This is a genomic window from Paenibacillus sp. FSL R7-0302 (genome assembly GCF_038006885.1).
Classification (GTDB): Bacteria; Bacillota; Bacilli; order Paenibacillales; family Paenibacillaceae; genus Paenibacillus_AQ.
Genome location: NZ_JBBOWB010000001.1, coordinates 3,574,868 through 3,631,437, shown reverse-complemented (window position 1 = coordinate 3,631,437; position 56,570 = coordinate 3,574,868). Strand labels below are relative to the sequence as shown.

The 56,570-nt window shown below is 52.7% G+C and carries 62 protein-coding genes (2 of these 62 running past the window's edge); 48 read left to right on the top strand and 14 right to left on the bottom strand.

Annotated elements, in window-relative coordinates; all coding sequences use genetic code 11:
- Positions 1-557 carry the 3' portion of an AraC family transcriptional regulator gene (locus MKY96_RS16005; RefSeq protein WP_340941593.1) on the top strand. The gene continues 277 nt to the left of window position 1, outside the view, so 557 of the gene's 834 nt are visible here — the last part of the coding sequence; its start codon lies off the left edge, out of view; the stop codon is at positions 555-557.
- 109 nt (positions 558-666) lie between these two features.
- A complete protein-coding gene (locus tag MKY96_RS16000; protein WP_209875639.1) occupies positions 667-1,572 on the top strand; it encodes a hypothetical protein in 906 nt (301 codons plus the stop codon).
- A 114-nt stretch (positions 1,573-1,686) separates the two neighbouring features.
- Here MKY96_RS16000 and thiD read toward each other — a convergent pair whose 3' ends face one another.
- Positions 1,687-2,499: a bifunctional hydroxymethylpyrimidine kinase/phosphomethylpyrimidine kinase gene (thiD, locus tag MKY96_RS15995; RefSeq protein WP_340941592.1), complete on the bottom strand. Its 813-nt coding sequence runs from the start codon at positions 2,497-2,499 to the stop codon at positions 1,687-1,689.
- Between the two features lie 185 nt (positions 2,500-2,684).
- Here thiD and MKY96_RS15990 point away from each other — a divergent pair, with 185 nt between their 5' ends.
- Positions 2,685-3,782 carry a glycosyltransferase family 2 protein gene (locus MKY96_RS15990; protein WP_340941590.1) on the top strand — a complete coding sequence of 366 codons (1,098 nt, stop codon included), beginning with the start codon at positions 2,685-2,687 and terminating at the stop codon, positions 3,780-3,782.
- A 49-nt stretch (positions 3,783-3,831) separates the two neighbouring features.
- On the opposite strand, the gene MKY96_RS15985 is transcribed toward MKY96_RS15990, so the two are convergent.
- On the bottom strand, positions 3,832-4,596 hold the full coding sequence (locus MKY96_RS15985) for an SGNH/GDSL hydrolase family protein (RefSeq protein WP_051478358.1): 765 nt from the start codon (positions 4,594-4,596) through the stop codon (positions 3,832-3,834).
- A gap of 180 nt (positions 4,597-4,776) precedes the next feature.
- Between MKY96_RS15985 and MKY96_RS15980 the strand changes: the two genes are divergently transcribed.
- The 4 genes from MKY96_RS15980 to MKY96_RS15965 all read left to right on the top strand — a co-directional run bounded on the left by MKY96_RS15980 (position 4,777) and on the right by MKY96_RS15965 (position 7,379).
- Complete coding sequence (locus MKY96_RS15980) at positions 4,777-5,181, top strand: hypothetical protein (RefSeq protein WP_340941589.1); 405 nt, start codon at positions 4,777-4,779, stop codon at positions 5,179-5,181.
- Positions 5,182-5,271: 90 nt separating this feature from the next.
- A complete protein-coding gene (locus tag MKY96_RS15975) occupies positions 5,272-5,586 on the top strand; it encodes a hypothetical protein (RefSeq protein ID WP_340941587.1) in 315 nt (104 codons plus the stop codon).
- A 172-nt stretch (positions 5,587-5,758) separates the two neighbouring features.
- Positions 5,759-6,130, top strand: a complete 372-nt coding sequence (locus MKY96_RS15970) for a hypothetical protein (RefSeq protein ID WP_340941584.1) — start codon at positions 5,759-5,761, stop codon at positions 6,128-6,130.
- A 16-nt stretch (positions 6,131-6,146) separates the two neighbouring features.
- A complete protein-coding gene (locus tag MKY96_RS15965) occupies positions 6,147-7,379 on the top strand; it encodes an exo-alpha-sialidase (RefSeq protein WP_340941583.1) in 1,233 nt (410 codons plus the stop codon).
- A gap of 111 nt (positions 7,380-7,490) precedes the next feature.
- On the opposite strand, the gene MKY96_RS15960 is transcribed toward MKY96_RS15965, so the two are convergent.
- The gene (locus MKY96_RS15960) at positions 7,491-8,573 is read right to left on the bottom strand and encodes a glycosyltransferase family 4 protein (RefSeq protein WP_340941581.1); all 1,083 of its coding nucleotides are present in this window, start codon (positions 8,571-8,573) and stop codon (positions 7,491-7,493) included.
- Between the two features lie 123 nt (positions 8,574-8,696).
- The gene (locus MKY96_RS15955; protein ID WP_340941580.1) at positions 8,697-9,515 is read right to left on the bottom strand and encodes a sugar phosphate isomerase/epimerase family protein; all 819 of its coding nucleotides are present in this window, start codon (positions 9,513-9,515) and stop codon (positions 8,697-8,699) included.
- Between the two features lie 120 nt (positions 9,516-9,635).
- Here MKY96_RS15955 and MKY96_RS15950 point away from each other — a divergent pair, with 120 nt between their 5' ends.
- Both MKY96_RS15950 and MKY96_RS15945 read left to right on the top strand, forming a co-directional pair.
- Positions 9,636-10,598, top strand: a complete 963-nt coding sequence (locus MKY96_RS15950; protein WP_340941578.1) for an acetylxylan esterase — start codon at positions 9,636-9,638, stop codon at positions 10,596-10,598.
- Between the two features lie 111 nt (positions 10,599-10,709).
- The gene (locus tag MKY96_RS15945) at positions 10,710-11,084 is read left to right on the top strand and encodes a YkvA family protein (protein ID WP_340941576.1); all 375 of its coding nucleotides are present in this window, start codon (positions 10,710-10,712) and stop codon (positions 11,082-11,084) included.
- A gap of 60 nt (positions 11,085-11,144) precedes the next feature.
- On the opposite strand, the gene MKY96_RS15940 is transcribed toward MKY96_RS15945, so the two are convergent.
- On the bottom strand, positions 11,145-11,531 hold the full coding sequence (locus tag MKY96_RS15940) for a winged helix-turn-helix transcriptional regulator (RefSeq protein ID WP_340941575.1): 387 nt from the start codon (positions 11,529-11,531) through the stop codon (positions 11,145-11,147).
- Positions 11,532-11,681: 150 nt separating this feature from the next.
- On the opposite strand from MKY96_RS15940, the gene MKY96_RS15935 reads away from it, so the two are divergent.
- From MKY96_RS15935 to MKY96_RS15925, 3 genes are all read left to right on the top strand, one after another.
- The gene (locus MKY96_RS15935) at positions 11,682-12,368 is read left to right on the top strand and encodes an NAD(P)H-dependent oxidoreductase (RefSeq protein ID WP_340941573.1); all 687 of its coding nucleotides are present in this window, start codon (positions 11,682-11,684) and stop codon (positions 12,366-12,368) included.
- A gap of 261 nt (positions 12,369-12,629) precedes the next feature.
- On the top strand, positions 12,630-13,046 hold the full coding sequence (locus MKY96_RS15930) for a CidA/LrgA family protein (protein ID WP_036695124.1): 417 nt from the start codon (positions 12,630-12,632) through the stop codon (positions 13,044-13,046).
- Entirely contained in the window at positions 13,043-13,732 is a 690-nt protein-coding gene (locus MKY96_RS15925) for an LrgB family protein (RefSeq protein WP_076073978.1), read from the top strand. Before MKY96_RS15930 ends, MKY96_RS15925 begins: the two co-directional genes overlap by 4 nt.
- A gap of 18 nt (positions 13,733-13,750) precedes the next feature.
- Here MKY96_RS15925 and arfA read toward each other — a convergent pair whose 3' ends face one another.
- Entirely contained in the window at positions 13,751-15,259 is a 1,509-nt protein-coding gene (arfA, locus tag MKY96_RS15920) for an arabinosylfuranosidase ArfA (RefSeq protein ID WP_340941571.1), read from the bottom strand.
- A 149-nt stretch (positions 15,260-15,408) separates the two neighbouring features.
- On the opposite strand from arfA, the gene MKY96_RS15915 reads away from it, so the two are divergent.
- The 6 genes from MKY96_RS15915 (at position 15,409) to MKY96_RS15890 (ending at position 19,746) form a co-directional block, all read left to right on the top strand.
- On the top strand, positions 15,409-16,311 hold the full coding sequence (locus tag MKY96_RS15915) for an ArsR/SmtB family transcription factor (protein ID WP_340941570.1): 903 nt from the start codon (positions 15,409-15,411) through the stop codon (positions 16,309-16,311).
- Between the two features lie 148 nt (positions 16,312-16,459).
- On the top strand, positions 16,460-16,633 hold the full coding sequence (locus MKY96_RS15910; protein ID WP_340754305.1) for a hypothetical protein: 174 nt from the start codon (positions 16,460-16,462) through the stop codon (positions 16,631-16,633).
- Between the two features lie 198 nt (positions 16,634-16,831).
- On the top strand, positions 16,832-17,419 hold the full coding sequence (locus MKY96_RS15905; protein ID WP_340941569.1) for a putative ABC transporter permease: 588 nt from the start codon (positions 16,832-16,834) through the stop codon (positions 17,417-17,419).
- 531 nt (positions 17,420-17,950) lie between these two features.
- Positions 17,951-18,427 (top strand): NUDIX domain-containing protein, encoded by a 477-nt coding sequence (locus MKY96_RS15900; RefSeq protein WP_340941568.1) that lies wholly within the window; start codon positions 17,951-17,953, stop codon positions 18,425-18,427.
- A gap of 17 nt (positions 18,428-18,444) precedes the next feature.
- A complete protein-coding gene (locus MKY96_RS15895) occupies positions 18,445-18,834 on the top strand; it encodes a ribosomal maturation YjgA family protein (protein ID WP_340941567.1) in 390 nt (129 codons plus the stop codon).
- A 120-nt stretch (positions 18,835-18,954) separates the two neighbouring features.
- Positions 18,955-19,746, top strand: coding sequence for a lipid II flippase Amj family protein (locus MKY96_RS15890; protein ID WP_036729737.1), 792 nt, complete (start codon positions 18,955-18,957; stop codon positions 19,744-19,746).
- A 23-nt stretch (positions 19,747-19,769) separates the two neighbouring features.
- On the opposite strand, the gene MKY96_RS15885 is transcribed toward MKY96_RS15890, so the two are convergent.
- Positions 19,770-20,576, bottom strand: coding sequence for a hypothetical protein (locus MKY96_RS15885; RefSeq protein ID WP_340941565.1), 807 nt, complete (start codon positions 20,574-20,576; stop codon positions 19,770-19,772).
- Between the two features lie 316 nt (positions 20,577-20,892).
- Between MKY96_RS15885 and MKY96_RS15880 the strand changes: the two genes are divergently transcribed.
- From MKY96_RS15880 to lepB, 9 genes are all read left to right on the top strand, one after another.
- Entirely contained in the window at positions 20,893-21,894 is a 1,002-nt protein-coding gene (locus MKY96_RS15880) for a beta-ketoacyl-ACP synthase III (RefSeq protein ID WP_340941563.1), read from the top strand.
- Positions 21,884-23,101, top strand: a complete 1,218-nt coding sequence (locus MKY96_RS15875; RefSeq protein ID WP_340941562.1) for an ATP-grasp domain-containing protein — start codon at positions 21,884-21,886, stop codon at positions 23,099-23,101. Before MKY96_RS15880 ends, MKY96_RS15875 begins: the two co-directional genes overlap by 11 nt.
- Entirely contained in the window at positions 23,098-24,090 is a 993-nt protein-coding gene (locus tag MKY96_RS15870) for an NAD-dependent epimerase/dehydratase family protein (RefSeq protein WP_340941560.1), read from the top strand. Before MKY96_RS15875 ends, MKY96_RS15870 begins: the two co-directional genes overlap by 4 nt.
- Complete coding sequence (locus tag MKY96_RS15865) at positions 24,087-24,941, top strand: MBL fold metallo-hydrolase (RefSeq protein ID WP_340941558.1); 855 nt, start codon at positions 24,087-24,089, stop codon at positions 24,939-24,941. The genes MKY96_RS15870 and MKY96_RS15865 overlap by 4 nt, the downstream gene beginning before the upstream one ends.
- Positions 24,938-26,254, top strand: a complete 1,317-nt coding sequence (locus MKY96_RS15860; RefSeq protein ID WP_340941556.1) for a F390 synthetase-related protein — start codon at positions 24,938-24,940, stop codon at positions 26,252-26,254. Before MKY96_RS15865 ends, MKY96_RS15860 begins: the two co-directional genes overlap by 4 nt.
- On the top strand, positions 26,251-27,396 hold the full coding sequence (locus MKY96_RS15855; protein ID WP_340941554.1) for a GNAT family N-acetyltransferase: 1,146 nt from the start codon (positions 26,251-26,253) through the stop codon (positions 27,394-27,396). Before MKY96_RS15860 ends, MKY96_RS15855 begins: the two co-directional genes overlap by 4 nt.
- 47 nt (positions 27,397-27,443) lie before the next feature.
- Positions 27,444-28,316 carry an SDR family oxidoreductase gene (locus MKY96_RS15850; RefSeq protein ID WP_340941552.1) on the top strand — a complete coding sequence of 291 codons (873 nt, stop codon included), beginning with the start codon at positions 27,444-27,446 and terminating at the stop codon, positions 28,314-28,316.
- 61 nt (positions 28,317-28,377) lie between these two features.
- Entirely contained in the window at positions 28,378-28,779 is a 402-nt protein-coding gene (locus MKY96_RS15845) for a DUF4265 domain-containing protein (protein ID WP_340941551.1), read from the top strand.
- Positions 28,780-28,804: 25 nt separating this feature from the next.
- Positions 28,805-29,302: a signal peptidase I gene (lepB, locus tag MKY96_RS15840; protein ID WP_340941550.1), complete on the top strand. Its 498-nt coding sequence runs from the start codon at positions 28,805-28,807 to the stop codon at positions 29,300-29,302.
- Here lepB and MKY96_RS15835 read toward each other — a convergent pair.
- Complete coding sequence (locus MKY96_RS15835) at positions 29,299-29,598, bottom strand: Dabb family protein (RefSeq protein ID WP_340941549.1); 300 nt, start codon at positions 29,596-29,598, stop codon at positions 29,299-29,301. The two genes, lepB and MKY96_RS15835, sit on opposite strands and share 4 nt — an antisense overlap.
- An 82-nt stretch (positions 29,599-29,680) precedes the next feature.
- On the opposite strand from MKY96_RS15835, the gene MKY96_RS15830 reads away from it, so the two are divergent.
- The 6 genes from MKY96_RS15830 (at position 29,681) to MKY96_RS15805 (ending at position 35,955) form a co-directional block, all read left to right on the top strand.
- Entirely contained in the window at positions 29,681-30,139 is a 459-nt protein-coding gene (locus MKY96_RS15830) for a hypothetical protein (RefSeq protein ID WP_340941546.1), read from the top strand.
- 252 nt (positions 30,140-30,391) lie between these two features.
- The gene (locus tag MKY96_RS15825; protein WP_340941545.1) at positions 30,392-31,426 is read left to right on the top strand and encodes an HD-GYP domain-containing protein; all 1,035 of its coding nucleotides are present in this window, start codon (positions 30,392-30,394) and stop codon (positions 31,424-31,426) included.
- Positions 31,427-31,635: 209 nt separating this feature from the next.
- On the top strand, positions 31,636-32,376 hold the full coding sequence (locus tag MKY96_RS15820) for a GTP pyrophosphokinase (protein ID WP_340944585.1): 741 nt from the start codon (positions 31,636-31,638) through the stop codon (positions 32,374-32,376).
- 59 nt (positions 32,377-32,435) lie between these two features.
- Positions 32,436-34,061 (top strand): glycoside hydrolase family 9 protein, encoded by a 1,626-nt coding sequence (locus tag MKY96_RS15815; protein WP_340941542.1) that lies wholly within the window; start codon positions 32,436-32,438, stop codon positions 34,059-34,061.
- A gap of 45 nt (positions 34,062-34,106) precedes the next feature.
- On the top strand, positions 34,107-34,658 hold the full coding sequence (locus MKY96_RS15810) for a YfiT family bacillithiol transferase (RefSeq protein ID WP_340941541.1): 552 nt from the start codon (positions 34,107-34,109) through the stop codon (positions 34,656-34,658).
- A gap of 523 nt (positions 34,659-35,181) precedes the next feature.
- On the top strand, positions 35,182-35,955 hold the full coding sequence (locus tag MKY96_RS15805) for a cupin domain-containing protein (protein WP_340941539.1): 774 nt from the start codon (positions 35,182-35,184) through the stop codon (positions 35,953-35,955).
- Positions 35,956-36,045: 90 nt separating this feature from the next.
- On the opposite strand, the gene MKY96_RS15800 is transcribed toward MKY96_RS15805, so the two are convergent.
- The 3 genes from MKY96_RS15800 to MKY96_RS15790 form a co-directional block, all read right to left on the bottom strand.
- Complete coding sequence (locus MKY96_RS15800; RefSeq protein ID WP_340941537.1) at positions 36,046-36,444, bottom strand: MerR family transcriptional regulator; 399 nt, start codon at positions 36,442-36,444, stop codon at positions 36,046-36,048.
- Positions 36,445-36,484: 40 nt separating this feature from the next.
- On the bottom strand, positions 36,485-37,939 hold the full coding sequence (locus MKY96_RS15795) for an alpha/beta hydrolase family protein (RefSeq protein ID WP_340941535.1): 1,455 nt from the start codon (positions 37,937-37,939) through the stop codon (positions 36,485-36,487).
- A gap of 173 nt (positions 37,940-38,112) precedes the next feature.
- A complete protein-coding gene (locus MKY96_RS15790) occupies positions 38,113-39,105 on the bottom strand; it encodes an acrylyl-CoA reductase family protein (RefSeq protein WP_340941533.1) in 993 nt (330 codons plus the stop codon).
- Between the two features lie 140 nt (positions 39,106-39,245).
- Here MKY96_RS15790 and MKY96_RS15785 point away from each other — a divergent pair, with 140 nt between their 5' ends.
- The 12 genes from MKY96_RS15785 to MKY96_RS15730 all read left to right on the top strand — a co-directional run bounded on the left by MKY96_RS15785 (position 39,246) and on the right by MKY96_RS15730 (position 52,124).
- A complete protein-coding gene (locus MKY96_RS15785) occupies positions 39,246-39,737 on the top strand; it encodes a hypothetical protein (protein ID WP_340941531.1) in 492 nt (163 codons plus the stop codon).
- A gap of 80 nt (positions 39,738-39,817) precedes the next feature.
- Positions 39,818-41,224, top strand: coding sequence for an NAD-dependent malic enzyme (locus MKY96_RS15780; protein WP_340941530.1), 1,407 nt, complete (start codon positions 39,818-39,820; stop codon positions 41,222-41,224).
- A gap of 160 nt (positions 41,225-41,384) precedes the next feature.
- A complete protein-coding gene (locus MKY96_RS15775) occupies positions 41,385-41,924 on the top strand; it encodes an AAA family ATPase (protein ID WP_340941529.1) in 540 nt (179 codons plus the stop codon).
- Between the two features lie 28 nt (positions 41,925-41,952).
- Positions 41,953-42,390: a hypothetical protein gene (locus MKY96_RS15770; RefSeq protein WP_340941527.1), complete on the top strand. Its 438-nt coding sequence runs from the start codon at positions 41,953-41,955 to the stop codon at positions 42,388-42,390.
- A gap of 15 nt (positions 42,391-42,405) precedes the next feature.
- Positions 42,406-42,849 carry a GNAT family N-acetyltransferase gene (locus tag MKY96_RS15765; protein ID WP_340941525.1) on the top strand — a complete coding sequence of 148 codons (444 nt, stop codon included), beginning with the start codon at positions 42,406-42,408 and terminating at the stop codon, positions 42,847-42,849.
- 516 nt (positions 42,850-43,365) lie between these two features.
- On the top strand, positions 43,366-45,039 hold the full coding sequence (locus MKY96_RS15760; protein WP_340941523.1) for a response regulator transcription factor: 1,674 nt from the start codon (positions 43,366-43,368) through the stop codon (positions 45,037-45,039).
- A 5-nt stretch (positions 45,040-45,044) separates the two neighbouring features.
- A complete protein-coding gene (locus MKY96_RS15755; RefSeq protein WP_340941522.1) occupies positions 45,045-46,820 on the top strand; it encodes a sensor histidine kinase in 1,776 nt (591 codons plus the stop codon).
- Positions 46,821-47,014: 194 nt separating this feature from the next.
- A complete protein-coding gene (locus tag MKY96_RS15750; RefSeq protein ID WP_340941521.1) occupies positions 47,015-48,343 on the top strand; it encodes an ABC transporter substrate-binding protein in 1,329 nt (442 codons plus the stop codon).
- 108 nt (positions 48,344-48,451) lie between these two features.
- Positions 48,452-49,348 carry a carbohydrate ABC transporter permease gene (locus tag MKY96_RS15745; RefSeq protein WP_340941520.1) on the top strand — a complete coding sequence of 299 codons (897 nt, stop codon included), beginning with the start codon at positions 48,452-48,454 and terminating at the stop codon, positions 49,346-49,348.
- Positions 49,341-50,165 carry a carbohydrate ABC transporter permease gene (locus MKY96_RS15740; RefSeq protein ID WP_340941519.1) on the top strand — a complete coding sequence of 275 codons (825 nt, stop codon included), beginning with the start codon at positions 49,341-49,343 and terminating at the stop codon, positions 50,163-50,165. Before MKY96_RS15745 ends, MKY96_RS15740 begins: the two co-directional genes overlap by 8 nt.
- Before the next feature lie 338 nt (positions 50,166-50,503).
- Positions 50,504-50,806 (top strand): ArsR/SmtB family transcription factor, encoded by a 303-nt coding sequence (locus MKY96_RS15735; protein ID WP_340754230.1) that lies wholly within the window; start codon positions 50,504-50,506, stop codon positions 50,804-50,806.
- A 148-nt stretch (positions 50,807-50,954) separates the two neighbouring features.
- Positions 50,955-52,124 carry an MFS transporter gene (locus tag MKY96_RS15730; RefSeq protein ID WP_340941518.1) on the top strand — a complete coding sequence of 390 codons (1,170 nt, stop codon included), beginning with the start codon at positions 50,955-50,957 and terminating at the stop codon, positions 52,122-52,124.
- 53 nt (positions 52,125-52,177) lie between these two features.
- Here MKY96_RS15730 and MKY96_RS15725 read toward each other — a convergent pair whose 3' ends face one another.
- From MKY96_RS15725 to MKY96_RS15715, 3 genes are all read right to left on the bottom strand, one after another.
- The gene (locus MKY96_RS15725) at positions 52,178-53,083 is read right to left on the bottom strand and encodes an AraC family transcriptional regulator (protein WP_340941517.1); all 906 of its coding nucleotides are present in this window, start codon (positions 53,081-53,083) and stop codon (positions 52,178-52,180) included.
- 119 nt (positions 53,084-53,202) lie between these two features.
- Complete coding sequence (locus MKY96_RS15720; RefSeq protein ID WP_340944581.1) at positions 53,203-53,550, bottom strand: nuclear transport factor 2 family protein; 348 nt, start codon at positions 53,548-53,550, stop codon at positions 53,203-53,205.
- A 78-nt stretch (positions 53,551-53,628) separates the two neighbouring features.
- Positions 53,629-53,955, bottom strand: a complete 327-nt coding sequence (locus tag MKY96_RS15715) for a hypothetical protein (RefSeq protein WP_340941515.1) — start codon at positions 53,953-53,955, stop codon at positions 53,629-53,631.
- 228 nt (positions 53,956-54,183) lie between these two features.
- Between MKY96_RS15715 and MKY96_RS15710 the strand changes: the two genes are divergently transcribed.
- The 3 genes from MKY96_RS15710 to MKY96_RS15700 form a co-directional block, all read left to right on the top strand.
- On the top strand, positions 54,184-55,011 hold the full coding sequence (locus MKY96_RS15710; protein ID WP_340754224.1) for a copper amine oxidase N-terminal domain-containing protein: 828 nt from the start codon (positions 54,184-54,186) through the stop codon (positions 55,009-55,011).
- Positions 55,012-55,046: 35 nt separating this feature from the next.
- A complete protein-coding gene (locus MKY96_RS15705; RefSeq protein WP_340941514.1) occupies positions 55,047-55,895 on the top strand; it encodes a DUF1835 domain-containing protein in 849 nt (282 codons plus the stop codon).
- 408 nt (positions 55,896-56,303) lie between these two features.
- Positions 56,304-56,570, top strand: the 5' portion of a protein-coding gene (locus MKY96_RS15700; RefSeq protein WP_340941513.1) for a DinB family protein. 225 nt of this gene lie beyond the right edge of the window; only the first 267 of its 492 coding nucleotides appear in the window; its start codon is at positions 56,304-56,306; the stop codon falls past the right edge of the window.

The window sequence follows — 56,570 nt, the reverse complement described above, 5'->3', positions numbered from 1 at the left end:
GTGCCAAGGTCGGGCAGATGAACCTGTTCCGTGTGCTTGAGCTGAGCCATGTCTGTCTTCCTGAGAATTCTGCTGCGGTTGAGGCGGCGTTCAAGGGGATCACCGACAGTGCCAGATCTGACGCGGTCTACGCCCCGCTGCTGGCGAGAAGCAAACTACTTGAGCTGATGTCCTATTACCTGATGAATCTCAAGCTGGATGAGCTCTCTTATAAGAATCTCGGGGCGGCCCGGAAGCTGACGGCTGTCCTGGATTATATCGCGGAGAATATCGAGCAGAATATGAGCATTCATGATCTTGCCGAGATTGCATACATGCACCCGAACTACTTCATGCGCCTGTTCAAGCAGCAGATCGGCGTGCCCCCCATCCAGTACATTACCCGGCAAAAGATTGAAAAGGCCAAAGAGCTGCTGACCACCACCTCCGGTTCGGTCAGCGCGATTGCCGATCAGCTGGGCTTCGGCGATCTGTTCTATTTCTCCAAGCAGTTCAAGAAGCATGCCGGGCTTACGCCCACCGAATTCAGGAAACAAAAGAGCGGAGGGATGCTGTAGTGCTTCTGAAACAGAGCATTGCTGCCCGTCTATAGCGCGAGTGGAGAATACAGGGTGAAGTCTGTTAATATAGAACTACGGCATCATCCATATCAAAGGAGAATTCAATGTGAACGAGAACCTGAAGCAAGCGTATGTACAGTTAGGATTACCTGAAACCGTAACCAGAGAGGAACTGAACAAGCGGTTCGATCTGCTCCTGAAGCGAAGACGCGCCCTGACCACAGAGGAAGAGATAGCAGCCTACGAAGCGGATTTCCGGGCGTACAAGCTGATTCTCGATACCTGGGATGAGCAGGAGATCCAGAAGGCTGAAGACGAGCGGCTTGCCAAGTATGGACGCTTCTCCGGTACGGCAAGCAAGTGGGAGACCTTCATGCGGCTATACCGGACACATGTGATCCTCGGCATTATCGGGCTGCTGGTAGTGATTTTTGGCGGGAAGGCCCTCTATGACAATTACCAGCATAGACAATATCTGGCTTCTCTGCCGCCAGTAGATGCTAAGATTATGTTCATCGGCAGCTTCGGAGTTACGGATACCAGCGGCAAGACCGAGGAGCTGGAGAAGGCGATCATCGCGGCTTATCCGGAATGGAAGCGGGTGGAGACGGTGATGACTTATCTGCCCAGAACGGGCGAAGGCTCCGACTCGCTGGATATGAATTATATGCAAAAGGCAGTTGTGGAGCTGGCGGCGAACCGGCCGGATATCCTCATTCTGGATGAGGCCACCGTCAAGTGGATCGGGGGACAGACCGGATTCCAGAATCTGGAGCCGATCACAGCGGACGGGAAGCTTGCCGCTGACGATACCCGCATGCAGTGGGGAGTCAATGAGGACACGGGCAAGAATGAGCTGTATGGTGTAGATATTCTGAAATCTCCGTTCATCTCAGAGCTGCCTATCAATTATAATGCGAAATCCATCATTATCGGTGTACTGAATGACAAGGACAAAGATAAGATGCTGGCGTTCGTGAAGCATATTGCGGAGGAGCCGCCCGTTAAGTAAGCAGGATACACAGTACACCAAAAACCTCTCTTCACCGATGGACCGGACAGTCATCAGGAAGAGAGGTTTTTGGTATGCCTATTGCTCTATTATATGCTTGTTAAGGGTCTGGTCTTACTGCTCTAAGCGGTAGCCCCCATGGAATACAGGACCGACATACTCATTGAACGCATAGCCATTGCGGATGGCGGCGGATACGAAATCCTTCGCCTTCACCACAGCATCCTTCACCGACAAGCCGTTAGCCAGTCCGCCGGTAATTGCTGCGGCGAAGGTGCATCCCGCTCCATGGTTATGGGCAGGCTCGATCTTCGCAGTCTCCAGGACGAGGTATTCGCTGCCGTCGAAGAAGATATCAATCGCCTTGTCGCCGCCCAGCGCCTTGCCGCCCTTGACGACAACATTCCGGGTGCCGAGCTGATGGATCAGGCGGGCAGCTTCCTTCATCTGATCAAGCGTAGTCAGCTTGCCGAGACCCGAGAGCACTCCGGCTTCGAACAGATTCGGAGTAGCCACCGTAGCCAGCGGCAGCAGCAGATCGCGGATGGCATCTGCACTCTCCGGGTTCAGTACTTCATCCTCGCCTTTACATACCATAACCGGATCGATCACGACATTGGTCTGCTTGTTGCTCTTCAGGGCCTGTTCAGTAACCTTAACAATGTCCACACTGCCGAGCATACCAGTCTTCATGGCATCCACAGGACCGCCGGCGAAGATTGTCTTAAGCTGTTCGGCAACGATGGCAGCATCGACAGGGTATACATTATGATGCCAGCCCCGGTCAGGGTCCATCGTTACAATGGTAGTCAGGGCACTAAGGCCGTAAGTACCGTATTCCTCAAAGGTTTTGAGGTCTGCCTGAATGCCTGCGCCTCCGCTGGAGTCACTGCCGGCAATGGTTAATGTCTTAATGATTTTTGACAAAGGTAACGTCCCCTTCTTGTATATAAATAGTATGCTGCTTATTATAACAAAAATCATCGGCTTAGTCCGCAAAAAAAGTATAAGCTCCAAAAACGCACCGCTGCCCTTGGGTGAGAGCATGGGTTTGCCGGCTGCTGCACTGCATATCATGGTAGTCTAGTGGATTATATATTCAGGAGGCTGCCATGATTGAGATCAGTTTATGCATGATTGTCCGCAATGAGGAGAAGAGCCTGCCCCGCTGCCTGGCTTCGGTGGAAGGGCTGGTCGATGAGATCGTCATTGTAGATACGGGATCGGCAGACCGCACCAAGGAGATTGCCGGTGCCTTTGGAGCCGCAATTTATGATTTTACCTGGATTGACGATTTCTCCGCTGCCCGTAATTACGCCTTCAGCAAGGCGACCCGGGATTATATCTTCTGGCTGGATGCGGACGACTATCTGAGAGAAGAGGATCAGGCGCTGTTCAGGGTGCTGAAGTCTTCGCTGCCGGAGCAGGTGGACAGTGTGAATATGCAGTATAATCTCGCTTTTGACGGGGAGGGGAGGGTGACGACCTCCTTGCGGCGCAACCGGCTGGTCCGCCGGTCGTGCGGGTTCCGCTGGATCGGTCCGGTGCATGAATATCTGGAGGTGTACGGCCCGTCGCTGGCAAGTACCGTCTGCGTTACCCATGAGAAGGATAAAGCGTACACGGACCGCAATCTGCAGATCTACCGCAAACGGGAAGCGGAAGGAGAGAGCTTCTCTGCGCGCGATCAATATTATTACGCCAATGAGCTGCGCGACCACGGAATTCACCGGGAGGCCTGCCGGTATTACGAGCTGTTCCTCAGCGGCGGGCAGGGCTGGATTGAAGATAATATTCAGGCCTGCCTGCGGCTGGCCGAATGCCTGGAAGCGCTTGGGGACAAGGAAGCAGCCTTCACTGCGGTCACCCGCACGCTGCAATATGATGCCCCGCGTGCCGAAGGCTGCTGCCGGATAGGGGCCTGGCATCTGGAGAAGGGCCAGCTTCATCCGGCAATCTACTGGTTTGAGCTTGCTATTCAGCTGCCCGGACAGGCGGAGTCCATGGCGATGAAGAATGAGGCCTTCGCCACCTGGATTCCGAATCTGCAGCTTGCGCTCTGCTATGACCGGCTGGGCCAGCATGAACGGGCCAACCGCTATAATGAGACTGCGCTGCTTCATTCCCCCGGCCATCCCAGCATGCTGTATAACCGGAATTACTTCCAGAAGCTACTGGGCGACAAGTATGTCTCCTTGCAGCAGCCCTGAACACATAACAAGCGCTCCCCTGCCTCGGCAGGGGAGCGCTTGTTATTGTCTACGGATGTCCAGGCATTGCCGCAGGCTCCAGCAGCAACTGGGGTTCACTCATGCGGATGAATTCCAGCACCTTGTCGTAGATAATCCGGTGGCCCTCCCGGTTGGGGTGGATGCCGTCCCGGCAGATGAACTTGGTGTAATCCGGCTGCTGCAGGAAGGCGCCCCGGACATCGATAATCTTGGTCCTGGTGCTCTCGGCGACCTTGAGGATAGCGGAGTTATAACGCTCCTGCCACCAGTAGATTTTGGTGACGCTGCCGAGGAACTTCATAATGTTCACTTCGGAATCGGGATTGTTACCGCTGACCCACTTGAAGTAGTTGTCCGCATTCAGCGGAGGCAGACTCATCAGGATTGGCGTGATCCCCTGGTTTTTCAGGAAATGGATCATATCAGCCAGCATCCGCTCGAAGGCCGGAAAATCTGTCTTGGGACTATGCTCTGCCTCGGGATTGCTCGCAATCTCACTCCAGTGGTAGTCACAGTCATTGCCGCCGTATTCAATCAGCACCACATCCGGCTTCTCCTTCAGGACATCCCGCTTCAGATTGCCGAAGCCCTTCATCAGCGTATTGCCGAATCTGGCAGTATTGCGCATAGCTCCCTTGAGCTTGCCCTGAAGCATGGATACATAATTATCCTCCAGAATGACATACTTGCTTCGGGTCTCGTCATACACAACGCCCTTGGAGATAGAATCCCCGCTGACCATATATTTGAACTGAGACCCCATGGACTCTTGCTGCTCCTCATTCCTGTTCATGCTCCCGCCTCCGATAACCCTAGTGTATATACAATCAGTGTAAACCATACATGCAGCCGTGCCTATGTATAGATGTCATGGTTTCTTAGGGGGCTGTAATCGCCTGTTGTTAGTCCAGTCAGCAGACTGAATTCCCCATAGAATAATGGAGAGTGAATTTGTTACCAGGAGGCCATGTTGATGACGCAAATTATTGATTTCAGCAGAAGTGCAATCACCAGCTTCAGTCAATCGATCACTATACCTGTTCCCCTGTCTCCCACAAGCTATACAATGACCGAATTCGGGCTTGCCACCGTACAGGGCGGCAGTGTCCTGCTCAATGCCACGATTGGTGTTCAGACCACGCTGGGCAATCCCAATCTGCTGCTTACGATCCTTCGTTCGGGAACACCCGTGTTTACCCTGATGGCAACGGCACCCGGCGGGAGCCAGTATGCTCCGCTAAGTCTCACTTATGTGGATGTTAACTTTCCGTCAGGATATTTCGCTTATACCTTGACGATTTCACAAGTGAACTCCTCTACACTGAACTCTGCCAATCTGATTGGTCCCGTAGATTTCTCGGGACTCTCCCTGGTGTAAGCGATGGCGGCTATCGTTGATTATGGTAAAAGTGTTCCGTCCAGCTTCAGTCAATCCGCTTCTTTCCCCGTAAGGAGACTGCCTAACAGTTTGATTCTGGGACAGTTCGGGGTGTCTGTCGGAACGAACGGTTTAGTCCTGCTTGATGCGACGATTGGTCTTTATAACAATACGCCCAATGCATCGAATCTGATTTTTACCATCGTGCGGAATGCGGTGCAGATCTTCACGGCAAGATCCAGCCCATGGACCGGAAATAGCTATGAAGCCGTTCATCTATCCTATACAGACAGCGGCAATCCTGCCGGTTATTACGGATATGCTCTCGTTGTGTCCGCCATCGGCACCGGGAATCCGCCCGAGATCATAGGCCCGCTGGTATTCTCGGGCTTATCCGTCTCTTAACCTGACGCCGGGGAGCGGCACTTCCCGGTTTTTTTGGCTGGAAATCTATAGAATGAATATTCTCTCATTGGACAAATAAAGCGATACATATACATGGAATTGGAGGAGTTCGCACAATGGAAGGGAGGAAGAAGACGCCGGTTTAAGGAAAAATGGAAGGAGAACGGAATTTATGCCCTATACCACGGGAGCGGTCTATAATCCGTCTGCCGGAACGTCACATATCGACCGGATTCAAATTTCCTGCCTGAATGATTCTATTATCGTAGCGATTAATATCAATTTGCAGATTTTTCATTTCCTGGGTAACAATTTCACACGGGTGCCCGTAGGCGAAGCTTTATTTCAAGTGAATCCCCAGCAGCTGGTGGTCCAGACGTATTCGGTAAATGCCGCGAGCTATTATGAAGCCCAAATTAATTATTACAGTGCGGTGAACACGATTGTAAATGTGTTTGCACTGGATGCCGCGGGCAACAGTATCGGGCGAATTGTTCAACCAGAGCTTACATACATTGACAGGCTGACGATCATTAACACTTGAAAAGGGATGATGTCTATTGGCGAACGTCAACGTTACAGCTGGATTGCCAGGGAACCATATTGAGCCATCGGTTGCGGTAAATGAGCTGGACCCCAACATTCTATGTGCGGTAGCAGTGGATTCCAGCACTGGAACAGCTCTGACCGGATTCTACCGGTCGGTGGATGGCGGGGCCACTTGGTCATCTACAATTTTGCCGCAGGCACCGGGCTTCATGAGCGCGGAAGCGCCGACCATTGACTATACCTTTCCCAATACCTTTATCATCGCTGTCCACTTTTTTAATGATTTTAATGACGGGACGATTGCAACGTACACCACCTTTGACAACGGACTCACCTTCAATCCCCCTGTTATCGTTCAGCGGGGTTATGGTCTGTACGTCCATAATGATGAGCCATTTCTTGCTGTAGACCGTTCACCGTCCAGCCCTTACCGGGGAAATGCATACGTAGGCTACACCCCGCTGTTCTATTTGGGAACCAATGCAGCGATTTTTTTCCAGCGTTCTGTGGATCAGGGGCTGAGCTGGGAGCCGCCGCAGCGCGTTTCAGATCCCCGGGGAGATCTGGAGCGGGCTGCACTCATTGTCGGACTGGCAGGCGAGGTCTATGTGGGGTTTATCCAGCTTGGTCCAGGACCCAAATATGCCTATATCCGTGTCTCTCAGGATGGGGGAGTCAGCTTCAATCCCCCGGTCACCCGGGGAGCGACCTTTCTGGCAAGTACTGTTCCTGTACCCAGCCCGCTGCCTGTTCCGAACTATAACTTCCGAGTACAGACGAATCTAGCGCTTGGAGCAGACATCTCGAACGGCCCCTTTGCCGGTTTTGTCTATGCGGTGTGGAATGATTTCCGGCTGGGCTATGCCGATATCTTCTTCTCGCGTTCTCCGGACGGCTTGCTGTGGTCCGCTCCCGTGAGCATCACCGGGGCCCCGGCGGGGTCGCAGAATTTCTCGCCTTCGATTACGGTATCACCTACCACAGGGACGGTGCGGGTGATCTACTATACCAACCGGCTGGACGGCTTCCTGCTGGATGTGTTTGTGGCGGAGTCTAACAACAGCGGCTTGTCCTTCGCCAACCGGAGGGTGTCGGATGTATCCACGAATCCGAACGGCAATTCTCCGATTCCCACTGAGCTGATTGGTGACTATATTACCGCAGCTACTATATTCCCGGATACGCTGGCTGCGGTATGGAATGATACGCGGCTGAACAAGCAGGATGTTATCTTCGGCAATTGAGAGGGTAGGGAACGGCTTATTCTTATAAAAACAGGTCCGGCGGGTTTCTCCAAGCCGGGCCTGTTGGACTTGCTATTCTACGCATCTATCGTCTTCGTTCTTCGGAGCTGCCTAGCCGTTCTCTGCAAAAGGGCGGTTGAACTGCGCTTTACCCGCACCGTTCCCCTTTAAAAAAGCAGCGGCCGTCCGTTCCATGATTTTGACACTGTTCTCCCAGGTCCATGATCTTGAATCGCTCTCACCGCGCGCGGCGATCCGGTTCCGGAGTACGGGATCTTGAATGAGCCGCATCACATCCGCCGCAAGCCGGTTCTCATACCGGTAGGACAACAAGGAGTTCTCCTCATGGCGGGCATACTCCAGATTTCCTCCCGAGTATACCGAGACTACCGCCGCCCCGCAGCGCATCGCCTCCAGCCCGGGCAATGAGCCGGTGTCGAAAATGCTGGAGCTGACAAAAATATCAGCACCGTTATAGTGATAGCATAGCTCCTCGTCATTGAGCGGCGTGAAGAAGCGGTATTTGCCGCTATCCATCATTCTTCTCAGTGTATCAGAAGTGAAGCATTCATCCGGCGGACTGATGAAATTGATATTGACCCACGGGAAGTTCTGCTTCACGATATCCAGCTGATTCACCAGATAATCCTGCTCGCGGTGCCAGGAGAAGCCGTGCTCCACCTTGCGCAGAATCGCTGTAATATTCAGCGGCTCCTGAAGCTCCTTGCGGATATTCATATTTCGGAATGAAGCGCTGATCCCTACCGGTACAATGCTTCCGCTGATGCCGTGACTGAGCCTAATCAACTCCTGCTGCCATCTGGAGAGGACAATTAGTTTATCGGTAATGTGGTAAGAGGGGAAGGATATCTCGCTCTGCGGGAGAAAAAGAGGTTCATAGCATAGAGAAAGGCGGATATGCATGCCTTTGCCGCTCAGGCTGGCTGCCTGTGAGACCGGAACCGTAGTGTAGAAGTTGGAGACGATGATATCACTGACCGGAAAATCGGATTCACGGAGCAGCGGGTAGTCGGTAATCAGCAGAGTGGAACGGACGTCATAGGAAACATCCCCTCCCAGCGGCATGACAATCACAACCTGGTGGCCCCGGGCCGTAAGACCGTTCGTAAGCTCCACGAGCATGCGTTGTGCCCCGCCATGGCTTAAGGTAAGAATGGGGAAAGTGAACCGCATCTGTGATCCCTTCCTTTCTGTACAATCGCCCTGCAAAAATGCGATAGGTATACTATTTTATTCAGTGAAAAGCGAAAAGTACCGCTAAGCGGTACTTTTGGAGGAAATGGGGTTATGGCCGGATTATAACGATTTGCGCAGATTGCGCAGCAGATTCACAGTGTCCCGGATCTCCAGGCTGGTGACATCCTCCAGCGAGACATCGATCATCGGCTTATGCGCCTCAAGCTTGTTCAGGAACTCAGCGGTGTGGAACAGTCCGGCTCCGGGAGCGCCGTGACGAATGCGTCCGCCGTCTTCATAGATTCCTTTGAGATGGGCGAGGATGATCCGGTCGCCGAACAGGCTGAAGGATTGATCGACGATCTCATCCTGGAGATGAACCTCTTCACCGATCAGGTTGCACGGGTCGAATACGACACCGATGGAGCTGGAAGGCACCTCGTCGAGGATGCGCCGCATTTTGGCTGGAGAGGACAGGGTATGGGTACTGACGCCTTCAAGCCCTAAGAATACGCCCCACTTCTCCGCCTCCTCTGCCAGCTCCTCAATCGTTGCCTTAAGGGCATCCCAGCCGAGCTCCTCATAGCGGTAAGGATCAAGCTCCTGGAAGGTCGTGAGTGCTCCCGTCTCCGTGGCGACCATAGGGGCACCGAACAGGCGGGCATAGTGCAGATGCTCCTTGAAGCGGTCGATCTCCGCCCGGCGGACCGCAGGATCGGGGTGGATCGGATTGATGTAGCAGCCAAGCACGCCAATGCGGATACCGGCCCTGTCGAATTGCTCACCGATATAGGAGGCTAGTCCAGGACTCAGCTTGCCCGGGGAGAGGTCGATATCCTGTATGGCTTTGGACAGAGCGAGCTGTACGAAATCAATATTGTAGGTCTGAAGAGCGGAGGTCAATTCCTTAAGCGGCAGGCAGCCGGCAGTATGCGCCAACGTTCCGTAACGAATAATAAACAACTCCTTTGGAATTCTATGAATTTATATCTATAATATTAATGACGCTTACATAGACATGCAAGGTTAAAGAGTGCATGCACAACAGGAGGAATTGAGATGAATGCAATAGAAGCGCGTAAGCAAGAGCTTGAGAACTGCCGTCCAGAGCCGACTCTGGACCGGGAGACGGTTGATGAATTCTGGAATGAGCTGCTCGCGGAAGATGAAGAGCAGCCGCTGGAGGTGACCCTCACCCCTGAAGAGACCCCCTATCCGGGCATGAAGGTGAGTAAGGTCAGCTACATGAGCTATGGGGAGACTACGATCAATGCCTGGTATATCCAGCCTGCCGGTGATACAGAGAACACTGGAGACCGGCCGTGTGTTGTGACCTTTCCAGGTTATACCGGAGACCGGGGATATCCCGAGCGTTACGCACATTTCTTGCTGCTTGGCTACACTGTCCTCGCCGTAGATGTTCGTGGACAGCTAGGCGAGACGGGCAATCTGCTGCCGCAGGAGCATGGCATTGTCAGAGGCTGGATTACCCAGGGGTTGCTGGAGAAGGAGCAATCCTATTATCTGGCGTTAGCTATAGATACCGTCCGGGCCATTGAGACGGCAGCACAGCTGCCAGGGGTTGATCCGGCGCGCATTGCGATTACAGGAGCCAGCCAGGGCGGGGGGATCGCTCTCTTGGCAGGGGCGCTTAGCCGCCGCGTGGCTGCGGTAGCCGCCGATATTCCTAATCTGTGCCGGCTGGATTTCGGTGTGCTGAATTCCACCAGCTCACTTACAGAGATCGCGGAATACTTGAAGCGCTATCCGGAGCACCTGGAGCGTGTGCTGGAGCATCTGGCCTTTTTCGACATCGTTAATCTGGCTCACCGCTTCACTGTCCCTGTCCTGATGTCTGTAGGCTGGAAGGATACGGTATGTATGCCGGAGACGATCTATGCCGCGTATAACCGGATAGAGTCGCCTAAGGAGATTAAGGATTATCCGTTCTCCGGGCATGAGGTGAGCGAATTCCAGCGCAGACAGACGGCACTGTTCTTCCAGGAGCATCTGGGCTCCTAAGAGAAGCGGTACAGGCTACAGTGATTAGCAGCAAGGGAATGGTGTGATGATATAGTAAGGGCTGGCGCGAGGTCATGTGAAGGCAGTCTAATCACCGGGAGGGAATTACAGATGGACAATCAGACAGGTAAGCTGCCGGCGGGAGTATTGGTGGAGAGCTTTGAGTATGACAAGAAGAATGAGGAGCTGGTGAAGAAGAGCTTCTGGAGCAAAACCAGGAAAGCCGCCGGTAAAATCCCCTTCACCAGAGAAGCGATAGCCATGTACTACTGTGCTATGGATGCCAAAACACCGCTATGGGCGAAAGGGATTGCCTTTGGAGCGCTGGCGTATTTCATTTCTCCGATCGATGCTATTCCCGATGCGCTGATCGGCCTGGGCTTCACAGACGATGCTGCCGTCATGGCGGCGGGCATCCGGGCTATTGCCGGACAGGTCAAGGAGGAGCATAAGCAGAAGGCGGAGGATTTTTTCGAAGATTCATAATAGGCTGGAAGATAGCGAAGGGATGCAGCGGGTTGCTGCATCCCTATTCTATGCGCTCTGCTACACTCCGGTGTCTATAGCTGGACGCTCTGAAGTCTGCTGCTTCGCCTGGTACTCCAGACCCCAATCTCTCATCAGCTTGATGATCGGAATCAGAGACCGGCCGAAATCAGTCAAGGAGTACTCGACCTTCGGCGGCACCTGATGATAGACCTCACGGTGTACAACGCCATCCTCCTCCAGCTCGCGGAGCTGCAGGGTCAGCATGCGCTGGGTGATGCCGGGGCAGATGCGGCGGAATTCATTGAACCGGACGGTGGAATCCATCATATGGTACAAGAGCACACCCTTCCATTTGCCGCCGATAACATCAAGGGTGAATTCTACAGGACAAGCAGGGCCCTTGGCGTCCGGGCAGGTGCCGAAACCGCCTTTACGGTCGCGCATCACTGAACACGCTCCTTAGTATCATTTTGTATACTACATCACATAAATGTGCGTACTTCTAAATGTGTTGTATATCCATTACTATAGGCATGGGAACAGGAAAACGTCAATTCCTTATCATGAACGGTACACAGAAAGGGAGTATGGAGGATGGAGAACACAAGCACAGCAACTCAAATCACGAAAGAGCAGATTTTGGCGGCCTATGAGTACAGACATGCGACCAAAGAATTCGACAGCAGCAGAAAAATCAGCGGGGAGGATTTCGGCTTCATTCTGGAGACGGGACGTCTGTCACCGAGCTCGTTCGGCTTCGAACCCTGGAAATTTGTAGTGGTCCAGAACCCGGAGCTCCGGCAAAAGCTGCTGCCGTACGCCTGGGGAGCTCAGAAGCAGCTTCCGACCGCAAGCCATTTCGTGCTTATTCTGGCCAGACAGCCGCGTGATCTGGCAGCTGACTCAGAATATATTCAGAGTATGATGTCAGAGGTGCAGAAGCTGCCGGTTGAGATTGCAGAGGGCAAGCAGCGGGTCTTCGGCGCATTCCTGAAAAACGATTTCGGCCTGGCTGGCAATGAGCGGGCGATCTTCGAGTGGGGGGCGCGTCAGACGTATCTGCCCCTTGGCAATATGATGACCGCAGCCGCGCTGATCGGCGTCGATTCCTGTCCGATTGAAGGCTTCGATAAGCTGAAGATGGAGCAGCTTCTGGCCGACGAGGGGATTATGGACCCTGAACATTTCGGGCTGGCCTGCATGGTAGCCTTCGGCTACCGTACCGGCGAGCCGCGTGCCAAGACCCGGCGGACCGCTTCGCAGGTGGTGGAGTGGGTCTAAGGGAGGCGTCAACGGGCAGGAGAACGTACTGAGAATCTAAAAAGAAACGGATGCAGCCCTCCGGGCATCATCCGTTTCTTTTTGCAATCTGGAGATTCTGCGTCAGTTCCTGCTTCCGCTTGCACCATTATGAAAGTACATAGAAGAGTCGAAAACTTATTGAAAATTTACTGAAAATTCTGCTACTCTTAGGAGGTCAATTTGCTGCCGGTAAGCAGCTGCTTAAGATCGTCATTTCAAGATTGAAGGGATTCCTGCATTATGAAAATCATCCGCATTATCGCCGAGGTCTGCCTGCTGTATGTGTTCTTCCTGGCCGGAGACTATCTGCAAGAGCTGCTGCATTTGCCGATTCCAGGCAGTATCGTGGGACTATTGCTGCTCTTCGTCTTGCTGCTGCTAAAGATTGTGCCCGTGAAGCTGATCGAGAACGGCTCGTCCTTTATTCTGGCGTATCTGCCCATGTTCTTCATCCCGGCCACCGCAGGCATTATGAACCATCTGGATATCTTCAGCGGAAGAGGCTTGCTCCTGATAGGTATTCTTGTCATCAGCAGTGTGCTGACCATGGTTGTTACAGCACATTCCAGCCAGTGGATTGCTGCCCGCAGCGTCAAACGGTTAACACGCCGGACGTACCGTGCCCGTAATCTCCACGGGAAGGGGAAGGAAGCATGAGAATTCTGCTGGCCATTGGTTTCGTGCTGATGAACGTTGTGATCTATCTGGTCATGTCCATGCTGTACAGACGCTACCGTCTTCCTGTCCTCCTGCCCGCACTGACGGCAACGTTCACGGTTGTTGTGCTGCTCATGGGCTTCCATATCTCTTATGAGACTTATATGATCGGCGGCGACTGGATTAACCGCCTGCTGGGACCAGCGGTAGTATCGCTGGCTTATCCCTTATACAAACAGCGGCATGTACTGTGGAAGAATCTCCCCGCCATTCTCGGCGGAACGGTCACCGGACTTATGGTCGGAATGTTCAGCGGGCTGCTGATGGCAGCCGGACTCGGCTTCTCCAAGCTGTACGTGCTGTCCATTCTGCCCAAGTCGATTACCACCGCTGTAGCGATCCAGATCTCCAGCAATCTCGGCGGAGATTCATCGCTGACCTCCGTGTTCGTGATGGTTGCCGGCTTCACGGGAGCGATTGGCGGCCCCTACATTATCAAGCTGTTCAGAATCCGCAGCGAGTCGGGGATCGGCATTGGCCTGGGCACAGCTTCCCATGCCCTCGGCACAGCCAAAGCACTGGAATACGGCGAGGAGTCAGTCTCCATGAGCTCTGTAGCCATGACCGTATGCGCGATTGTCGGCTCCATCGCCGGACCGCTAGTCGCCTGGATCATGTACCATTGAGCTTGCAGCAATCAGTAATCAGCCGTTCACCCGCAGCCGGATTACGTTCCAGGAAGCAGCCGGAAGCATTGCGCTCACCCGGCCGCCGTCTGCGGCTGCTGTTCCCCGGTTGTGCGGAAGCACATTCGACGGGTTGGAGCGGGTATTGGCCGCCTGAAGATCCTCATGCTCAAGAACCGTGTGCTGAATAACCTCTACAGCGCCGAAGCTCCGCAGATCAACCGCCAGCTCCATGCCTTCGCTCAGATGGCGGTTCACTGCAAACACAGTAACCTCGTTCAGCTCCTCATTGTATACACTGACCGCTTCCAGATATGGAACGTCGGTGAAATCCTTGGAATCATATTTCGAACTTGTAATCAGCGGGTGCAGCACTGTTCCCCGGCCGTAGATGGAGGCATGCATGTAAGGATAATAAGTGGTCTGCAGCCAGAGCGGTCCGCCGTCCTCCGTCATAATCGGGGCAATGACATTAATGAGCTGGGCGATACAGGCCATCTTGACCCGGTCTGCATGCTTGAGCAGGCTGATCAGGCAGCAGCCCACCACCAGCGCATCCTCCAGGGTATAGACATCCTCGAATTCAGGCGGTGCAATCTGCCAGTGCTGCTCGGCACGGCTAGAGCCCTGCGATTTCCAGACATTCCATTCATCGAGGGACAGGTAAATCTTTTTCTTGCTTTTCTTCTTGGCCTTGATATAATCACATACTGCTGCTACGCTGTCGATGAACTGATCCATATCAAGCGATTGGGCCAGGAAATTCGCTGTATCCCCATCATTGTTATTGTAGTAAGTGTGCAGCGAGAGGAAATCGACATTATCATAGGTGAGATCCAGGACTGTAGCTTCCCATTCGGCAAAAGTGCTCATATTGCTGCCCGAGCTGCCGCAGGCGACAAGCTCCAGGGAAGGATCTACCCAGCGCATCGCTTTGGCGGTCTCATTGGCGAGTCTTCCGTATTCGACGGCAGTCTTGGCTCCGATCTGCCATGGACCGTCCATTTCATTGCCCAGACACCAGGTGCGGAAGTTGTGCGGCGCCTTGTAGCCATGAGAGATCCGCAGGTCACTCCAGTAAGAGCCGGAGGGATGGTTGCAGTACTCAACGAGATTCCTTGCTGCGTCGATTCCGCGTGTGCCCAGGTTCACTGCCATCATCACTTCAGAACCGGCCAGCTTGGCCCAATCGGCGAATTCATTCGTGCCTACCTGGTTAGTCTCTGTAACCCACCAGGCAAGTTCAAGAGAGCGCTTCCGTTCCGCCTTGGGTCCAACGCCGTCTTCCCAGTTATAACCGGATACGAAGTTGCCCCCCGGATAACGGATGATCGGTACGCGTAGTGCCTTGATAGCCTGGAGGGCATCGCTGCGGAACCCGTTCTCGTCAGCGGTAGGATGTCCCGGCTCATAGATTCCGCCATAGACGGCCCGGCCCAGATGTTCAATGAAGGAACCGTACAGCCTTGGATCTACCTCGGCCAGCTTGAAGTCTTTGTCGACAATCATCTTGGATTGAATGCTCATAGTTAGAAGCTCCTTTGTATTAGATTAATATAATAGCTAATCGTTCAAGCCCGTTTATGATTACATGATACGAATTACGGGGTATACTAAGCAATAACTAATTTCAGGATTAACTTAATAACTAATTCAAAGAGCGCGGAGGGCCACCGATGTATTTAACCACAGATTCAGAATCGTTGAAGGTCTATGAAGCACTTGCCAGTGAAGTGAGGCTGCGGATCATCGATCTGCTTAGCAGCGAGGAGATGCATATTAAGGAGATTGCAGCCAGGCTGTATCTCAGCAGTGCCATTGTCAGCTCGCATGTAGCCAAGCTGCAGAAGGCCGGCATCGTCAGCTCCCAGATGAAGCGGATCGACGGGGGGACTTATAAATTCTGCTCACTTTCCGCGAATTTCTTGCAGATTAAATTATCCGGGGCCAAAGGCATCGCCCGCAAGGTAGTGGAGGTCTCTGTCCCTGTGGGCCATTACACCGATCTTGAAGCTTCACCGACCTGCGGCATTGCCACAACCGAGAAGCTGATCGGGTATTATGACGACCCGCGTTATTTCCTGGACCCGCAGCGGGTGGATGCCGGCATTCTCTGGTTCGCCAAAGGATACGTGGAATATAAGGTTCCGAATTATCTGTTCATGGATCAGACGGTGCAGGAGATTGAGATTTCCATGGAGATCGGCTCGGAGGCACCGAGTGTGAACGAGAAGTGGCCATCGGATATCTCTTTTATGATGAATGGCATTTCGCTTGGCAAATGGACCAGCCCCGGTGACTTCGGCGTGATGAGAGGCCGGCTGACTCCAGCCTGGTGGCAATCGGATGTGAACCAGTACGGGCTGCTGAAGGTGCTGCGGATTAATGCGGGAGGCACTTACATAGACGGGCAGCAGATATCGGCAGTTACCATCGATCAGGTGGGCTGGCAGCAGGACCAGTGGAGCTTCAGGTTCACGGCAGAAGACACGACCCGAAGGCGGGGCGGCTTAACGTTATTCGGGCGCGGCTTCGGGAATTACGAGCAGGACATTGTGTTTCGTGTCTATTATGAATAAGAGGGACCTGTTCGCCGATTGGCAAGTGAATGGATAAGACAAGGAGAAAGGAGCTTTGTTCAGACGGGATGTTTGCAAAAGGGGTCTGCGGGTAACTATAACTAAGTAATCCAAATCGCGCACAACTTGCATACAAGGAGGAATTCACATGTCGGATCAATCCCATAATGAAGCAGACATCCGCAACAAGGAGAATAAAGACGGGGATTCACTCGCAGAACGCAAAAAGATGGAGAATGGTGTGGATATTGAACCTGAAGCCGATGATTGGGAAGCCAAACCGGCCGAAACCGCTCATCCCGATCCGCTCCCGAAGAATTAAGGTAAATAGGGCAATAGGGTATAAGACAAATGCACGTAGCAGACTGTTCCTCATGGTGCAGTCTTTTTTTCTGGCATAGGAATCAACAGGGTCAGCTATGCGCAGATACGCCAGATATTCCCGTCATAATGTCCCGTTCTTGGAGACATACTAGCTCCAATTGGAAAATAATTGGGACCGGAGGCGGGGATAAATACGATGACACCGTTACTTTTACAGCATAGTTACAGTGTAGTGGCTGCAGCAAGTCCCTATCTGTTCTATTTCACTGTATACTCGTTTCTGGGGTGGGTCCTTGAAGGCATCTATAACCTCTACAGTACGGGGACCTTTCGGAAAGAAGGCTTCCTCAAAGGGCCATTTAAGCCCATGTATGGCTTCGCCCCGCTGCTGCTGCTGGCGGCACATGAAATTAGGCTTCCCTTTCTGTTATTCCTGCTGCTTGCGCTGATTGTCCCTTCGGCGGTTGAGTTTGTCAGCGGCTGGCTGCTTAAGGGGATCTTTCGCAGACAATGGTGGGATTATTCAGGGATGCCATTTCAGCTGCAAGGGCATATCTGCCTGAAATTCTCGTTGTATTGGTGGGGACTGTCAGTGGCTTGCATCTTCGGCTTGCAACCGCTGGTACACTTCCTGTATTTGCATATGGAGCGGGTATGGATGCCTGTACTGCCCATCGCCCTGCTCGTATTCACGGTGGATCTGCTGTGGACCTTCCGCACCCGCCGCCGCGGGCTGCAACTGCTGGATCATCTGTTGGAGCCGCCAGAGCTTGGCGAAGGCTAAGGAATTAGTGACGAATGTGAATACAAAAAACAAAAGTACCCAAAGATATCTCCGGCGTATGTCTGGAGGTATTTTTGGGTTGCATGGCTTTTTGTTTCGTAACAGTTTTATTCGCTTGCATCACAATTGTGCGTCAGACAAGGAATATCATACAACCATGTCAAATATACTGCTAACCCGGTTTATTCATTAACCGTGGAGCGGGAGGGCACATGAACAACCTTTTCAGCAAATACAGCCTGTCTATTATATTGCTTGAAACGCTACTTATTGCATTAATCTCACTATTGCTGATACGGGAAGTCAACAAACCAGTCCCTTTGGTCAGGGACCAGCGGGACTTGATTACGCATTTTGATCAGCTGGATTTGGACAGAATTACAGAAATGATACATAGATTTGAGCTGACGGATTGTGAGAATCAGCCGGATGACTTCGTGGTTCATCCGGTTTCTTTCCGCAAGGATGAGCTATAGGCTGGAATTAAGAAGGATATAGGGACGAATTGAAATCAAGTCAGGAGGAAGCTTCATGTCAATGTCTGAGTATTACCGGGAACTACGGGGCAAGGCGGGCAACGGGCTGTTAATGATGCCGTCCGTAGCAGCTGTAGTAAGGGATGAACAGGATCGGATTCTGCTGATCCGCAAAAAGGATGAGACCTTATGGGGCCTGCCGGCCGGAGCGGTTGAACCTGGAGAGACCCCGTCCAGGGCGCTGCGCAGAGAGGTGTTCGAAGAGACCGGCTTAATGGTTACGCCTGAACAGATTATCGGCGTATTCGGCGGTGAGAAATTCAGATATGAATATAGCAATGGGGATCAGGTAGAGTACACGGTTATTGTATTTGAATGCGTCATTGTTAAAGGCCAGCTCAGGAGCCTGGACGGAGAAGCGGAGGAGCTGAGATTCTTCAAGGAAGATGAACTGCCCGGGCTAACGATCCCTTATCCCCCGAAGCTGTTCGTGCGGGATACATCTGCGCCGCGGAAGATTGTATTTGATTGATGAAGGAGTAGTTTCGATTGAGGATTTTGAATTTACAATCCAGAATGATCTACTGCGGCGCAGTACTGCTAGCCACCCTGCTGGGTCTTGGGACCAGGGCATACGGGAACTCGCTGCCGCACTTTGTCAGCGAACACTTTGGGGATGCGATCTGGGCAGGAATGATCTACCTTGCCTCCCGGGTGCTGCTGATCCGGCATCCGCTATGGATGTCGCTTGTCCTTAGCCTGTGCTTCAGCTTCGGAATTGAGTTCAGCCAGCTCTACCAGGCAGAGTGGATTCTGCATGTGCGTGCCACAACCATTGGCAGCTTGATTCTCGGCCACGGCTTCCTGTGGATTGATCTGGTCCGTTATACAGCCGGAATTCTGTTCTGCTGGACGGTGGACCAAATCTTACAAAATTGATTCTGGATTATATAGGAAGAAGAATATATATTAAGTGAGGCGATCCGGTCTGTAATAATCTGGAACAAGAATGCCGGTCCTCTGCCGAATGCTGCCTGATTTGGAGATGAGTAACCGTAAATGACGAACAGCTTATTAGTGGTATGCCTGTTGACTCTGATTATTCATACAGCGGAGACATTGTCGTATTCGGTGCGGTTTGCCGGAGTGAAGCTGAACAAGATCGCTATCGCCTTATCCCTGACCGGAATTATCGTGCTGGTCTCCAGAACCGCAAATATGGTACAAGGTCCCTTAACGGCGAAGTTCGTAGATTATGCCAAAGCTGACGACAGCTTCCCACTGCTCAACTATCTGCGGATTATTATGCTGGCTTCTTCACTGGGGACATTGATCGCGATTGCGTTGTTTCCAACCTTCGTAGGACTGTTCGCAAGAGTGATCTCCAAGCTGGAGATCGAAGGATCTATCCCTAAGCTGCTGACAAGTGTAACGGTCAGCCAGCTCAAGAATACGCGCAAATATATCCGCAGACCGAAGGTCAGGCTGAGCAGCTTCCGTTATCTTGGAATTCCCAAGCGCTTCATCGTGATGAATGTCTTCGTGACGGCCTTCTACACGGTAGGCGTGTTATCCTCGATGTATGCGGCCAAGCTGTTGCCGGCGTTCAGCACCACTGCTTCCCAGGCATCGGGCCTGATTAACGGGATAGCAACGATCCTGCTGACGGTGTTCATCGATCCGCAGCTGGGAATCATTACGCACAAGGCAACCGAGAATGCGGAATACCGTGACCAGCTCGGGAAGATCTATGTACTCCTGATGGGCTCGCGCTTCCTGGGATCACTGCTGGGCCAAGCCCTGCTGGTACCGGGAGCCTTCATCATCACCTGGCTGGTGAAGCTGCTCTGACCCTCATGACTATGCTGCTTCGGCTACTTCGGCAGCTTCAGCTCTGCGGCACGGAGCGCCGTGCTGATCTGTTGCTCCCAGCTGTACAATTGTCCGGCCATAGTACGGATCTCCTTCATCCGGTTATATGACAGCTTCATTGCAGCCGCAGCCTGGGTGGCGTCCCCCGCCTGGACAGCGGCTTTGTAGCGCTTGTCGGCCTCGGTTCTCTCTGATTGTGCGGCTGAGAATAGCTTGTTCTGGGCGGCAATCTGCTTCTTGAGCAGGGTGACGGGGGCAAGGGCATCCTTAGCCGGCTTGTTCTTCGCGGCAGTTAACGCTTTGGCTTCTGCCAAGGCTGAGGCGGCCTTCTTCACTTCAGCCCGTGCTGCGGCAGCGGCAGCCTTAAGCTTATTGCGCTTCAGCTCAAGCACAGTGGCACTCTTCAGATTGCTTGCCTTGCGGGCAGCGGTGATCTGTTTGCTGAGAGTAGTATACTGGTCCAGGAGCGGAGCATGCTTCTTCTGCACCGCCTCCGAGGCAGCCTTAAGCTTGGCGAGCTGGGCAGCATTAGTGGCTTGAAGCTGCTTGTTCACTGCGGCAAGTGCAGCGTTATTCTGCTTGCGCAATTCCTGATTCCGCTGGAGGTCAGACTTCAGCGATGCCTGAAGACCCGTATAGTCTGTATACAGATTATGAATCTCGTCCAGCGCAGCATCCCACCCGGAATCGGCAGAGACACCGGACAAGGGATATGTACAAAGTGACAGCAGTATCACCAGCACAAACAGCCTTCTTACAGCTCTTCCCGAGAAAGGTGTAACAACTCCCATACCTCTCCAATTCGTCAAGTCCATGAATTTAAACATTGCGTTCAGCTCCTCTGATTGTTCATTTGGCAATAGACACAAAGAAGCACCTCCAAGAAAGGCATGAACTGCCTGTCCTGCGAGGTGCTTCTCCCGCTTAACGTGTGCTATTGTGCATCTACTATAACCCTGTGAACCTGCGGCAGTCAAGCATTCTTAAGAACGCCAGTTCGTGAAATGGGATATTTATCTTCTTTTTGTATATGACTCTGCCGGAAAATCTAGTAGAATATATCTGTAGTTTACAATAATATATAAAGTTCGACATCTTGGTACTCACAGGAATGGGAGATGCATTATGCAGCTTAGACATGTGAAAATAAAAGGAACAGGCAAATATTTGCCGGAGCGTGTAGTCAGTGATGCAGAGCTTGATCAGATCCTTGGCACAACACCGGGCTGGGTGAACAAAATCACCGGCGTCGGCACCCGCCATTATGCCAATACAGATGAAACCGCCTCCTTCATGGGCGCAAGAGCTGCTGAAGCGGCCCTCGCCGATGCAGGCCTCAGCTTCAGTGAGGTCGATTGTCTGGTGTGTACGAGCGGAACCAAGGAGCAGCCGCTGCCGAGTACCGCCGTGTTCATTCAGCAGACCATGGGGCAGGCGGATTCCGGTGTGCCGGCTTTTGATATCGATGCGACTTGTCTCAGCTTTCTGGTGGGGCTTGATGTAATGTCCTACATGGTGGAGGCGGGCAGATATAAGAATGTGCTGCTGGTGGCCACTGAGATTGCATCTGTGGGGCTGAACTGGCAGGATAAGGAGAGCTCGGCCTTGTTCGGTGACGGAGCGGCAGCGGTGGTGATCGGCCCTGCGGAGACCGGTGATTCCTCGCGGATACTCCACGCTTCGCTCAAAACCTACAGCAGCGGTGCGCGTTATTCGGAGATTGCCGGGGGCGGGACCAGACTGCATCCCCAGAATTATACAGCTGAGGATGCGCTGCCTTATCTGTTCCATATGGATGGCCAGGCTATATTCCGCAAAGCGTCCAAGCTGCTTCCGGATTTCATTGCAGACATGCTGAGCGCCACAGGCAATAAGATGGACGACTTCTCGCTGGTTATTCCCCATCAGGGCAGTGCAATGGCGATGCGTCTCCTGCGTAAAAAGCTCGGTATTGCCGAGGACCGCTTCCTCGACAATACCGCTGGCCATGGCAATACGATTGCAGCGTCCATCCCGATGGGGCTGCATGAAGCGATCCGTCAAGGCCGGATATCGCGCGGAGAGCGGATCATGCTGATCGGCACAGCGGCAGGGCTGTCTCTGGGAGGCATGATTATTGAGTACTGAGGCCCGGCGTATTCTGATTACCGGCGGACGCGCCCCGGTAGCACTGGAGCTGGCAAGGCTGTTCAAGGCTGCGGGCCACCGGGTATACGTGGCGGAAAGTGCTGAGTATCATCTGTGCCGGGTATCCTCTGCCGTTGAGGCCAGCTTCCGGGTGCCTGCCCCAAGGCATCACCCGCAGGCATATGTCCAGCGGCTGGCTGCGTTAACGGAAGAACTGGGCATTCACTGCCTGATTCCCACCTGCGAGGAGATCTTCTATGTCTCTGCCGGTCTTGAGCATCTGACGGGGTGCCGCGTACTTACGTCAGAACGAAGTATTCTGGCCGGGCTGCACCATAAAGGGGAGTTCATGGTCCTGCTCCGTTCGCTCGGCTTCAAGGTCCCGGACACGGTGCTGATCAGCAGTGCAGAAGAATGGCGGAGAGCCGTGAAGCAGGCAGCGGAGAGGGGGGAGCAGCGGGTCTATAAGCCTGCGTACTCCCGCTTTGCCTCTAAAGTCATTCTTCCGGGTAAAAGATCCGCTTCAACTAATCCGCATAGTCTTGCTCTAGGGGAAGCAGAGCCTCCAGCCGGACTATCGGCCGGGGCTCCCTGGGTGTCCCAGGAGTACCTTCAAGGCAGAGCTGTTTGTACGTACAGCATTGTTCATGACGGCACAGTTGTGGCGCATGCAGCGTACGACAGCAGGTACAGGACGGGGCGTAGCGGGGCCAGTGTGTATTTTGAACCGCTGGAGCATCCTGCGGCTCTGGAATGGGTACAGCGGTTCGCCGCAGCAACCGGCTTCAGCGGCCAGATCGGATTCGATTTCATCGAACGGGAGAACGGGATGCTGTATCCGATTGAATGCAATCCGCGCGCTACAAGCGGTATTCATCTGTTCACGCCGGAGGAAGGGCTGACGGAGGCGCTGCTCAATCCCGGACCGCTCATGCAGAGCGGAACAGTCATTGTCCCGCGTTCAGCCCGCACAGCCATGCTGACGCTGCCCATGCTGGGCTGCGGGCTGAAACCGGGACCCGGGGGCTTCCGTAGCTGGCGGCAAGCGCTGCTTGGAGCAGCAGATGTGGTCTACCGCAAGGATGACCGCCGCCCTGCGCGCGAGCAGTTCCGCATAGTATACGCCGCCTGGAAGACAGCCAGGCAGCACCGCATCTCGATCACAGAGGCGTTAACTGAAGATATAGAATGGAATGGTGAAGCATGACCAAAGCGCTGGTAACAGGTGCAACCGGATTTCTTGGACGGCATACCGCCCGGCGGCTGGCCCGGATGGGCTGGGAGGTCTACGCGCAGGGACGCAACCCGGAGCTGGGGAAGCAGCTGGAGCAGGAAGGTGCAGTGTTCCTGGCCGGGGATCTGCGTGACCCGGAGACTGCCTATAGCTTTTGCCGGGGAATGGATGTGGTGTTCCATTGTGCAGCATTGTCGTCACCCTGGGGGAAGTACAAGGAGTTCTATACTTGCAATGTGGAGGCTACAAGCCATATCGTAGAAGGGTGCAAACGTCATGGCGCAGGAAGGCTGGTTCATATCTCCACGCCCAGTGTGTATTCCAGCCAGCGGCCCCGCTTCGGCATCCGGGAGAGTGATCCGCTTCCCGGGCGGCCGGCCAATGCTTATGCCTCAACGAAGCTGATTGCCGAGCAGATCGTCCGGCAGGCAGCGAGAGAAGGGCTTACAGCCTTCATGCTCCGGCCCAGAGCCATATTCGGCCCGATGGATAATGCCTTGTTCCCCCGGCTGCTGGCAGCGAATGAGAGCAAGGGGGTGCCGCTGATGAATGGCGGACTGGCCAAGCTTGATCTCACCTGCGTAGAGAATATAGTCGATGCCATGCTGCTCTGCTGTGAAGCCCCGCTCTCTGCTTCCGGCAGTGTCTACAATATTACCAATGGTGAGCCGTTAAGGTTCGAGGAGCTGGTCACCCGGCTATTCTCACTGCTCGGGCTGCCGCTGCACACCCGGCGATTGCCCTACCCGGTAGCTTATACCGCAGCGGCCCTAATGGAGGGGATCTACAAGGTGCTGCCTATCCCGGGTGAGCCGCTGCTGACCCGTTATTCTGCAGCCGCACTCGGCATCTCCCAGACACTGGATATTACACTGGCCCGCGAGCAGCTGGGTTATCAACCGCGTATAACAACAGACGAGGGACTTCGTGCCTTCGCAGAGTGGTGGAGGGAACAGCAATGATTACAGAAATTCCAGTTGGATTATCTATACTGTCTGCGGGCTATTGCCTGCATCCCGAGCGTCTGACGCTGCGTGGAGGCACACTGAAGCCGGTTGCCTTCCCGGCGGGCTATGCCCTGATCCGGCATCCGCAATACGGACCCATCCTGTTCGATACGGGCTACAGTGCGCGTTTCTTCGAGGAGACAGCAAGTCTGCCAGCCTCTCTATACCGCAAGATCACTCCGGTTGTCTATAGGGAGGAAGAGAGTGCTGCGCGGCGGCTGCAGGCAGGCGGGATCTCGCCGGAGGAGGTGCGGTATGTGGTACTGTCGCATTTTCATGCCGACCATATCGGCGGGGTACGGGATTTCCCGCAGGCGCAGTATATTTATCTGCAGAAATCTTACGATGCCGTAAGCGGGCTGGGTCCGGTGCGGGCGACGAAGGCGGGATTTCTGCCCGGGCTGCTGCCGGAGGATTTCAAGCTCCGCTCCATCCCTGTGGATGAAGCCTCGGCGAAGCGTGCGCTGCCGCCAGGCTTCCCGTTCACAGAAGCCTATGATCTGCTTGGAGACGGCAGCCTGCTGGCGGTTGAGCTGTCAGGCCATGCCGCCGGGATGATCGGCGTATTCGTCTCCACCGGCGAGCATGATTATCTGCTCTGCGCAGATACAGTCTGGTCGAGCCGGGCGTTCCGGGAGAACCGCAAGCCGCACCCGGCAGCAGGCTTGATCATGTCCAGCCGCACAGAATACCACCGCAATTTCGAGCGGCTGCGCCAGCTGCATGAACAATTTCCTAAGCTTCGGATTGTGCCCAGCCATTGCCGCGAGGCGCTTGCGCACTGGGGAACGGGAAGTGTGACATGAAGCGCATCAGACTGGTGATCACCCATTATATTCTTACCAAGTGGGGCAGACGCTGGAAGAACCGGGCAGCACTCGAGCAGTGGCAGGAGAAGCGTATCCGGCTTCATGTAGAGAAGGTGAGGCAGCGCTCGGAATTCTACAGGGAGCTGTGGGCAGGTATTCCGTCCAAGGAATGGCGGAGTTTCCCGGTGATCGGGAAGCCGGAGATGATGGGGAATTTCGATCAGCTCAATACAGCGGGCATTACGAAGGAGCAGGCTTTTGCAGAAGCCTATGAAGCGGAGAACAGCAGGAACTTCAAGCCTACGCTGCAAGGCGTCACCGTCGGGTTATCCTCGGGTACCTCCGGCAACCGGGGGATTTTTCTCGTTGGCGAAGAAGAGCAGGCCGCCTGGACCGGTACGGTGCTGGCAAAGCTTTTGCCGGGTGGACTATGGAAGCGGGCGAGCATTGCATTTTTTCTGCGGGCAAATAGTAATTTGTATGAATCTGTGAAGCAGGGACGGCTGCAGTTCCGGTATTTCGATCTGCTAGAGCCGCTACCGCAGCTCTTGGCCCGTATGATGGAATACCAGCCGGATATCTGGATCGCACCGCCGTCCATGCTGCGTCTGCTGGCCGGGGCACAGCAATCGGGTGAGATGAATCTGCATCCCCGCCGGATCATTGCGGTTGCGGAAGTGCTGGACCCGCTCGACCGGCAGCAGATTGAGCAGACCTTCGGGCAGAAGGTCCATCAGGCTTATCAGTGTACCGAGGGCTTCCTCGGAGCTACCTGTAGTTACGGAACATTGCATCTCAACGAAGATATTGTACATATCGAAAAAGAAATACTGGATGAACATTCACGCCGGTTCGTGCCCATCGTGACCGATTTCTCCAGAAGTGTGCAGCCTATCGTCCGCTACCGGCTGAATGATATTCTGACCGAAGCGGCGGAGCCTTGTCCATGCGGTTCACTGTTCACGGCCATTGAGCGGATCGAAGGACGCTGCGATGATATTCTGTATCTGCCCCATGCGGCAGATAGCACGGAGGTCACTCTATTCCCTGATTTCGTTACCCGGGCTGTGCTGGCGGCTTCCGCAGACATTGAGCATTACAGGGTTATCCAGCACAGCCTGACTGAGCTGGAAGTCTCCTATCGTACACGTAGCGGCACCGATCAAGGCACGGAGCAGCAGATTACAGCGGAACTGACGCGCTTGTTCACGAGGCTGTCCTGTCGCCCTCCACACCTGACTTTTACCGCTTACAGCTTCGTACCGGGAGCTGTGAAGCTGCGCCGGGTGGAGAGGAGGTGGAAGCTGTGAAGAACAGAGTGACGCTATATGACCGCGATTCTGTCGGTGGGCTGGATTGGCCGGATTCGGAGTATGGGCGGTATGCCCGGGAGTATCTTACACCGCTGCTGGAGCGGGGTGCGCAACCTTTTATCGATAATGTGAGTACAACTGTTAAGGTGTTGACCATCGATGGACTGCCGGTTCCGATTACCGTCAACGAAGCAGACTATGACAATTCGTATGTATGCTCACCCTATACCCACTATGTTAGCTATGCGCGTGAGGAGTTAGCTCTGCTTAATAACCGGATGCTTGAGCGACTTCTGTCGCTAATGCTCTCAGGAATGGGCTGGATGCTGCGGCAAGCACGGTTCAACCGGGTGGTTCAGGTGAATAACTGGCTGCTGTCCACCAATCTGTATCCTGCCTTAAGTGCAGAACAGCTGACGGCGATCCTCGATTACCTTAGGCAGACTTATCCGGGTTATACCTTAATGTATCGTTCGCTTAGCCGGGAGACCTCGGGAGAACTCATTGCCACATTGGAGGGGGATGGCTGCAAGCTCGTTCCAAGCCGGCAGATCTACCTGTTGCACCCGAATACCTCTGATTCCAAGGCCAGATGGCTGGTCAAGCGCGACAGGAAGCTGCTGGCAAAGCACGGCTATACTGAGGTTGGCCCGGAGGAGATCACACAGGAAGACATTCCCCGGATCGTGGAGCTGTACAGACTGCTGTATATCGATAAATATTCGGCCTATAATCCGCAGTTCACCGAAGCCTATATTGCTCTGGCGCTGGAACGGCGGACCTTGCAGATCTATGGTCTGCGCAAGGAGGGAAGGCTGGATGCGGTGCTTGGCTTCTATGAGCGGGAGGGCGCGATGACGGCGCCATTATTCGGTTATGACACAAGTCTGCCTCAGTCCTTAGGACTGTACCGTATGCTGTCCGCCGTTCTGATCGGGCTTGCAGGCAGCAGAGAACTATTACTGCACGAGAGCTCCGGCGTCGGCCAGTTCAAGCGCAACCGGGGAGCGGCCGGAGCGACCGAATATTCGGCGGTGTATGACCGGGGCACCTCACTGCTCAACCGCTGCGGCTGGTCCATCCTGGAGCTGCTGCTCCGGCGGATCGGCATGCCGCTTATTCAGAGGCTGAAGCTGTAGGCGGATTCATAACCTGTTAGCTTGAGAAAAATAAAAGGAGGTGCCCCATGAACACTAATTTAGGCCTGTCCCATGGGCATGAGCCGGTTGCGCTGATTACCGGGACCTCCAGCGGCTTCGGGCTGCTGACCGCAGTTACGCTGGCCCGCAGAGGGTACCGGGTCATTGCCACGATGCGGGATCTCGGCCGCAGCAAGGAGCTTGTTCAGCAGGCTGAACAGGCGGGGGTACGGGAGCGCATTCATCTGCTGGCACTGGATGTGACGGACGAAGCTTCGATTGCGTCTGCCGTTGAGGCTAGTCTTGAGCTCGCCGGCAGAATGGATGTGCTGGTGAACAACGCCGGCTTCGCTGTAGGCGGATTCGTGGAGGAGGTCAGCATGGAGGAATGGCGGCGGCAGCTGGAGACCAATTTTTTCGGACTGGTTGCAGTAACGAAGGCGGTGCTTCCTCACATGCGGGTCCAGCGCAGCGGCCTGATCATTAACGTGAGCAGTGTCAGCGGCCTGAGCGGATTCCCGGGCTATGGTCCGTATGCCGCCTCCAAGTTTGCGGTGGAAGGGTTCAGCGAGAGTCTGCGCCAGGAGATGCTCTCTTTTGGCGTCCGCGTTGTACTGGTTGAGCCGGGCTCCTTCCGTACCCCCATCTGGGACAAAGGGATTACGGGAATGCACAGAAGTGAAGGCTCCCCGTATCACACCAGGCTTGAAGAGGTGCTGCGGTACTCCCGGCGGGCGTCCGAGACGGCTCCTGATCCGCAGGAGGTGGCTGACCTGATTGGACGGATCACTGCCAAGCGTGCGCCGAAGCTGCGCTATCCTGTTGGCCGGGGCTCGCGGGTGCTGATGATCGGCAAGGCCCTGCTTCCCTGGAAGGTGCTGGAGGGCATCATTTCGAGGTCACTGCGGGCGATGAAGTGAGTGCATTGCTGTCCGGTATTGTGCCGGTATCACAGGCAAGAATGGAACAGGAGGGTTGCTTTTGCCGGGAACAGTTGGATTACATATATGCTTTGATGAGCAAGGCCGGGAGATTGAGGTGCTGGATGTGACCCGGATCGATAAGGACACGTACAGGATTGAGGAGACGCCGATTTTTAACCCGGGGATTGCGCTTGGCGACATTATCAGAGTGAATGAGCGTGAGGGGATCGCTTATTACGTTGAGACGGTGAAAAAGTCCGGACTTGTCCGGTATGCCTGGCTGCTCAGCAAAGAGGCGGCGGCTTCCGGCGAGATCCGCAGCTTTACGGAGCGGGTTACAGAGCATGGGGGCAGATGGGAGCAGATCTTCGGCGGACTGCTGGTGATTTATCTGCCTAAGCACTCTCTAGTGGATGCGGAGCTGGAAATGTCTCGGATTATAGAGCATTTTGAAGGCTAAATATACGAAGCTGAGGTGAAGGAAGTTGAAGAAATTCTTGAAGCAGTGGGTGCCGAGTATTGCCATTGGCATTATTCTATCCTTATTTATTCGTACCTACGTAGCAGAAGCAATGCGTGTGCCTACAGGCTCGATGATTCCGACTATAGCAGTTAATGACCGGCTTGTAGTGGACAAAATGCTCTGGAATACCTCGCTGAAGCATGGCGATATCGTGGTGTTCCATCCGCCGGTTGCGGAAGATGCGCATAAAAGATATGTAAAACGGCTGATCGGCCTGCCGGGCGATGTGATTGAGATCAAGGATGGCACTCTGTACCGTAACCATGAGGCGGTCGATGAGCCTTACCTGCAGGAAAAGATGACCTATACCTTCGGGCCGGTCACCGTTCCCGCAGACCATTATTTTTTCTTGGGCGACAACCGTAACGTCAGCTATGACGCTCACTTATGGGAGACTCCGTTCGTAGACAAGGATGCGCTGATCGGCAAGGTGCTGTTCGATGTGAACCAGTTGTTCTAAATCGGGTAGTCGACCACCACAACATTCTCCAGGATTCCCTCGAGCATAGACACGAACTTCTGATGGGCTGGATGCGGTCCGTACTCACGCAGGGCTTCCTGATTCTCAAAGGTCACGCGGAGCCCCAGCGTATAGCCGTGGACATTCTCCTGCTCCTCGGTCACATTGATGCCTGCCGTAAGGTCAATGATGCCGGGGATTTGCTTTTTCAGCGCCAGCAGTGCTTGTAACAGGTCTTGCTCCTGGCTGTTATCGAATTGCTCATTGAAGCGGAAGACAACGAGATGCTCATACATAATGGATGGATCCCCCTTGGACAAAGTGTTGGACTGCATTAGAGATTATACTACAAATTGGACGAGATGGAGGTTGAATGCGTTGACTGGAGATTTCCTAGCCGTAACCGACCGGATCAAAGCGCCTAACCCTGTTAGAGTCTTGATAGGTGTGCTAATTCCCATTATTATTCTGAGACTGCCCCCTAACCCCGACCCGGATAGACATTTCTATTTAAACTACATCATACAGGTATGGGTTGGACTCAGCATCGCGGCCTGCCTCTTCATTCTCATCAACGCGTTGCGTAAGGAAGGTCAGCTTCAGTGGGGGACAGATTCGCTTATTATTCGCAAAGAGCGCATCTCCGCGCAAGGGATTAAGGCCATTTACATAGATGGTCCGATAGTAGGAATATTGCCTGCAGGCAAACGGATTGTCCCGGTTAATCTCTGCTTCAGGTTCACAGAAGACACGGCAGCGGTGAGGAAGAGACTAATGTACTGGGCAGAAGAGAACGAAATTAGGATAAAATACAAGAGATTTGTCAGATGGCTCTGAACAGAATATGGAAAGGCGTCTAAAGACAGGGATTCTATAGCACTAGATTACGGGGAGTTTGTGACTTTGACCGGATTGTTACTTTACCGTCTGTTGACTATGATCAAGTGGAGCATAACGGAATATTCCTAATCAAGCGGAAACAGCTTGGCCGTCCTTTCAAGGACGGCACGTTTCAGCGAGAAATAGAAGGATAAGTTACCGTGTGAAACCTGTAAGTTCTTATATTTAATACAAAAGGGGTGCTGGTACTTGAAAGTACATGTCACGGATCTGAAGCACGGTGATTGTCTAATGGCAGACACTTTCAATGGTGTAGGTCTGCATGTTCTCCCCAAGGGGACACGTGTTGAGCGGGAAGAGATTAGTATCCTGATCCGGCACAAAATTGATTATGTCGATATCGAGCCGCGCAGCGGGCTGCATACGGATGCCGAATCTGCGCCCAGCCACGGGCTGCACGACGATTTTGATCTCGCTATTTTGAATTATGAAGCGATTTTTCTGGAAGCCTTGACGAAGGGCAGCTTCTCGCAGTCTGCAGTCGATGATACGCTGAAGCCGCTTCTGGAGACGTTGGAAGGGCAAAAGGATGTTGTCTCCCTGCTGCTCCTGCTGGACCGGGATGACATCGATACATATCACCACTCATTACAGGTGGGCTTATTATCCTATTATATTGCTGCGTGGATGGGTTACTCCAAGGAGGAGCGCTACCAGATCAGCCGTGCGGGCTATCTGCATGATATCGGCAAAAGCCAGGTGCCGCTGTCGATCCTGAACAAGCAGGGTCTGCTGACGGATTCCGAGCAGGAGGAGCTGGCACGCCACACCTTCTATGGTTATGATCTGATCCGCGGCTCCCAGATGGATGAGGTTACCGCGCTGGTAGCTCTCCAGCATCATGAGTACGAGGATGGCTCAGGCTATCCCAATCAGCTGCTCAAAAAAGAGATTCATCCGTACGCCCAGATTGTTTCGGTAGCCAACATCTATATGTCGCTCACCACTTCTACTGCAAACCGTCCCAAGCAGGGGCTGGTTACGGTGCTGCGTAAGGTGCATGAGATGGGCTTCGGCAAGCTGAACGAGACGGTGGTGCAGGCATTGACCGGACATTTACTGCCGAGCTTCGTGGGTAAGAATGTACAGCTCAGCAACGGCGAAGTGGGCATGATCGTCATGAATAACCCGCTGGACCTCTTTAAGCCGCTGGTCAAAGTAGGCGAGGGCTTCCGGGATTTGTCGCGTGAGCGGAGCCTGTCCATTGATGAAGTGGTTAACTGAAGAACCGGATGAAGAGGCACTGTCAACAGCGCCCGCTTCTAAATGAACGGCCAGACTGTCTTTTTGGACAGTTTGGCTTTTTTTCATGTGCAGAGAGAAGAAAGGAGGACAGACCTGAGGGTCCCGGTGACCGGAGGAAGGTTTGTATTCACGCCATAGATTGGCTATGATTAATGAGAGATGGAAGAGTTGATAAAGGAGAAATGAAGATGCATACCGACAACCAGTTAGAGAAATTGAAGCAGCTCAAATATGAGCTTACCCGCTTTATGATGATTTACAAGTTCGCTCTTGCCGAGATGGAGACCAAGATAGATATCCTCAAAGAGGAATTCCAGCTGCTTCACGACTATAGCCCCATTGAGCACACCAAATCCCGGATCAAATCCCCGGAGAGCATTATGAAGAAAATGCTGCGCAAGAACAGTGAGCTGTCCCTCCCGCAGATCAGATCCAGTATCAAGGACATCGCCGGACTGCGGATTACCTGTTCGTTCATTTCGGATATTTATCAGGTTAGCGCTATGCTACAGAAGCAGGACGATCTCAAGGTGCTTGAGGTGAAGGATTATATTAAAAACCCGAAGCCCAACGGTTATCAGAGTCTGCATCTGCTTATCGAGGTTCCCGTATTCATGTCGGACTGTCAGGAGCATGTCTGTGTTGAGGTACAGATCCGCACGATTGCTATGGATTTCTGGGCCAGTCTGGAGCATAAAATCTTCTATAAATACAGCCAGGCGGTTCCTGAGCATCTGACCCGTGAACTTAAGAATGCGGCTGACAAGGCGTACGAGCTCGATCTGCAGATGGAGCGGCTGCACCGTGAAATTAAAGAAATCAAGGATTCGCAGGAGGACGAAGATCCATTCTCCGAGTTGCGGGATATGATTCTTAACAATCAACAGCTCAGTCTGCCGGATAACTTTGTTAAGCTGTTGAAGGAATAGAGGATGGTTCGACAAGAAAGACATATACATACAGGAGCCAACAAGGGAGCGATTACAGGATGAGTGACAAGCGTCTTCGTACCATTGCAGTGAACCAGGCAGGTTATTCAAGCGGAGGAGAGAAGCTTGCCCTGTTCACCGGGGATACTTCCCGTTTCCATGTAATTGACACAGCAACCGGGAATGCGGTATTCACCGGGCAGACCGGGGCTTATATTGAGGATGAGCCCAGCGGCTGCCGTGTGCGCAGCGGAGATTTCTCGGCGCTTACCTCACCCGGTGAGTACCGGATCGAGGGGGACGAGGGTGAGGAGTCGGCTGCTTTTGTCATTGCAGACCAGCCTTATCAGGAGCTGCAGAGGGGATTACTGAAGGCCTTCTATTACTACCGCTGCGGCGAGGAGCTTGACGGAGAGTATGCGGGAGCCTGGGGGCATAAGGCCTGCCATCTGGCAGAAGGTACGGTCATCGGCCAGCCCGGTCTGAGACTGGACAGCAGCGGAGGGTGGCACGATGCGGGAGATTACGGAAAATACTCCGGGCCTGGAGCGAAGGCCGTAGCGGATCTTCTTCTGGCCTGGGAGCTGTATCCTGCGGCGTTTGCCGGTGTACATACACTACCGGAGAGTGACGGCAGCCTGCCGGATGTCCTGCTGGAATGCACCGTGGAGCTGGACTGGCTATTCAAAATGCAGGAGACCGGCAGCGGCGGGGTCTACCACAAGCTGACCACAGCGCATTTCCCCGGCCTTGATGTGATGCCGGAGGAGGATACTGGGGAGCTGTATTTCTCGCCGGTCTCTGCGGCTGCTACCGGGGACTTCGCCGGTGTGATGGCTATGGCGGCACGGATCTACAAGCCGTTCGATGAGGCCTATGCGGTGCGGTGTCTGGAAGCTGCGCGGGCTGCCTGGAGCTGGCTGACCGCACATCCGCAGGTGCCGGGCTTCACCAATCCGCGAGGGATTACCACAGGGGAATATGGCGATAAGGTAGACAGCGATGAGCGCTTCTGGGCAGCGGCGGAGCTATTCCGCACGACAGGAGATGAACAATTCCACAGTGCTGCTCTTGAGCTTGCCAAGCTGCCGTTCCCCAAAAACAGCTTCGGCTGGGGGGATATGGGCGGCTATGGCACACTGGCTTACCTGCTCTTAGGGGAATCGGATACTGAGCCATCTCTCTATGCGGAGCTAAGGGAGGGTTTGCTGGCAGAAGCAGACCGCCTGCTGCGGCAGAGCCGTGACGACGGCTACAGAATCTCGCTGCTGGAGGAAGATTATATCTGGGGCAGCAATATGCTGGTCATGAACCATGCCATGCTGCTGCTGGCAGCGGAACATTTCAGCGGGGAACAGGAGTATGCTGCTTGTGCTCTGGATCATCTGCATTACCTGCTGGGCCGCAATGTGCTGGGAATCAGCTATGTGAGCGGGTTCGGCGAACATGCGGTCATGCATCCCCATCACCGCCCTTCTGTGGGCGATCATGTGCTTGATCCGGTTCCGGGCCTGGTGGTTGGCGGGCCGGATCGGGGACTGCATGATGAATATGTGAAGAAGCATTTGCGGCGCAAACCCGCAGCCCAGTGTTACGCGGATCACGAGGACAGTTATTCCACGAACGAGGTAACAATCTACTGGAATTCACCGGCATTGTTCGTGACGGCGAGGTTCAATTGCTGATCAGATAAGGAGACGCAGAACAATAACAAAGGAGCTGTGAGCGAAATGAACGACAATGTGGAAGAGCAGGAGCTGGAGTTGTTAAAATACCCGATTGGAAGATTCGCCGCTAAGGGGAACCGGACAGCAGAAGTGCGGGAAGAATCGATTGCGGTCTTTAAGCAGTTGGCAGGGGAGTTACGGGCAGCAGTTGAGCCGCTGACGGTTGAACAGCAGCACACGCCTTACCGGCCGGGAGGCTGGACTGTGATTCAGGTCGTGCATCATCTTGCCGATACCGGCATGTATGCATACCTCCGCTTCAAGCGGGGGCTAACGGAGGAAACACCGCAGGTTCCAAGCTACAGACAGGATCTGTGGGCGGAACAAAGCGATTATACCGGCGAGCCGGTGGAATCCTCACTCCAGCTCATCGGACTGCTAAACCGTAGATTCGCCACTTTGCTGGATTCCTTGAAGCCTGTGGACTATGACCGGACCTTCCTAAGCGGCGGTCTCGGTGAGATGACGCTGGATACCGCAGTGGAGAGGTACATTTGGCACAGCCGCCATCACATCGCCCAGATTACAGCATTGGTCCAGCGAAGCGGCTGGTAAGTGATAACTTTGTTTTACTATGAACAGACGGAGAGGGTGTTTACCCGCCGTCTGTTTATTTTGTCCGGGACCGGAAAAGGGGGGGAGGCCCGACGAGTGAACGAGGAGTCTGGAATGTATGTGGAAAACAGCATACATTCGGGCGGATAAGAGGCTCCCGGGCAAAATGTATGTGGAAAACAGCATACATTCGAGCGGAAGCGGGCCTACGGTCAGAATGTATGTGGAAAACAGCATACATTCAGGCGGAAGGTGGACTTCGGGCAAAATGTATGTGGAAAACCGCATACATTAGCATAGGGCGGCTGCGGAGCATGTGAGATGTTGCTCCTTTTATGGTTGCAGCTCCATCCGGCCCAGCCCGTCCGCCCAATCCATTGTCTAATCACGTATCCAGCTATTCAATTTCGCTGAAGTGCAATTTTACTGTACGGCGGTGCTATTTATCGTCACCTGGGCAGGTGCGGATACATATCCTATAACCAGAACGATAAAAACGGCCCCGAGGAAAGGACGGATATGTGTGACCTCTTATATGGACTATACGTCGCCCAATACACAGTTTACATTTGATATGAATGGCAACACCTTATTCAAGAAGGATGATTGCAATTACATCAACGTACTGGGCATCAAAAATCTGAACACCCTGGAGAATACCTCGCTGCTTGATATTTATCTCAGCAGATCCAATGTGGTCGAGCCGCATTATCATCAAAATGCCGCTGAGCTGGTGTATTGTATCTCAGGCGCGGCTGTGGTGTCGCTGATTAACCCGTTCACGAATGAGCTGCTGCATTTCCCGATCACCCCGGGCCAGGTGGCCAATGTGCCGCAGGGCTGGTGGCATTATGAAGTGGCCACGGTGGATTGCACCCATCTGCTGGCGATCTTCGATGCTCCTACTCCGGAAGTCATCCTTGGATCGGATCTTCTGAGCCTAACCCCCGCCAATGTGCTCGCGCATACCTACTGCTTGAATGAAGCGCTGGTTAAGGAAGCACTCGCTCCGGTGAAGCCTCAGATCTTCATTGGTCCGCCTGCAGATTGCTGTCCCCCTGTGAAGGCCGCGGCCGAGAATATGAAGGGGACCCACATTGCTCCCGCCAATATGGCGCCGATGATGGCTAATGCGAACATGCCGTCTTACATGCATCAGCAGCAGGCTCCGCAATCCTTCGGATACCAGCCGATGGCGGTACACGGTTATTATGCTCAGCCGTATGCCCAGCCCTACCGCCAGCAGCAATACGTTCAGGCTCCTCCGCAAGCTGTACATGAGGCTGGAACCGAATAACAGAAATCCATACAGCACAAACGGCAGCGTATTCTGTGAATGCAGAATGACGCTGCCGTTCTTTTGCAACCAAGAAGAGAAAGCTTGTCTTCAATGATTCTGATCTCGAACCTGGAAGGAACGCAGATAATTCTGAATATCCTCCTGCGGGGTTTCAAGCAGACCTGCCAGCATGCTTTGAATAGCATGCAGGGCGGCAACCTTTTCGTCGATTTCGGTGATTTTATCGCGGACGAGTTCCTTCAAGGTGTCTTCATCCATCTTCGAGCCGAGCAGGGCGAGCGCCGCCTGAATTTCTTTCAGTGAATATCCCAGAGACTGGGCATCCTTGATGAACTTCAGCTTCACCAGAACATCTGCAGAGTAGATCCGGTATCCCTTCGCGGTCCGCTCCGGGGCGGGCAGGATGCCGCTGTCCTCATAGTAACGGATGGTGGCTGCACTCAGCCCCGCCTGCCGCGCCAGCTCACCACGGGTCATTCCCTTCATCTGGAAATCCCTCCTGTATTTCATAACTATCTACCTACGCCTATGGTCTCTTGTACGTGTAGGCCGGGTCAAAGCTCACTTCCGGGTATAGAGGCGAAGGGCCATTCAGCAGCGCCTGCGGCTCATCCAGCAGATACTGATCGAAGAATGACCGGGTATAGGTTCTGCTTATATCTACAGTATGCACCGGATCAAGGCCGTTGGCGAATAAGGAGGGGGACAGCAAGGCTATATCCGTAAAACTCTGGTGAATGAAATGATCCACTGTCAGATAATAGGTATCCCTGGTGCTGCGGCTCATAACCGACTTCAGATCCGGTGTGAACTCTTCATAGATAAGGGGCTCTGTGCTCGCTTCAGGATGTGCAAGATGCTGCGCAGTCGTTCCGGACATCACGTACATAAAAGGCTGCGTCAGCCCTTCATGGGCAACCTTGCCCCAGAACCCGCCCTCCAGACTGACACCGGCCTTGAACCGTTTGTCCTGGGCTAAAGCTTCGGCGGTTGTCGCCCCGCCATAGGAATGGCCGAAGATCCCCGCACGGCTGAGATCCAGCCTGCCCTGGAACAATCCATTCGGGTCTTGGGTATTCCAAGCCGTCAGGGTGTCCAACACAAAGCTGGCGTCCGCTGTACGGATGGTAATTCCGCTCACATTGTAGTTGTAGAGCTCTGCGGAAGTATTGAACTTCGGATCAGGCACATAGTAGACCGAAGCGCCGTCCGGGTAAGTGACCTTGGCTGAGGTATAAGGATGATCGATCCCAACGACAATATAGCCGTGGCTGACCAATTCTTCGATAATCGACATACTCTGGAATCGGGTCGAGCGGATTCCCGGCGAGAACAGCAGGACCGGGTAGCTGGATTCTTGTGCCGATAGCTTCACTCCGTCTGTAACATGAGTCGGAATATCGGTCACATGGCTGAACAGCTGCTTCGGCAATCCGAAGACGAGACTAATGGCTTCACCCAGTGCGGAAGGATAGTGTTCCTTAGGCTTACCCTCAGTCTGGTCAGGATCGGCTGGATACCATACATTGACCATCAGCTTACGCTTGTCGCCTGCTTGCGGAGTCAATGTCTCTTCGCGCTTCTCGTCGGTCAGCTCCCGCGCTATTGTACCGATGGCATAGGACCCTGTGGGTTCTGGCAAGGTGAACATCGGCAGCAGCCTGGAAGCATAGACGGATACTCCTGATAGAAGGAGGACGAGTATAAGCAGCAGACTCTTCCATAACTTCGCATACCGCTTACGCTGGTCCAACCGTTGACGCTTCACAAGTCTGAATCCGAGTATGGTCAGCAGTCCGAGCGCTGCGGCGTAAGCCGGAGCCATCTGGATACGGTAATTCTCCAGCGTTCCATGCAGTACCAGGGCTATCATTACAGCCAGCAGCATAAGGATATCCAGCCTCCGGCTCTTCTTTGTCCACATCACTCCTGCTGTAACAGCCAGAACAGCAACAATGACTATCATCTCAAAAATTCTCATCTGCACTACCTCCAACTCTATTCATCTGGAACAATTAGAGTATAAAGGTTGAAGTATACTTCAAGGTCAAGACCTAATTATGCCCGGGGACGTATATGCAAAAAAAAGGCGGCAGCCCGTTCCAGATTCAGAACGGCTGCCACCAGTACGGCTAATCTTCGCATCAAGTGAGATTAGGATAAGCGGACAAGCACCCGGCCCCGGGTGCCCGACTGGAGAATATCCTGAAGCGCCGCAGGCAGCTCAGTCAGAGAAATCTCACGGTCCACCAGTGTATCCAGCACCGCAGGCTTCATGTCGCCTGCCATGCGCTGCCAGAGCGTGGCCCGTTTCTCCATAGGGCAAGCTACGGAATCGATGCCGAGCAGACTGACTCCGCGCAGTATAAACGGCAGGACGGTAGTCGGGACAGCCGTGCCTGCGGTTAAGCCGCTTGCGGCAACTGCGCCGCCGTAAGCGATTTTGCTCAGGACTGCAGCAAGCGGCGCACCCCCGACTGAATCTACTGCGGCCTGCCAGAGCTGCTTGTCCAGCGGCTTCACTGCACTGCCCGCGATCTCTTCGCGGGAGATCACCTCAGCAGCACCCAGTGCCTGCAAATATCCGGCTTCATCCGTTCTGCCGGTACTGGCAGTGACCTGATAGCCGAGCTTCGCCAGAATGGCGGTTGCCGCACCTCCGACACCGCCGGTGGCCCCGGTGACGAGCACTTTTCCCTGATCAGGGGTCATGCCTTGTGCTTCCAGTGCCTGTACAGACAGTGCCGCCGTGAATCCGGCCGTGCCGTAGATCATTGCTTCCCGCAGCGTCAAGCCCTCCGGGAGTTCAACAACCCAGTCCGCAGGGATACGGGCGTATTCGCTGAAGCCGCCGAAGTGGGAGACGCCGATTCCATAGCTGGTGGCAATGACCGACTGGCCTTCGCGGAAGCGGCTGTCCTTCGATGTGACTACCGTCCCTGACAGGTCAATGCCCGGAATGAACGGATAATTTCGCACAATATTTCCATTCGGGATGCTTGCCAGACCGTCTTTATAGTTTACACTGGAATAAGCTACCTTAATTAACACTTCACCGGCGGGCAGTTCCTCCAGTGATACCGGTCTGACCTCTACGGAGAATGGTTCTGTCTTGTCCACTACCAATGCTTGAAAAGGGTTCGTCATAGCTTCTCTCTCCTAATTCGTGTTATATTTGTTTGGTTCAAAGATAAGAATTCATAGGCTTCGCGCCATTACTATTGTGCCCTGTCAATTGAGGAAACACAATGATATCCTGCACTAAATGCTTACAAAGGAGCGTTCATATGAGAGTGAAAATACGTAAAACCGTGCTTGCCACAGCAATCTGCCTCGTTCTGGGCGGGGGAGCGCTATACGGGTTCGCAGCATCTGATTCCGCCCCGGCGGTACACCGGCTGCGTCTAAGTGAGGACGAGCCTGCGCGGTATTTGCAAGGGTTGGAGTCTGTGACTCAAGATCAGCTGGAGCTGTCGCTTGGCGATCAGAGCCGTCCGGGTAATTATATCAGCATCCCTAATCATACAGAATTGCTATGGAGGAAGCCGGTGCCGACTCCGGCAGGTGAAGGGGAGCTGATCAAGTTCGTACAGGGGGGAAGTGCGGTCTATCCTGCTCCTGAGGTTACTTATTATTGGCTGTGTTATCAGCGTCCGGGCCAGAGTGACAGCGATAATACGCTAACCTACTATATAGAAGCGAAAGTATTGGGGCAAGATGAAGAAGCTGCGGAAGCAGAGCTGCTAAAGCTGGCAGAGGACTGGGAAATTCCCGGTTAACCCGGATTTAATTGTGAACAACAAGTGAACTGTAGTATATTGAGATAGAATTCATCCGTCTGATGAGGGAGGCATACTCTATGTCCATTGCAACAACGATGATTATCCGGCTTGAAATCCGTAAGGCAGAAGCTTCTTTTGGCGATGTGGCGTCCAGACTGGCAGCGGCCGGCGGCGATATTGTAGCGATTGACGTAATCCGTGGCGGCAAGGATGTGACGACCCGTGACCTGACCGTGAATGTGCAGGATGCGGCGAATGAAGAGATTATAAGCGTGCTGAAGAATATGCCTGGAATCAAAGTCATCAATGTCTCCGACCGCACCTTCCTGGCCCATCTCGGCGGCAAAATCGAGGTCACCCCGAAGATGCCGATCAAGAACCGGGAGGATCTGTCGCTGGTATATACCCCTGGTGTAGCCCGTGTCTGTACCGCGATTGCCGAAGATCCGTCCAAGGCGTATTCCCTGACGATGAAAAGAAATACGGTAGCCGTGGTCACCGACGGTACCGCTGTGCTGGGTCTTGGCGATATCGGACCGGAGGCGGCGATGCCGGTGATGGAGGGCAAGGCCATGCTGTTCAAGCAGCTGGCGGATATTGACGGGTTCCCGCTGTGTCTGGACACGAAGGACCCGGAAGAAATCATTAAAATCGTGAAAGCGGTTGCTCCCGGCTTCGGAGGGATTAATCTGGAGGACATCAGCTCTCCGCGCTGCTTCGAGATTGAACGGCGGCTGTCGGCGGAGCTGGATATTCCAGTCTTCCATGATGACCAGCATGGGACGGCAGTAGTTGCGCTGGCCGGATTGCTGAACGCGCTCCAGGTGGTGGAGAAGTCGATTGCAGACTCCAGAATTGTAGTCGTCGGCATCGGTGCGGCAGGCGTGTCGATCTGCCGTCTGCTACTGGCGGCTGGCGCGAAACACCTCTACGCCGTAGACAAGGAAGGGATTCTGAACCGCAGCGAAGCCTACACCAATCCCGAATGGAGCTGGCTGGCCGAAGCCACGAACCCCGAGAATCTGAGTGGAGGACTGGATGAGGCGGTGCGCGGAGCAGATGTCTTCATCGGTGTATCCAGAGGAGGGATTCTGCAGGTTAGCCATCTGCAGAGCATGGCTCAGGACAGCATCGTGTTCGCTATGGCTAATCCGACCCCGGAGATTGAACCGGATCTGGCGGAGCCTTACGTCCGGGTGCTGGCAACCGGCAGAAGCGATTACCCTAACCAGATTAACAACGTGCTGTGTTTTCCGGGAATTTTCCGCGGGGCGCTGGACTGCCGGGCCAAGACGGTGAATCTGGAGATGAAGCTGGCAGCGGCGCAGGCCATTGCAGCGGTGGTCCACCCGGATGAGCGGAATGAGCAGTATATTATTCCGAGCATTTTCAACGAGAAGGTTGTGGAGCAGGTGCGTCTGGCTGTTATCAAGGCAGCTATCGCGACCGGCATCGCCCGGCGCATCCCGCCGGATGTGAGCTGAACGGTAATCATTAACCGGAACAGCTCTGGATAACGGCAAGGTGAACAAGCTGCAGCCTGGGGCTGCGGCTTTGTTTGCGTGGTCCATTTGCTTTATATATAAGGGGTGGCATGGTAAAATATACAAATGGATACAATGATTCTTTCATACAGGAGGGCCTATGTACCGCAAAATTCATATTATGGGAGCTTCCGGGGCGGGAACGACAACCTTGGGCAAGGCGCTGGCGGCGAGGCTTCCGCATGTACATCTGGATAGTGACGACTACTATTGGGAACAGAAATACAGCATTAAGAGCGATGTTGCCGCACGTCTGAGCAGACTGGAGATGGACCTCAAGCGGCATGAGCCGTGGATTCTGTCCGGTGCGCTCTGCGGCTGGGGTGATCCGCTGCGCGACATCTTTGACCTGGTGATTTTCCTGTGGATTCCAGAGGAGCTTCGTCTGGAACGGCTGCGGGCGCGGGAGTATGAACGTTACGGAGATGAGGGTCTGCCGGGCGGAGATAAATATGAGGATGTTGAGAGCTTCATAGACTGGGCAGCGCAGTACGATACGGGCGGAATGGAGGTCCGCAGCCGCATGCTGCATGAGGAGTGGATGGCCGGACTAAGCGGTGATCTGCTGCGGCTGGAAGAGGATCTTACGGTGGAGGAGCGGGTGGAGGCAGTACTGCAATACATGTCCCGTTCACGCTAATTCAATCTATGGGAAAAGGGGGCTGACCATGAGGAAGATACTGCGTGCGCTGCTGCTTCCGGCAATTCTGCTACTGCTGCTGACGTCCTGCAATACGGAAACGACCTATTTCAACTATACCTTCAAAGGCGAAGGAGACACCTGGTCGGGCGTCTATAAACAGGAGGCCAGCCAGAAGCTGATTACCAAACGGGATAAAGTAACGAGTGAAAACTCCAAACAATATACCTTCGATTTGAAATACAAGGGTGAGCAGTCTGATCTCGAAAAGATTAAACAGATGAAATATACTTACAAAGGCAAAGGAAGCGGCGGTAGCCAAAATATCGAGGCCCCAGTTCATGCAGGAATGCTAAAAATGGGCGGTTCTGGAACTGGCACTATAGAGAAAGAGGACTCCGTCATTAAAGTCACTGTCGAGTGGGACGGGAAGATTGAGGAGTTTGAGCTCAAGAATGAGAAGTAGGGGGCATAACAAGCCATGGTAACCATCGAACAAATCGAACTCGCATCACTGGAAGCATTGAACACACTCTACGATGAATTAATGGGCGGACGGGCGGACCCGGTGAAGCTGGAGAATGCTTTTCGGACTATCCGGGAGGATGATCGATATGTGCTGCTGGGTGCTTTTGTAGACGGGGAATTGTTAGGCTCATTGATGGGGATCGTCTGCCAGGACCTGGTGGGCGATTGCCGCCCGTTCATGGTGATTGAGAATGTGGTCGTGTCTTCACTCGCACGGCGGCAGGGGCTTGGCAAAAAGCTGATGACTGCCATCGAAGCTATTGCGCATGAACGGGACTGTTACTATATCATTTTCGTGTCCGGGGAGAAGCGGAAGGAAGCGCATATTTTCTATGAGGCGATGGGGTATAGGGAGGAGAAGGTTGAGGGATACCGCAAGCATCTCAGCTCGCATTAGGGTGGCATAGAGGACATAAAAGTTTGCAGAAACTGAAAATTGCCCCGGCATATTTAGCCTGAAATAGCAGTGTCCGTACGAATGGCATTGTTATGGAAGCCAAATTGAGGGCCATCATCTTCGATGATTGTATTATGTACAATCAAAAAGGTGGAAAACCCTAGCTTTTTCGCCACCGATTGTACTTCATACATTAGATTTTCGGATATTTGCCTGAAATGGACCCTTTTAAGAAATTCTATTGCAGCAAATACATTAGAATGCGTTTTGGAGCGCTTTTTTTTCGATTCTACTGTACATAATGCAATTACCTGGCGGGGGATCTAAGAATAACGGAGATTGGGATGCTCCTTCGTATACACTGGACAACATACTTTTTACTAAAATTGCACAACCAAGAGCAGGGAATGTCTCCCTGCTCTTATTTTTAGTTTGACCATCCCATTGAGAGCGCTTTATAATCCGTTCATAGTGGCTAGGGCCAGAGGTCAAGACTAGAGAAGGCGGGGGAGAATCATGAATCCAATATGTAAGGTGCTGATTGTGGACGATGAAATCCTGGTCCGGCAAGGGATTAAATATGTGCTGGACTGGGAACAGGAAGGATTTCAGATCGTGGGTGAAGCGGCCAACGGACGGGAAGCATTGAATTTGCTGCAGACCTTGCAGCCGCATATCATCATTACGGATATTGTCATGCCGGTGATGGATGGCGAGGAGTTAACCCGGCTGGTGAAGCGCGATTATCCGGCTACCGAGGTGATTGTGTTAAGCAGCTTCAGCGAGTTCCATTATGTGCGCTCGACGTTCCAGCATGGGGTGGCGGACTATATTCTGAAGCCGAAGCTGGAAGCCGGAGCCTTATTGCAGGTGTTAAAAAAGACCCGGGAACGCATCCCGGAACTGAGTGCCGCCGCAGCATCCATGGAGGAAGCAGAAACCCGGCAGCCGCTGGATACCCTGCTCGGCCGGATGCTATCCGGTTACCGGCTGCCGCCGGAGAGCGAAGCGGAGGTGAAGCGGCAGCTGCCGTATAAGGGCTTCGCGCTGCTGGGCTGGGAGACGCTACAGCCGGTACCGGGCGGCGAAGCCCTTAACCGTAGCTCCGGTAACGCTGCCATGAACAATAGCGCCCTTAGCCTTAGCGGCAATCATGCGGCCATAAGCAGCAGCGCCCGCACTGCATATGAGACGGCATCTGTCACCGTCACCACCGCAATTACCGGAGAACTGGACCGGAGAGTTCCGCGACTTAAGCAGTGCGTCCTTCCAGGCGCAGAGCCTTCGGGCACTACATTCATGCTGATTAATCTGGAGGAAGCCCATTGGCCGCAGCTGCTGGAGGCTGTACACCAGTTAGCCGATACGCTGGCTGGGCAAGAAACGGAAATACGGCTGACGCTCAGCCGGAGATTCAGCTCGCTCAGCGAGCTGGCGGCCATCCAGCAGGAGAGTAATGAGCGACTACAGCAGTGCCGGTTTTTCCGGCCGGAGCAGATCCTGCTCAACCAGCTGGAACGTCCAGATCAGGAGGCCCCGCTGCCCAAGTTCAATCTGACGCAGTTCACAGAACAGCTGAAGCGGCAGCAGTTGGCGCAAGCATTTGGTGACCTGCATCAGCATCTGGGTGCGCTCAGCCGCCAGGATGACGGTGATGTGTATCAGTTCAAGTCCTTCCTCGGCAATATCATCTTCAATATTACGAATCAGTTCAGCCATCTGCAGGAGCTGGAGGAGGGGAAATACGGCCTGTTCCGGGCTATCGATGAAGCGGGCACGGCCGAGCAGGCCATGCAAATCCTGGATGAATTCCTGAGCCGGATCATGGAGCTGACTTCATCAGCATCGCCTGCACCGGGCGGCAATGCCAATATGGCGAAGCTGCTTCAGTACATAGAGGAGCATTATGCTGAGCAGTTAACCCTTACGGAGCTGGCCCGTCATTTTCATTTCAACCCATCGTATCTGTCGAGCCTGTTCACGACCTACAATCACGAGGGCTTCAAGGAGCATCTTAACACAGTCCGTACGGGCAAGGCGGCAGAGCTGCTGCGGGCCGGGGAGGCACCCATAGCGGAGATTAGCAGTATGGTCGGATACGGGGATCACAGCTATTTTTGCAAAGTGTTCAAGAAGTATTACGGCTTGTCCCCGAGCGGCTACCGGCGTCAGCATTACGGGCAGGAGTAGAGCGTATGCGCAGATACTGGGAGCGGTTCAAATTTCACAGCCTATTCATCAAAATCTTCATCGTGATGCTGATCAGCATCATCGCCGTAGCCATCGCTTCCTCCTGGACGACCGTCCGCATGTCGGAGAAGCTGTTCATGAATACGTTCAGCATTACGAATTCCAAGGTGATCAGCCAGATTAAGGCGAGCTTTGAAGCTTTTCATTACTCGATCGTTACGGCCACCAACAATACCCAGCTAAGCGGCACGATCCGTTCCTTCCTGTCTGAGGAGGACTCGGATTCCGTGCGGATGCTGCGGACCTATTACAACATGACCACACAGATGAAGAAGATTCAGTCCACACTCGATGCCTATCAGGTCGGGGTCAAAATCATGGGCAAAAACGGCCGCAGCTACTCCACCAACACGAACAATCTGCTGATGAGTGACCGGGAGCTGCAGGAGCACGAGCTGACACGGAATACGCTGGCCGAGCCGAAACGGCTGATGTACCAGTTCTATGAGGAGACGATGCCGGATTCGGCGCAGAAGGAAGCGGTGATTGTAGGCAGCAAAGCGCTGATGGACCGGACAACCGGCGATATTTACGGGACGCTTTTTTTCACCATTCATGAAAAGGATTTCCGCTCCTTCTACGGAAGCTTTGTCAGTACCGGGAACGATGTGGTGATCCTGAATAAGCAGGGGGTGATTGTGTCCAGCAACCGCAGTGATCTGATGGGCCAGCAGGCGGGGGATCTGTTGCAGGGGGCGAAGGAGATTGACGAGCAGCAGCTTGCTTACCAGAACACCGATTTCCAGGGCACCGATTCGATTCTGATTGCGGATTACCTGCCGTCTTATGACTTCTATATTGTGAACCTGATCGATAAGCAGACGGCCCTCGGCCAGATGGTCAACGGTAAAATGGTCGTGCTGTTCTGCTCAGTTATCGTGGCTGTGGCCCTGATCGTGGTGTTCCTGATCTTCAGAAGGCTGACCCGGTCGCTCACGCTGCTTACCCGGCAGATGTCCAAGATCACCGAGCGTAACTTCCACAATTACATTACGGTTACGGGGAGCTTTGAATTTCAGGAGCTGGGGCATGCCTATAACTATATGCTGGACGAGCTGAATGAATATGTCGAGAAGCTGGTGGAGACGCAGCAGGAGCAGCGGAATGCCGAGCTTGCGGCGTTGCAGCATCAGATTAACCCGCATTTTCTGTATAATACGCTGGCCTCGGTGAAATTTCTGGTGCAGCAGGGCAGTCAGGAGAAGGCGGTGCATACAATTCATGCCCTGATCTCGATGCTGCAGAATGCGCTAAGCAATGTCAGTGAGACCATTACGGTGACGCAGGAGCTGGAGAATCTGAAGTCTTATGTGTTCATCAATCATGTGCGGTACGGCGAACAGATCCGGGTGAATTTCTTCGTCTCCCCGGATTGTATGGACTGTCATCTGCCGAAGCTGATTATTCAGCCGTTCATTGAGAATGCCTTCTTCCATGCGTTTACGCGCAAAAGCGGCGGATATATCCATATCCTCATCTCTCAGGATGCCGGTTCTCTGCTCTGCGAGGTGGTGGACAACGGGGACGGAATGGATACCGGAGCGGCTGATCTGCCTATGTCCGGCCTTGCGGAAAAGCGCCAGCTGTTCACCGGAATCGGTATCCGCAATGTGCATGACCGGCTGGTGCTGATGTACGGCGAAGAATATGGAGTCACCATAAAGAGTGCGCCGGGGGAGGGGACTGCCATCCGAATCCGCCTGCCGCTGATGAAGAAGTGAGATTATTACCATTTTCCAAAAAAAGAACAAATACCAAACAAGGTAACGCTTACAATCAGGCGATAAAATGACCAATCCCCATAAAGTAAGTTCTAACGGGTCGCCCGGAGCGGGTGATAAGATTACTTATGTAATAAATAAGCGCTTACATTCAAGCGATATACCGAAAAGCGCATCAAAGGGGAGGCTTACCAATGAAAAAAGGCTTTGCGTTAGTCCTGATTTGCCTGCTGCTGCTTACGGCCTGCAGCTCGAACTCCGGGTCCAAGAATTCCGGCAACACTGCTGCGGACACGGGAAAGACAGAGAATACAACAGCTACAGAGCCTGCACAGGCGAAGGAAATTACGATTTGGGCTTGGGACCCTGCATTCAACATCGCCGCGCTGGAAGTGGCCAAAGCAGAATATGCCAAGACGAATCCTGACGTGAAAATTAACATTGTGGAATATGCACAAGCGGATATTATCCAGAAGCTGAACACGGGGCTGAATTCCGGAACCACCAAGGGCCTGCCGAACATCGTGCTGATTGAGGATTACCGTTCCCAGAGCTTCCTGCAATCGTATAAGGATTCCTTCTACGATCTGAGCAGCTCGATCAAGGGCACCGACTTCGCGGATTACAAAAGCGGACCGACCAGCCTGGACGGCAAGCAGTATGGGATTCCTTTTGACTCCGGCGTGACCGGCCTCTATCTTAGAACCGACTATCTGGAGCAGGCAGGCTACAAGCTGGCCGATCTGCAGGATATCGACTGGAAGCAATATATTGAAATCGGCAAAGCGGTGAAAGAGAAGACCGGCAAAGCGCTGATTACCCTGGACCCGAACGACCTCGGCCTGATCCGGGTGATGATTCAATCCGCAGGCGAGTGGTACCTGAAGGAAGATGGCAAGACGCCGAATATCGCGGGAAATGCACCGCTTAAGGAAGCTTTTGAAACCTATAAGGAGCTGACCGAATCGAACGTAGCCAAGGTGCATGCAGACTGGAGCCAGTTCGTAGCCGCCTTGAACAGCGGTGATGTAGCCTCCGTGCCGACAGGCAACTGGATCACCCCTTCGATTACGGCTGAAGCGTCACAATCCGGCAAGTGGGGCATTGCACCGCTTCCGAAGCTGACGGTGAACAAATCCGTTCATGCCTCGAACCTGGGCGGAAGCTCCTGGTATGTTATGAATGTGGATGGTAAGGAGACGGCAGCGGACTTCATGGCGAAGACCTTCGGCTCGAATGTGGAAATGTACCAGAAGCTGCTGACGGATATCGGTGTCATCGGGACCTTCAAAGCGGCTGCGGGCGGAGAAGCATACAGCCAGGCCAATGAATTCTTCAGCGGCCAGAAGATTGTATCGGATTTCGCCGCCTGGACGGAGCAGATCCCAAGCGTCAATTACGGAATCAACACGTATGCGATTGAAGACATCCTGATTGTAGAGATGCAGAATTATCTGAACGGCAAGGATATTGACAGCGTGCTGAGCGATGCCCAGGCCCAGGCCGAGTCACAGATTAAATAGTTAGCTCTTATATAGTGACCTTGGGCGTGGCCAGCAGCTTCCGGGAGTTCAGGAGGCGGGCGGCGTCCGGGGTTTATTTTATAATATTCAGGAAAGGACTGGGCAGCTGTGCATCAAACCAATTCCAAACTAAGATTCCGCACCAAAAGCGTGTTGACCGGATGGTCCTTCGTCCTGCTTGCGGTCATTCTGATCTTCGTCTTCTATTTCTATCCGATGCTTCAGGCACTTATTCTGTCGTTCCAGACGGGAACGGGCAGCAATCTTACCTTCACCGGCTTCGATAACTATTCACGGCTTCTGTCTGACAAGACATTCATAGTATCGGTTAAGAACACCTTCATCTATCTGCTGGTTCAAGTGCCGCTGATGATCATCCTTGCGCTGTTTATCTCGGTGCTGCTGAATGACAGCAAGCTGAGATTCAAGGGGTTTTTCCGGACGGCGATCTTCCTGCCCTGTGTCACTTCACTGGTTGCGTATTCTGTGGTATTCAAGTATTTGTTCTCCGGCAATGGCCTGGTGAATACGATGCTGCTGAAGCTCCATCTGGTCAGTGCCCCGATTGAATGGATCACCGATCCGTTCTGGGCCAAAATCACCATTATCATAGCGATCACTTGGCGCTGGACGGGTTACAATATGATTTTTTACCTGTCGGCCCTGCAAAATATCGATCACTCCATCTACGAGGCCGCCCGGATTGACGGAGCATCGTCTACCCGCCAGTTCTTCGGAATTACGGTCCCGCTGCTGAAGCCGATCATCCTGTTCACCTCGATTACTTCAACCATCGGGACGCTGCAATTGTTCGACGAGGTCATGAATATTACAAAGGGCGGTCCGGGCAACGCGACCCAGACGATCTCCCAGTACATCTACAATTTGTCGTTCAAATATGCAGCAGACTTCGGCTATGCAGCCACCGTATCGTATTCGATTGTCATTATGATCGCGCTGCTGTCGGTCATCCAGTTCAAAGTGGCAGGTGATAAGAATGGCTAAAAGTAAACGGTTCTTCATGTATCTGTTCCTGAGCATCGCGGCCATTGTCTCAATCTTTCCATTCCTGTGGATGGTCGTCAGCTCGACGAACCAGTCGGTGGATGTCACCCGCGGGCGTCTGCTGCCAGGCACCCATCTGCTGGAGAATCTGCGCAAGCTGCTGGACACCACGGACCTGCAGGTATCCCTGATGAATTCAGCGAAAATCTCCATAACCACCACGCTGCTGGCGCTGCTGATTGCCTCGCTGGCCGGCTACGGCTTCGAGGTGTTCCGCAGCCGCTCGAAGGACATAGTCTTCAACATTCTGCTGCTGTCGATGATGATTCCGTTCGCCGCGCTGATGATTCCGCTCTACCGGATGTTCGGCCAGATCTCGAACGTCTTTCCGTGGATGGGTATCGATACGATGACCTCGGTCATTCTGCCTACCGTGACCACTGCGTTCCTGATCTTCTTTTTCCGGCAGAGCACCAAAATGTTCCCGAAGGAGCTGCTGGAGGCCGGCCGGATGGATGGGCTCAGCGAGCTGGGCATCTTCCTGCGCATCTACCTGCCAACCATGAAGACGACTTACGCTGCCGGAGCGATCATTACGTTCATGTCGAGCTGGAACAACTATCTCTGGCCGCTGATCGTATTGCAGACGCCGCAGACCAAGACCATGCCGCTGCTCATATCGACCCTCGGCTCAGGCTACGCCCCGGACTATGGCATGATTATGATAGCGATCGTAATCGGCACGATCCCTACTGCGCTGGTATTCTTCGTGATGCAGAAGCATTTTGTGGCGGGGATGATTGGGTCGGTGAAGTAAGGTGAACAGGAGCTATTTTGAGTTTGGGAGTAGTCGTGGCTCCGGGGATTGTTTGGACTTTCGGCCGCTGTTGTCTCCAGATTTCTTGATTCAAGCCGCTTCCAGCGGTTGAAATCCGGAGACAAAGGCGGACGCATTCGCTCCTACAGTTCCAAACATCCCCTCCGCCACTCCTCCCAAATAGGAGAGAAGCTCAAGTTCACTTGCTGTGGGGGGAGGGCAGGGGGAAAGATAAAGGCAAAGAGAAAAGCAAAAGCAAGGGGGGCTTAAAATCCCTAAAGGAAAACCAATATGTCTCCCGTATTGACATATCGCAAATCATCGATATAATAAAAATTATGAATCCCATTGATGTATTTAAGGCTCTGTCGAATGAATCCAGGTTACAGATCTTACAATGGCTCAAAGAGCCATACGTTCATTTCAAACCCCATGAAGGAGTAGATATGGAAGAGATCGGGGTTTGTGTAAGTCAAATAACCGACAAGCTGAACATGACTCAGTCCACGGCTTCTCAATATCTTACGATGTTGCAGCGGGCAGGGCTGATCACCACAAAACGTATAGGCAAATTTACGTATTATCAGAGAGACGAGGAAGCCATACGTCAGTTAGCACAGTATACGATGACAGATATGTAAGAGAGATAACACTGAGTTCTTTACCAGGAATTCGGCGTTATCTTGGCATTATGTATCGACAATTCGCGATATGTCATTTTAGATTATCATATCGATAATTCGTGAATTGTATGTACAATAAACAAAATCAAAGGAGCTGTATCATTTTATGTCGCTGAGCTGGAAGGTGTATATTTTAGCCATTGTTAGCTTTTTGGTCGGGACGTCCGAGTATATTCTGTCTGGTATTTTAGATAAGGTATCCCTTTCTCTTGGTGTTTCAGTTGCTGCCGCCGGGCAATTAATTACGATTTTTTCGCTAGTCTACGCTATATTCACACCAATTCTTATGGCTGTAACCGCAGGTATAGACAGACGGAAATTAATCATGACGGGTCTAAGTTTGTTTGTGGTATCTAACATTCTCGCTGTTCTTTTGCCCGGGTATGGATTGTTTGTAATTGCCCGCATCATTATGGCCATAGGCGCAGGGGTAGTGGTTGTTACCGCCTTAAACATTGCAGCGAAAATTGCCCCAGAGGGTAAACAAGCAAGCGCGATTGCAACAGTCGTAATGGGCTTTACAGCATCCTTAATTATTGGCGTACCTCTAGGGCGCATTGCAGCGGATACGCTTGGCTGGAAATCTGTGTTCGGGGGTATTGCCCTTTTAGGGATTATCGCAATGATTATACTTTCTTTCGCCATCCCGCGTGTTAAGGGAGATGAACCTATCCCATTACGGCAACAATTACGTTTGCTACAAAAGCCTAAGGTCGCATTGGGACTCGCGATTACCTTCTTCTGGCTTGGCGGATATTCGGTAGCATATACGTATCTTTCACCGTATTTGCTTGGAGTATCGGGCATAAGTGATAAATATCTCAGCGGAGCTCTGCTTATATTTGGTATAGCCAGCATGATAGGCTCCAAAATCGGTGGCTTCAGCACGGACCGGTGGGGGGTTAACCGAACCTTATTCAGCGGATTGATACTCCATATTGTAATGCTGATCCTATTGTCTTTAGTAACGAATACACTCATTGGTGTGATGGTTGTGCTATTGTTGTGGTCCTTCTCTGCATGGTCCTCTGGTCCGACGCAGCAATATCATTTAACGACAATTGAACCCGAAGCGTCAGGTGTTATGCTTGGTCTTAATCAGTCGATGATGCAGCTTGCTATGGCAGCGGGTGCTGGTATAGGCGGGGTAGCTATTGAAGCAGTCTCGCTTGCATCGATTACATGGATTGGTGCTGTTGGAGTTGCGATTGCTATAATCGCTACGCTCATTTTATATAGAATGAATTCTAAATCAGAGATGAGTGTTCAACATTAAGTTCTGACCAAAAGCGCGGTGAGCGGACATTCCGGACACCACGCTTTTCCATACTATTCCCCGACTCTATACCATAGCTCGCAATATTCAGTGCCATCTGCGCTTGTACCATACATCTCGAAATTGCCGCCATCTAGAATCGTATAAGTTGAGGTTGGCAGCCATTCTGAGAAGATTCGATTCTTCAAAGACCGCAAGTCATACTTTCCGCTGCCGTTCCCATCATGGAGTGTTGAGAATACGGCCCATGTAGATGCGGGAACATCAACAACAGTGTATCCGTTCACCTGGCTGCCTGGCGCTCTGTAGCACCCGATTAGATAAGGGAAGGTCGAGTTGCTTGTGAAGGTGTAAGCATCGAATGCAAAGACTGCTCCAAGTTCCTTGCTGAAATTGCCTTCGTCTCTCCAAGCCCCGCTTACCGATTGGGCTAAACGTTCGAACTCACCATTCTTGCAGATATTTTGCCAAACCTCCGGGATCGTTACGCCCGCTTCATTCGCAATAGTGTCGTACTGGTAGATATCCTCCAGTCCATACACTTGAAAAGCATCCCGTTTCTCCATCCGGTAATTCATTCCGGTCACTCCCTTTAAGATGATTTGAAAGGAGATGCGCGGATAGGCTCTTAACTCACTTCCGGCATTGCGCGCTAATGTAGGCGTCATTCCATGCAGATTGTGAAATGCCCGGGAGAAGGCTTCCGGTGATTCATATCTGTACTTCAAGGCTATGTTCATCACAGTGTTCTGCCTGTTCTTCAAATCGAATGCAGCAAGCGTCAGTCTTCTGCGCCTGATATATTCGGATAACGGGACATCAAGTACAAATGAGAACATGCGTTGAAACTGGTAAACCGAACATAAGGCAATTTTAGCGATTTGATCGTAATCAATATCTTGTTCCAGGTTATCTTCAATATAACCGATCGCCCGATTCATTCGCTCCAGCCACTCCACGGCAATCCCTCCTTTCGTAAGATAGCATATCATCCGGTAGTTACCGTAGCCTGATTATCCATGCAGCATATTGTCAGGTTTACTTTGGGAATAGTCGAGGCTCCAGGGATCGTTTGGACTTATGCGGTTGGTGTTCCTTGATGAAACACCATTTTCCATTTCGAATGTTCATATTTCCATATGGAACTGCGCAAAGAATGCTGCTTTTTGTCTTCATTGAATATTTTATAAGTTGTTAAAATGATATTTTTAGATAATGGATGAACTTCAAAATCACTTAGTTGCATTCTGACAACACCTATGCCAATCACGTCTATCCCATCTTTTATACGCCAAACCTGCCCCGAGCTTCCAATTTCGAAGAAATCCTCTGCCAGCAAGTTAGAGAGTTTTGTAACTGATGTTCGGACCTCCGGTGTGAGTAACTTCTCTTCGAGTCTTAAAAGTTCCTTTTGGATCAGATTCATGGGTTTTGCTTCCACCGTGCATTCTCCTCCAGTTCGACACCATTTCCGATGCTCCACTTCATGAATAAATTAATATCCTTAGTATAATTCTCCTTCATCCCCTTGTACTTTGGCATTAAGTTCAATTGCAATCTCCCTTATCTTATCAATCACATTGCCTTCATCGGCTCCGGAAACTGTAAGTCTACCATTAGAATAATGAAAAGGAACCGTTACATCATCAACCTTCCATATAAAAAAATCACCACTTATTGATATTTGAAATGGACCAGATATTGTGAATGTATTCGAATACTCAAAATCATTTTTAGCCGAAAATATAGCCTTTAACTCGTCAAGTGAAATGGGGAACTCCGTGCTCTCTGTCCAATGACTTGCTCTTGTAATATGTATATCATAGCTCATAACACTAATCTCCTTTGCAATAACTTCATTTTAATTATAAATATATCAAGAAAGTATTCAAACGCCTTCTACATGTTCAAGCTGAGAAAGAGCATGTCACGAAAAGTACACTGCTTCCCTGGGAGGGTTGTTAAATTTTACTAGAGAGGCGCAACTGATGAGGGGATTTGGAGTAATAAGAAAGATGATAAAAATATATGAAATTGAGGGAAAGAGAGGATTTTTGGGATGAAGACAGGTAAAAAAGTGTGGACAGCCTTACTGGCTGCGGGATTGAGCTTCGCCATGTTGACGGGTGTGAATCCGGGGAAGGTAGAGGCGGCGGCTAAGAAATACCCTGCGCTTCTGAAAATCAACGATTATTATGTGCTCTATACAGCACCAAAGGCGCCATATGTGGATTCCAACTACCGGACGATGATCCCGCTTCGCTCCATTAGCGAGCTGATGGGGGCGAAGGTTAGCTATGATGCCAAGGCTAGAACGGCTGCCATCGAAAAGGATAGTGTAACGGTTAAGTTCACCATTGGTTCCAAATCTGTGTCGGTTAACGGGGTTGCCGGGTCGATGGATACGGTTCCGGTGATGGAGCAGAATTCAATGTTCATCCCGGTCAGTGTGCTGGCCGGACGTCTGGGCATTGTGAGCAAATGGGATCAGGCGAATCAACTATACACTCTGACGGGTGAAACCCTGATGCAGACGGATATCATCAAGCTTTCTTTAGAGGACAATGAGAACGGACCCTTCACTTCCCCACCGGGGAAGATCATTAGCAACGATGCGTTCCGGCCAGTTTCTTACACCTTTGACCCTGCAAAAGGCAGCTTCACGGTGAAGGCGAAGAATATAACAGGTAAGGATGTACCTGAAGGGGCGGCGGATGTTGCCGCGTATATACTTTATGATGAACTGATTCAATTGCCGCCGCAGGAACGGGAAAGACCGGCTGTGCGTAAGGATGGAACGATTGAGGTTACCGTTAAAACCGAAACACCGAGTACTCCAGCTTATTTACTTGTAAAAGGGCGCCTGCTCGACCGTTCCGGAAATTAATTTCAATTTCGATTTGGAAACAGAGGTGAATCAGGTTGAGGGATACTAATGTTCACCTCCTCTGCGGCGACTCCTTCGGGGGCAGCATGAAGCAGGCAATGAAAGGAGTGGGCTGGACGGATACGCATAAGCTGATTATCCTGCGGGAGAATTATGCTATAGGTCCGCTGGAGCAGTTGGATACGCCAGTAGGGAGGAAACTGCGCAGCGACTGGTTCCGCCAAAATATAACGGAAAACTATAATGTCTCATATGATTGTGAAGAAGAGTATACGGAGCTGCTGGACAATCTGGAGCAGATTCCCGAACAGGCCAAGGTTGTGATCTGGACCAGCGGCAATGCTTGCGAGCAGACTGCGCTGCGTCTAACCGCTCATCTGCTGGGGAACCGGCAGAATGAGCTCATAATGATTGATGCCTGCGCCATCTGTGAGGAGCTGTTCAACAGGCCGGATGCTTTCATTAACTACTGTCATTCCGGTGAGATTCCGTCAGACAAGCTCCGGGAAGCGCTTCTGCGAATTGATGAGGGCAGCAGGTTGAGTGCTGGCGATATCACGCGGGTGTCTCAGGATTGGCTGACGATTTCCGGGCAGTCCGGCGTCCTGCGAATCTGGCAAGAGGACGCCCTGCTGGAGGTGCCTGCCGATTATTATGACGGTTATCTGCTGGAGAAGCTGGATTCACTGACACCCCCGCCAGGAGAAGACGGGTTCCTGAAATCAGCACGGCTAGTTGGAGAGGCGATCGGATACTGTGAGCAATATGTCGGTGATACTTATTTCGAGCATAGGGTGAGGGAGTTGATCTACAGCGGGGTACTGGAGATCAAGGGCGTTCCCACAGCGATGAGATTCTATAGCATTCGGCGCAAGAAAGGGTAAGGTATATAGAAGCACTAAAGAATTTAACAAAAAGCAAAAGAATCTGAGAGAAAATTTTGAACTCTGGGGGCGATAGCACCCGCTATGTCACGGGATTTTCCGCTTTATAAGAAGCACTATAGCATTTAACAAAAAGCAAAAAGAAGCGGAGGGGAAATTTGGAACTGGAGGAGCGATAGCGTCCGCCTTTGTGTTTGGATTACCACCGCTAATAGCGGTTAAAATGAAGAAATTCAAACACAACAGCGGCCGGAGGGCCAAATGTTCACCGCAGCGACGACCAAGCTTGGAGTTCAGATCTTAAGTACATTTTATATAGCAGCGGTTTAATCAGCAACAGCGGCCAGCAGTCCAAATGTTCACCGCAGCGACGGTCAAGCTTTGAGTTCAAATCTAAGGAGGACAACCATGCAAACCTTATTTCGTTATAACTGGCAGGTCCGCGAGGAATGGTATCAATGGTGCGGGGAGCTGCCGGAAGAAGAACTGGTGAAGACACGCATCGGCGGAGTGGGCGGAATCCTGCAGACGCTGGTGCATATAGTGGATGTGGAATTAAGCTGGGTCCGGGATATGGAAGGGAAGCCGGATATCCGATTAGACTTCACGGAGTACAATACTTTGCAGAAAATCAGAGAGGTGGACGCACGCTTCAGGCCTGAGGTGGAGTCCTTC

Coding starts and splice junctions, on each gene's coding strand:
- MKY96_RS15990 (WP_340941590.1), top strand. CDS start 2,685: ATGATTGAGATCAGTTTATGCATGATTGTCCGCAATGAGGAGAAGAGC.
- MKY96_RS15985 (WP_051478358.1), bottom strand. CDS start 4,596: ATGAACAGGAATGAGGAGCAGCAAGAGTCCATGGGGTCTCAGTTCAAA.
- MKY96_RS15980 (WP_340941589.1), top strand. CDS start 4,777: ATGACGCAAATTATTGATTTCAGCAGAAGTGCAATCACCAGCTTCAGT.
- MKY96_RS15970 (WP_340941584.1), top strand. CDS start 5,759: ATGCCCTATACCACGGGAGCGGTCTATAATCCGTCTGCCGGAACGTCA.
- MKY96_RS15960 (WP_340941581.1), bottom strand. CDS start 8,573: ATGCGGTTCACTTTCCCCATTCTTACCTTAAGCCATGGCGGGGCACAA.
- MKY96_RS15950 (WP_340941578.1), top strand. CDS start 9,636: ATGAATGCAATAGAAGCGCGTAAGCAAGAGCTTGAGAACTGCCGTCCA.
- MKY96_RS15945 (WP_340941576.1), top strand. CDS start 10,710: ATGGACAATCAGACAGGTAAGCTGCCGGCGGGAGTATTGGTGGAGAGC.
- MKY96_RS15940 (WP_340941575.1), bottom strand. CDS start 11,531: ATGCGCGACCGTAAAGGCGGTTTCGGCACCTGCCCGGACGCCAAGGGC.
- MKY96_RS15935 (WP_340941573.1), top strand. CDS start 11,682: ATGGAGAACACAAGCACAGCAACTCAAATCACGAAAGAGCAGATTTTG.
- MKY96_RS15930 (WP_036695124.1), top strand. CDS start 12,630: ATGAAAATCATCCGCATTATCGCCGAGGTCTGCCTGCTGTATGTGTTC.
- MKY96_RS15925 (WP_076073978.1), top strand. CDS start 13,043: ATGAGAATTCTGCTGGCCATTGGTTTCGTGCTGATGAACGTTGTGATC.
- arfA (WP_340941571.1), bottom strand. CDS start 15,259: ATGAGCATTCAATCCAAGATGATTGTCGACAAAGACTTCAAGCTGGCC.
- MKY96_RS15915 (WP_340941570.1), top strand. CDS start 15,409: ATGTATTTAACCACAGATTCAGAATCGTTGAAGGTCTATGAAGCACTT.
- MKY96_RS15910 (WP_340754305.1), top strand. CDS start 16,460: ATGTCGGATCAATCCCATAATGAAGCAGACATCCGCAACAAGGAGAAT.
- MKY96_RS15905 (WP_340941569.1), top strand. CDS start 16,832: ATGACACCGTTACTTTTACAGCATAGTTACAGTGTAGTGGCTGCAGCA.
- MKY96_RS15900 (WP_340941568.1), top strand. CDS start 17,951: ATGTCAATGTCTGAGTATTACCGGGAACTACGGGGCAAGGCGGGCAAC.
- MKY96_RS15890 (WP_036729737.1), top strand. CDS start 18,955: ATGACGAACAGCTTATTAGTGGTATGCCTGTTGACTCTGATTATTCAT.
- MKY96_RS15880 (WP_340941563.1), top strand. CDS start 20,893: ATGCAGCTTAGACATGTGAAAATAAAAGGAACAGGCAAATATTTGCCG.
- MKY96_RS15870 (WP_340941560.1), top strand. CDS start 23,098: ATGACCAAAGCGCTGGTAACAGGTGCAACCGGATTTCTTGGACGGCAT.
- MKY96_RS15865 (WP_340941558.1), top strand. CDS start 24,087: ATGATTACAGAAATTCCAGTTGGATTATCTATACTGTCTGCGGGCTAT.
- MKY96_RS15860 (WP_340941556.1), top strand. CDS start 24,938: ATGAAGCGCATCAGACTGGTGATCACCCATTATATTCTTACCAAGTGG.
- MKY96_RS15850 (WP_340941552.1), top strand. CDS start 27,444: ATGAACACTAATTTAGGCCTGTCCCATGGGCATGAGCCGGTTGCGCTG.
- MKY96_RS15835 (WP_340941549.1), bottom strand. CDS start 29,598: ATGTATGAGCATCTCGTTGTCTTCCGCTTCAATGAGCAATTCGATAAC.
- MKY96_RS15820 (WP_340944585.1), top strand. CDS start 31,636: ATGCATACCGACAACCAGTTAGAGAAATTGAAGCAGCTCAAATATGAG.
- MKY96_RS15815 (WP_340941542.1), top strand. CDS start 32,436: ATGAGTGACAAGCGTCTTCGTACCATTGCAGTGAACCAGGCAGGTTAT.
- MKY96_RS15810 (WP_340941541.1), top strand. CDS start 34,107: ATGAACGACAATGTGGAAGAGCAGGAGCTGGAGTTGTTAAAATACCCG.
- MKY96_RS15800 (WP_340941537.1), bottom strand. CDS start 36,444: ATGAAGGGAATGACCCGTGGTGAGCTGGCGCGGCAGGCGGGGCTGAGT.
- MKY96_RS15795 (WP_340941535.1), bottom strand. CDS start 37,939: ATGAGAATTTTTGAGATGATAGTCATTGTTGCTGTTCTGGCTGTTACA.
- MKY96_RS15790 (WP_340941533.1), bottom strand. CDS start 39,105: ATGACGAACCCTTTTCAAGCATTGGTAGTGGACAAGACAGAACCATTC.
- MKY96_RS15785 (WP_340941531.1), top strand. CDS start 39,246: ATGAGAGTGAAAATACGTAAAACCGTGCTTGCCACAGCAATCTGCCTC.
- MKY96_RS15780 (WP_340941530.1), top strand. CDS start 39,818: ATGTCCATTGCAACAACGATGATTATCCGGCTTGAAATCCGTAAGGCA.
- MKY96_RS15775 (WP_340941529.1), top strand. CDS start 41,385: ATGTACCGCAAAATTCATATTATGGGAGCTTCCGGGGCGGGAACGACA.
- MKY96_RS15770 (WP_340941527.1), top strand. CDS start 41,953: ATGAGGAAGATACTGCGTGCGCTGCTGCTTCCGGCAATTCTGCTACTG.
- MKY96_RS15765 (WP_340941525.1), top strand. CDS start 42,406: ATGGTAACCATCGAACAAATCGAACTCGCATCACTGGAAGCATTGAAC.
- MKY96_RS15760 (WP_340941523.1), top strand. CDS start 43,366: ATGAATCCAATATGTAAGGTGCTGATTGTGGACGATGAAATCCTGGTC.
- MKY96_RS15755 (WP_340941522.1), top strand. CDS start 45,045: ATGCGCAGATACTGGGAGCGGTTCAAATTTCACAGCCTATTCATCAAA.
- MKY96_RS15750 (WP_340941521.1), top strand. CDS start 47,015: ATGAAAAAAGGCTTTGCGTTAGTCCTGATTTGCCTGCTGCTGCTTACG.
- MKY96_RS15740 (WP_340941519.1), top strand. CDS start 49,341: ATGGCTAAAAGTAAACGGTTCTTCATGTATCTGTTCCTGAGCATCGCG.
- MKY96_RS15735 (WP_340754230.1), top strand. CDS start 50,504: ATGAATCCCATTGATGTATTTAAGGCTCTGTCGAATGAATCCAGGTTA.
- MKY96_RS15730 (WP_340941518.1), top strand. CDS start 50,955: ATGTCGCTGAGCTGGAAGGTGTATATTTTAGCCATTGTTAGCTTTTTG.
- MKY96_RS15720 (WP_340944581.1), bottom strand. CDS start 53,550: ATGAATCTGATCCAAAAGGAACTTTTAAGACTCGAAGAGAAGTTACTC.
- MKY96_RS15715 (WP_340941515.1), bottom strand. CDS start 53,955: ATGAGCTATGATATACATATTACAAGAGCAAGTCATTGGACAGAGAGC.
- MKY96_RS15710 (WP_340754224.1), top strand. CDS start 54,184: ATGAAGACAGGTAAAAAAGTGTGGACAGCCTTACTGGCTGCGGGATTG.